This window comes from Pseudosulfitobacter pseudonitzschiae (assembly GCF_900129395.1).
Taxonomy (GTDB): Bacteria; Pseudomonadota; Alphaproteobacteria; order Rhodobacterales; family Rhodobacteraceae; genus Pseudosulfitobacter; species Pseudosulfitobacter pseudonitzschiae.
Genome location: NZ_FQVP01000002.1, coordinates 1 through 57,671 on the forward strand (window position 1 = coordinate 1; position 57,671 = coordinate 57,671).

The 57,671-nt window shown below is 59.7% G+C and carries 40 protein-coding genes and 1 tRNA gene (1 of these 41 running past the window's edge); 16 read left to right on the top strand and 25 right to left on the bottom strand.

The features are described from left to right. Positions 1 to 17: 17 nt before the first annotated feature. Positions 18 to 94, top strand: a tRNA-Met gene (locus tag BUC08_RS04525). Positions 95 to 519: 425 nt separating this feature from the next. On the opposite strand, the gene BUC08_RS04530 is transcribed toward BUC08_RS04525, so the two are convergent. The 12 genes from BUC08_RS04530 to BUC08_RS04585 all read right to left on the bottom strand — a co-directional run bounded on the left by BUC08_RS04530 (position 520) and on the right by BUC08_RS04585 (position 15,484). Next, positions 520 to 1,815, bottom strand: coding sequence for a sigma-54-dependent transcriptional regulator (locus tag BUC08_RS04530; protein WP_037926967.1), 1,296 nt, complete (start codon positions 1,813 to 1,815; stop codon positions 520 to 522). Next, entirely contained in the window at positions 1,812 to 3,605 is a 1,794-nt protein-coding gene (locus BUC08_RS04535) for a sensor histidine kinase (protein WP_037926965.1), read from the bottom strand. Before BUC08_RS04535 ends, BUC08_RS04530 begins: the two co-directional genes overlap by 4 nt. 5 nt (positions 3,606 to 3,610) lie before the next feature. Then, on the bottom strand, positions 3,611 to 4,003 hold the full coding sequence (locus BUC08_RS04540) for a DUF1850 domain-containing protein (protein ID WP_037926963.1): 393 nt from the start codon (positions 4,001 to 4,003) through the stop codon (positions 3,611 to 3,613). Beyond that, positions 4,000 to 6,072, bottom strand: coding sequence for a TRAP transporter permease (locus BUC08_RS04545; protein WP_037926959.1), 2,073 nt, complete (start codon positions 6,070 to 6,072; stop codon positions 4,000 to 4,002). The genes BUC08_RS04540 and BUC08_RS04545 overlap by 4 nt, the downstream gene beginning before the upstream one ends. 82 nt (positions 6,073 to 6,154) lie before the next feature. After that, positions 6,155 to 7,111: a TAXI family TRAP transporter solute-binding subunit gene (locus BUC08_RS04550; protein ID WP_037926957.1), complete on the bottom strand. Its 957-nt coding sequence runs from the start codon at positions 7,109 to 7,111 to the stop codon at positions 6,155 to 6,157. 269 nt (positions 7,112 to 7,380) lie between these two features. After that, entirely contained in the window at positions 7,381 to 8,868 is a 1,488-nt protein-coding gene (locus BUC08_RS04555; protein ID WP_037926955.1) for an AMP-binding protein, read from the bottom strand. Between the two features lie 4 nt (positions 8,869 to 8,872). Then, positions 8,873 to 9,694 (bottom strand): enoyl-CoA hydratase, encoded by an 822-nt coding sequence (locus BUC08_RS04560; RefSeq protein ID WP_073194157.1) that lies wholly within the window; start codon positions 9,692 to 9,694, stop codon positions 8,873 to 8,875. After that, the gene (locus BUC08_RS04565; RefSeq protein ID WP_217621169.1) at positions 9,691 to 10,869 is read right to left on the bottom strand and encodes a CaiB/BaiF CoA transferase family protein; all 1,179 of its coding nucleotides are present in this window, start codon (positions 10,867 to 10,869) and stop codon (positions 9,691 to 9,693) included. The genes BUC08_RS04560 and BUC08_RS04565 overlap by 4 nt, the downstream gene beginning before the upstream one ends. Next, the gene (locus BUC08_RS04570; protein ID WP_037926949.1) at positions 10,869 to 11,939 is read right to left on the bottom strand and encodes an ABC transporter ATP-binding protein; all 1,071 of its coding nucleotides are present in this window, start codon (positions 11,937 to 11,939) and stop codon (positions 10,869 to 10,871) included. Before BUC08_RS04570 ends, BUC08_RS04565 begins: the two co-directional genes overlap by 1 nt. A 1-nt stretch (position 11,940) precedes the next feature. Continuing rightward, the gene (locus BUC08_RS04575; protein ID WP_200796196.1) at positions 11,941 to 13,659 is read right to left on the bottom strand and encodes an ABC transporter permease; all 1,719 of its coding nucleotides are present in this window, start codon (positions 13,657 to 13,659) and stop codon (positions 11,941 to 11,943) included. A gap of 2 nt (positions 13,660 to 13,661) precedes the next feature. After that, positions 13,662 to 14,699 (bottom strand): ABC transporter substrate-binding protein, encoded by a 1,038-nt coding sequence (locus BUC08_RS04580; protein WP_037926947.1) that lies wholly within the window; start codon positions 14,697 to 14,699, stop codon positions 13,662 to 13,664. A gap of 116 nt (positions 14,700 to 14,815) precedes the next feature. After that, a complete protein-coding gene (locus tag BUC08_RS04585) occupies positions 14,816 to 15,484 on the bottom strand; it encodes a GntR family transcriptional regulator (protein WP_037926944.1) in 669 nt (222 codons plus the stop codon). A 134-nt stretch (positions 15,485 to 15,618) separates the two neighbouring features. On the opposite strand from BUC08_RS04585, the gene BUC08_RS04590 reads away from it, so the two are divergent. The 8 genes from BUC08_RS04590 to BUC08_RS04625 all read left to right on the top strand — a co-directional run bounded on the left by BUC08_RS04590 (position 15,619) and on the right by BUC08_RS04625 (position 24,391). Further along, entirely contained in the window at positions 15,619 to 16,602 is a 984-nt protein-coding gene (locus tag BUC08_RS04590) for a quinone oxidoreductase family protein (protein ID WP_037926941.1), read from the top strand. 81 nt (positions 16,603 to 16,683) lie between these two features. Beyond that, a complete protein-coding gene (locus BUC08_RS04595) occupies positions 16,684 to 17,418 on the top strand; it encodes an enoyl-CoA hydratase-related protein (protein WP_200796197.1) in 735 nt (244 codons plus the stop codon). Next, positions 17,418 to 18,161 (top strand): glutathione S-transferase family protein, encoded by a 744-nt coding sequence (locus tag BUC08_RS04600; RefSeq protein ID WP_211254183.1) that lies wholly within the window; start codon positions 17,418 to 17,420, stop codon positions 18,159 to 18,161. Before BUC08_RS04595 ends, BUC08_RS04600 begins: the two co-directional genes overlap by 1 nt. A gap of 205 nt (positions 18,162 to 18,366) precedes the next feature. After that, positions 18,367 to 19,557: a cytochrome P450 gene (locus BUC08_RS04605; protein WP_051694398.1), complete on the top strand. Its 1,191-nt coding sequence runs from the start codon at positions 18,367 to 18,369 to the stop codon at positions 19,555 to 19,557. Positions 19,558 to 19,759: 202 nt separating this feature from the next. Continuing rightward, positions 19,760 to 21,352, top strand: a complete 1,593-nt coding sequence (locus BUC08_RS04610) for a bifunctional 3-(3-hydroxy-phenyl)propionate/3-hydroxycinnamic acid hydroxylase (protein WP_037926935.1) — start codon at positions 19,760 to 19,762, stop codon at positions 21,350 to 21,352. Positions 21,353 to 21,430: 78 nt separating this feature from the next. Beyond that, complete coding sequence (locus BUC08_RS04615) at positions 21,431 to 21,961, top strand: TRAP transporter small permease (protein ID WP_037926933.1); 531 nt, start codon at positions 21,431 to 21,433, stop codon at positions 21,959 to 21,961. 27 nt (positions 21,962 to 21,988) lie between these two features. Beyond that, positions 21,989 to 23,290 carry a TRAP transporter large permease gene (locus tag BUC08_RS04620; RefSeq protein WP_037926930.1) on the top strand — a complete coding sequence of 434 codons (1,302 nt, stop codon included), beginning with the start codon at positions 21,989 to 21,991 and terminating at the stop codon, positions 23,288 to 23,290. A 93-nt stretch (positions 23,291 to 23,383) separates the two neighbouring features. Beyond that, on the top strand, positions 23,384 to 24,391 hold the full coding sequence (locus BUC08_RS04625) for a TRAP transporter substrate-binding protein (protein ID WP_037926925.1): 1,008 nt from the start codon (positions 23,384 to 23,386) through the stop codon (positions 24,389 to 24,391). Between the two features lie 153 nt (positions 24,392 to 24,544). On the opposite strand, the gene BUC08_RS04630 is transcribed toward BUC08_RS04625, so the two are convergent. Continuing rightward, positions 24,545 to 25,351 carry a helix-turn-helix domain-containing protein gene (locus tag BUC08_RS04630; protein WP_217621168.1) on the bottom strand — a complete coding sequence of 269 codons (807 nt, stop codon included), beginning with the start codon at positions 25,349 to 25,351 and terminating at the stop codon, positions 24,545 to 24,547. 138 nt (positions 25,352 to 25,489) lie between these two features. Between BUC08_RS04630 and BUC08_RS04635 the strand changes: the two genes are divergently transcribed. Together BUC08_RS04635 and BUC08_RS04640 are read left to right on the top strand one after the other, a co-directional pair. Further along, positions 25,490 to 26,341 (top strand): fumarylacetoacetate hydrolase family protein, encoded by an 852-nt coding sequence (locus BUC08_RS04635; protein WP_037926922.1) that lies wholly within the window; start codon positions 25,490 to 25,492, stop codon positions 26,339 to 26,341. 402 nt (positions 26,342 to 26,743) lie between these two features. Next, the gene (locus BUC08_RS04640; RefSeq protein WP_037926919.1) at positions 26,744 to 27,610 is read left to right on the top strand and encodes a beta-keto acid cleavage family enzyme; all 867 of its coding nucleotides are present in this window, start codon (positions 26,744 to 26,746) and stop codon (positions 27,608 to 27,610) included. Between the two features lie 143 nt (positions 27,611 to 27,753). Here BUC08_RS04640 and BUC08_RS04645 read toward each other — a convergent pair whose 3' ends face one another. From BUC08_RS04645 to BUC08_RS04675, 7 genes are all read right to left on the bottom strand, one after another. Then, positions 27,754 to 28,374, bottom strand: a complete 621-nt coding sequence (locus tag BUC08_RS04645; RefSeq protein WP_037926917.1) for a glutathione S-transferase family protein — start codon at positions 28,372 to 28,374, stop codon at positions 27,754 to 27,756. 20 nt (positions 28,375 to 28,394) lie between these two features. Beyond that, positions 28,395 to 29,390 (bottom strand): NAD(P)H-quinone oxidoreductase, encoded by a 996-nt coding sequence (locus tag BUC08_RS04650; protein ID WP_037926916.1) that lies wholly within the window; start codon positions 29,388 to 29,390, stop codon positions 28,395 to 28,397. A 111-nt stretch (positions 29,391 to 29,501) separates the two neighbouring features. Continuing rightward, positions 29,502 to 30,482 (bottom strand): VOC family protein, encoded by a 981-nt coding sequence (locus BUC08_RS04655; RefSeq protein WP_037926914.1) that lies wholly within the window; start codon positions 30,480 to 30,482, stop codon positions 29,502 to 29,504. A 309-nt stretch (positions 30,483 to 30,791) separates the two neighbouring features. Further along, positions 30,792 to 32,030 (bottom strand): glycosyltransferase family 4 protein, encoded by a 1,239-nt coding sequence (locus tag BUC08_RS04660; RefSeq protein ID WP_051694397.1) that lies wholly within the window; start codon positions 32,028 to 32,030, stop codon positions 30,792 to 30,794. Continuing rightward, positions 32,027 to 32,905, bottom strand: coding sequence for a glycosyltransferase family 2 protein (locus BUC08_RS04665; protein ID WP_037926912.1), 879 nt, complete (start codon positions 32,903 to 32,905; stop codon positions 32,027 to 32,029). The genes BUC08_RS04660 and BUC08_RS04665 overlap by 4 nt, the downstream gene beginning before the upstream one ends. A gap of 260 nt (positions 32,906 to 33,165) precedes the next feature. Further along, positions 33,166 to 33,894 (bottom strand): sugar transferase, encoded by a 729-nt coding sequence (locus BUC08_RS04670; RefSeq protein ID WP_081855397.1) that lies wholly within the window; start codon positions 33,892 to 33,894, stop codon positions 33,166 to 33,168. A 188-nt stretch (positions 33,895 to 34,082) separates the two neighbouring features. Next, the gene (locus tag BUC08_RS04675; RefSeq protein ID WP_037926911.1) at positions 34,083 to 35,483 is read right to left on the bottom strand and encodes a hypothetical protein; all 1,401 of its coding nucleotides are present in this window, start codon (positions 35,481 to 35,483) and stop codon (positions 34,083 to 34,085) included. Positions 35,484 to 35,631: 148 nt separating this feature from the next. Between BUC08_RS04675 and BUC08_RS04680 the strand changes: the two genes are divergently transcribed. Further along, a complete protein-coding gene (locus tag BUC08_RS04680) occupies positions 35,632 to 36,438 on the top strand; it encodes a methyltransferase, TIGR04325 family (RefSeq protein WP_037926909.1) in 807 nt (268 codons plus the stop codon). 7 nt (positions 36,439 to 36,445) lie between these two features. Here BUC08_RS04680 and BUC08_RS04685 read toward each other — a convergent pair whose 3' ends face one another. Beyond that, entirely contained in the window at positions 36,446 to 37,105 is a 660-nt protein-coding gene (locus tag BUC08_RS04685; protein ID WP_037926907.1) for a 4'-phosphopantetheinyl transferase family protein, read from the bottom strand. A gap of 65 nt (positions 37,106 to 37,170) precedes the next feature. Between BUC08_RS04685 and BUC08_RS04690 the strand changes: the two genes are divergently transcribed. Continuing rightward, positions 37,171 to 38,955, top strand: a complete 1,785-nt coding sequence (locus BUC08_RS04690) for a CocE/NonD family hydrolase (RefSeq protein WP_037926905.1) — start codon at positions 37,171 to 37,173, stop codon at positions 38,953 to 38,955. Here BUC08_RS04690 and BUC08_RS04695 read toward each other — a convergent pair. The 3 genes from BUC08_RS04695 to BUC08_RS04705 are packed head-to-tail and all read right to left on the bottom strand — an operon-like array spanning position 38,952 to position 43,459. Beyond that, positions 38,952 to 40,046, bottom strand: a complete 1,095-nt coding sequence (locus tag BUC08_RS04695) for a glycosyltransferase (protein ID WP_037926903.1) — start codon at positions 40,044 to 40,046, stop codon at positions 38,952 to 38,954. The genes BUC08_RS04690 and BUC08_RS04695 overlap by 4 nt on opposite strands. A gap of 12 nt (positions 40,047 to 40,058) precedes the next feature. Then, a complete protein-coding gene (locus BUC08_RS04700; protein WP_159436675.1) occupies positions 40,059 to 42,206 on the bottom strand; it encodes a GumC family protein in 2,148 nt (715 codons plus the stop codon). A gap of 56 nt (positions 42,207 to 42,262) precedes the next feature. Further along, on the bottom strand, positions 42,263 to 43,459 hold the full coding sequence (locus tag BUC08_RS04705; RefSeq protein WP_162179366.1) for a polysaccharide biosynthesis/export family protein: 1,197 nt from the start codon (positions 43,457 to 43,459) through the stop codon (positions 42,263 to 42,265). A gap of 438 nt (positions 43,460 to 43,897) precedes the next feature. Between BUC08_RS04705 and BUC08_RS04710 the strand changes: the two genes are divergently transcribed. The 3 genes from BUC08_RS04710 to BUC08_RS04720 are packed head-to-tail and all read left to right on the top strand — an operon-like array spanning position 43,898 to position 49,592. Next, positions 43,898 to 46,402 (top strand): condensation domain-containing protein, encoded by a 2,505-nt coding sequence (locus BUC08_RS04710; protein ID WP_037926897.1) that lies wholly within the window; start codon positions 43,898 to 43,900, stop codon positions 46,400 to 46,402. Then, positions 46,402 to 47,961 (top strand): glucosamine inositolphosphorylceramide transferase family protein, encoded by a 1,560-nt coding sequence (locus BUC08_RS04715; protein WP_051694393.1) that lies wholly within the window; start codon positions 46,402 to 46,404, stop codon positions 47,959 to 47,961. Before BUC08_RS04710 ends, BUC08_RS04715 begins: the two co-directional genes overlap by 1 nt. Then, complete coding sequence (locus tag BUC08_RS04720; RefSeq protein WP_037926894.1) at positions 47,958 to 49,592, top strand: hypothetical protein; 1,635 nt, start codon at positions 47,958 to 47,960, stop codon at positions 49,590 to 49,592. Before BUC08_RS04715 ends, BUC08_RS04720 begins: the two co-directional genes overlap by 4 nt. A gap of 16 nt (positions 49,593 to 49,608) precedes the next feature. On the opposite strand, the gene BUC08_RS04725 is transcribed toward BUC08_RS04720, so the two are convergent. Further along, positions 49,609 to 57,671, bottom strand: partial view of a hybrid non-ribosomal peptide synthetase/type I polyketide synthase gene (locus tag BUC08_RS04725; protein ID WP_081855393.1) — the 3' portion only. Its footprint extends 1,759 nt past the window's final position; the window shows 8,063 of its 9,822 coding nt (coding positions 1,760–9,822); its start codon lies beyond the right edge, outside the window; its stop codon occupies positions 49,609 to 49,611.

Sequence of the window (57,671 nt, forward strand, 5' to 3'; positions counted from 1 at the left end):
CACCAAAAACCATCTGGCGCGGGATGGAGCAGCCCGGTAGCTCGTCAGGCTCATAACCTGAAGGTCGTAGGTTCAAATCCTACTCCCGCAACCAACACAGACCCAGCCCTCGCATCACGCGGGGGTTTTGTCGTTTCGGGCTCCCCCAACGCCAAAATACCCGCAAGTTCGCCCGAAAGTTCAATGTGATGGCCAGTCGGAGCATCTACCTTGCAAACAGGCAAGTTGAAATTTTGGGATGCAGTGCGTGACGGGATCTTACCTGGTAAGTGCAAACCGCACAAATTTGCATAGTGTACGGAAATTCTCACCAGCTTCGCCGAGCCATGGATCACAGAAGCAAGCGGACCCTGGCACCGACGGTCACTGACGCACAGCCCTCACAGGGAATCCGCAAGTCCTGTGTGACTCATTTCGCTGTGCCCCGTTGTGCCGCGCGCTGAGGGGAATGATCAGGCGGCTCCGATCTCGGAGTGAGCTATATCTCTATCCGGTTCATTTTATTCGGAAATATTCATTTTAGGGTTTAATCCCCTGACGGTTCATCTTCGCATTCAAGGTCCGGCGTGGGATACCCAACTGAGCAGCGGCGCGGGCGGTGTTTCCACGGCATTGGTCAAGGACACGCATAATTTCCAACGCTTCGAAACGCGCCACCCGATCTTTCAACGTGCCGGTCACAGCCAGATCACGGGTGTCCGTGACGCCATCCAGCCCCAGTATTCTTCGATGTGCTGCTTGCCGCAATTGGTGCGCGTTTCCGGGCCAGTCATGGCTTTGCAGTGCCTTTCGCTCGGCGAAGGCTATCTCGGGCACCGGCACTCCATGGCGCGCGGCGGCCTGGGTGAGAAAATGGACGAACAAAATCGGAATATCCGGCGCAATCTGACGCAAGGGGGGCATATGAATTTCGACACCTGCCAAGCGGTAATACAGGTCTTGTCGAAAGGCCCCTTGGGCAATCAATTCTCTCAGGTCTTTGCTGGCCGACGCAACCACCCGCAAATCAACCTCAATGGGCTCCCGTCCTCCAACCGGTTCGATCTGGCGCGATTGAAGCAGGCGCAACAACAGAGGTTGCGATTCAAGCGGCATCACATCGATCTGGTCCAGAAACAGCGTTCCGCCTTCGGCAAGGCCGATGCGTCCCGGCTGCAGGGTGCCGGCCCCATCAATGCGACCGAACAGATCCACATCGATGCCGCTGTTGGGCAGCGCGGCGCAATTGATTGTGACAAATGGCCCGCTGCGGCCGGACTGCATGTGCAGACTGCGCGCGGCCAGTTCCTTGCCGGTTCCGGTTTCCCCTTGCAGGATGACATCGACCGGCAGGCGCGCGATCTCGGTCAGACGTGCACGGACGGCGGCGATTGCGGTGGTTTCCCCGACCAGCTCGGCCCCCTCGACCTTCAGACGCTCGCGCAGCATCCGGACTTCCGCGTGAAGACGCCCGGCGGCCAGGCTGCGCTCTACAACCGTCAAGAGATGGTCGGCGTCATAGGGCTTTTCCAGAAAATCCTGGGCCCCGCGTTGCATCGCACGCACCGCCTGCGTGACGTCGCCGTGTCCGGTCAACAGGATCAGCGGCAGATGGGCAGCAACGGACCGCACCGCTTCCAGCACCCCGATACCGTCAAGACCGGGCATACGCAGGTCGGACAAGATAAGGTCAGGCAAGGCTCCGGCCAGCGTGTCGCGCGCGGCCAGGCCGCCGGACAACGGGATCGGGCGATGCCCCGCTGCCGCAATCAGGTCGCACAATCCCTCGCGGTGATCGTCGTCATCATCGACCACCCAGATGTTGGCCGGGCTCATGCGGCAGACTTTCGATTGCGCAGTTCCGCGCGGGGCAGTGTCACGGTCGCACTTGTGCCCTGACCCGGAGCGGCGTCGTAATGCAGGGTGCCGTGGAAATCCTGCAGGATGGATTGACTGATCGCCACGCCCAGCCCCAACCCCTCACCGTCCTGTTTGTGGCTGAAGAACGGTTCTCCGATTTTGGCGATAGCCTCGGTGTCCAGCCCAACTCCATTATCCTTTACCGTCACAATCACGGCATCTGGCGTAACCTCGCGCGTGACCCTGACCTGACCCGCCGCGCTGGCAACCACCGCATCCAGCGCATTCAGCAGCAGATTGACCAGCACCTGCTCCAACCGCACCATCCCGCCCATCACCGGCGGCGCGTCACCCGGGCAGTCATAGGTCAGTTGCGCACCGATGTCATCGGCACGGTGGCGGACAAGCTCGATGGCGTTTTCGATCACCCGGTCCATGTCGACCGGGGTCAGGGTGCCGGTATCCTTGCGGCTGAAACTCTTGAGGTGCTTAATCGTCCGCAGCATCCGCCGGATATGTCCGCGTGCGGTTTCTATCCGTTTTGCCGTTCCGCGGTGGTCCCGCGTCCCGCCAAGGGCAGCGGCAGCCAGGGTCGCCTCCATCGCGGCAAGCGGTTGGCTGATTTCGTGGACGATGGCGGCGGACATGCGGCCCAATGCGGCCATCTTTTCGGAATGGATCAGCGCGTCCTGGGCGCGGGTCAGCTCCTTTTCCGCCGCGATACGTGTTTCGATCTCGGCAGCCAGTTCGCGTGTCCGCCGCTCCACCTTTTGTTCCAGCAACCGGCTTTGCTGCAACCGCATGCGGATCATCCGCCGACGCTGCAGCAGCGTCTGCACCAGCAGTGCCGCGGCCAGTGTGGTCAGCCCGAGGATCGCCGCCGTTGCCAGCGCCGTCAGCCTTGCGTCGGCAACCGGGTTGGCCTGGATCACCTGCCAGTCGTCTTGTCCCATAGGCAAACGACGCAGCAACAGCGACCGCCCGGCAAGGTCCACAGGCTGTCCATCGGTCAATGACGAGGGCGGCGCGGCCAATAGGGCTTCGGAAGAATCGAAATCGACCCCTTCGTAACTTCGGGTCACTGCGATCTGCGCGCGGGTCCCCGCATCCAAGGCAAACAGAGGCCGATAAAGCCATTCGGGTTGGCCTGACAGGAAAATGATCCCGTCGGCATCGGCAATGGCCGTATCGACCGCGGCCAGCCGCCATGTTGCCTGTAAAGGTGTAAGGTCAATCTTGACCACCAGGACGGCAATATCTCCGCTCTCCAGTTCCACCCGCGACGACAGGAAATATCCCGGTCGTCCGGTTGTCACTCCGATCCCGTAGAACCGCCCGGTGCCCGTCTCAATGGCATCGCGGAAATAGGGCCGGAAGCTGTAATCTATTCCCACGAAAGTGTCCGGCGTGTTCCAGTTGCTGGCGGCGATAGCAATCCCCGACTGGTCCAGCAGGTACAGCTGATCGGCGCCGGACACGGCGGCAATGGTTTCAAGATAACGGTTCGCATCGGCCACCGCTCCGACATTCTGCGGTGCCGTGACCGCCCGACTGATCCGAACGTCCTCTTCCGCCACCTCGGGGAGATAGCGGAACCGGTCGATCTCGGTCTCGATGGATCGACGCGTCAGGGTCAGCGACTGGTCCAGCGTTTTGGCCAAACGTAATATCTCTATCCGATACGCAATGAGGCCGCCAAAGCCCGCGACCAGCAGTGCAAGGCACAGCATGAGAGAGAAGGTGCGTATATGGCTGGTGCGGATCATGGCTTTCAGTCTGGCACGGGTTCGGTACGTTTTACAGCCTCCGTTTTGCAAGGCGCCACCTTGATAGGCGCGGCGCGGTCAGCTCCGATGACCCGGCATTGTCCGTCCGCGCAGAACGTCCAGCCAGCCCCCGTCGCACCCGAGGCCGCCAGCATCAGCGCCGGCACCTCAAGATGGCCGGTGGAAACCCACCAGCCATCCTTCAGAACCGCATCCGGCCCTGGCTCCATACCCGCGCCCGAGCCTTTGAGGCGCGAGCGTTCCAGGGTCAGCATGTGACCGTTGATCCGCCAGTCTTCTTGCCAGGCGACGTGCTCGACCGAATGTGTCCAACTCAGCGTGAAAGACCCCAGCGCCAAGTGCAGCACTGCGGTCCCCACGGTCAGACAGCCGGTCACGCCACAGCCCTGCGCCGCATCACGACCACCCCGCCGACAAAAAGTGCCGACAAGGCAAAGCCGATTTCATCAGTCGCAGGCAAGGCCGCGATCAGCGTTGCCGCCGCGACGATGCCCAGGATGCGCAGGGGCCAGCCCAGCGGACGGCCCAGCCAGCCGATCACCGCAGCGCCCCACATCCCGATGCACAGGACCGTTTTGAACACGATATAGGCGACAGCAGGCCAGTACCCGATCGTCTCCGCCAAAGGCCCGCCCGCCTGCAACATCAACGCAGGCGTATAGACCGCCATGAAGGGAATGACGAAACCTGCGGCGGCAACCTTGATCGCCTCCAGGCTGATCCGCAGTCCGCTTTCCTTGGCAATCGGTGCCGCCGCAAAACAGGCAAGCGCCACGGGCGGCGTCAGATCGGCAAGGATGCCGAAGTAGAACACAAACATGTGGCTGACGATCAACGGCACGCCAAGCTCAAGCAATGCAGGCCCCGCAATTGACGAGGTGATGATGTAGTTGGGGATCGTGGGAATTCCCATGCCCAGCAGGATACAGGTGAACATTGTCAGGATCAGGCTCAGCAACAGGCTGCTTTGTCCAACGGCCACGATGAACTGGCCAAATGTGTTGGCTGCCCCCGTCAGGGTCATCGTACCGATGATGATCCCGACCAGAGCGCAGGCAACCCCAACCGGCAGCGCGGTTTTGGCCCCTTCGGCCAGCGAGTCCCGGCACAGGATCAACGTGTCGCGGCCGCCGCGTGACAGCGCACACCACAGGACAAGCGCCACCAACGCTGCGATCAATACGTTGATGCCAAACTGCAGGAACCCGGCGGCAACCAGCCCCAGACACATCCAGAACACCACGCGCATCGCCCCTGCCGGAAGGTTCAGCACGGCGGAGCCGCCCAAGATTAACAGAACAGTCAGCCCCAGGCCGATGGTCCCGGCAAACAGCGGCGTATAGCCCCCGAACAACAGGTAAACCAGCACACCCAGCGGTACGAGCAGCATCCAGTTTTCCCGGATCGCCTTGCGGGCCGAAGGCAGGTCTTCCTTGCTCAGCCCGCGCAATCCGTGACGCCCGGCCTCAAGGTGAACCATCCAGAAGGCTGATGCGAAATACAGCATCGCAGGGATCAGAGCGGCCTTGACTACTTCGACATAAGCCACGTCCAACGTCTCGGCCATGATGAAGGCAACGGCTCCCATCACTGGCGGCATGATCTGCCCGCCCATCGACGCAGTGGCCTCGACTCCCCCAGCAAAGGCGGGCCGGTAGCCGAATTTCTTCATCAGCGGGATCGTGAACTGACCTGTGGTCACCACGTTGGCCACGCCCGAGCCCGAGATCGTCCCCATCAGCCCCGAGGACACCACCGCAACCTTGGCGGCCCCGCCTTGCCGCTGACCGAACAGACCCAATGCGACATCGGTGAACAGGCGGATCATGCCGGCGCGTTCCAGGAATGATCCGAACAGGATGAACAGGAAAATATAGGTCGAAGACACATAGGTCGGGATGCCGTAAATGCCTTCGGTTCCATAAGCCATGTGGTCGATGACCTGCGAGAAGTCATAGCCGCGGTGGTTCAGCGGTGCCGGAAGATATTCCCCGAACAGGCAATAGGCGAGAAACAGGCCCGCAATCAGCGGCAGGGCAAAGCCCATCATCGTCCAGGCCGCGGCGAACACGACTACCAGTGCCACCACGCCAACAATGATATCCTGTGTCAGCGGCCGTCCGGCGCGCAGGATGAGCGGCTGGTATTCCCACCATTGATACAAGGCGACAGCAACACCGGCCAGGGCAAAGGCCCAGGCCAGAGCGCGCAAGGGGGCAGACATATTGCGGCCATAGGCGATCAGGGGAAAGGCCAGCAATGTGAGAAAACCGACATGCAGCGCACGGGTGACCTGGCTGGACAAATCGACAAGATGTGCGGCGGTGACAATCTGAAAGACCGAGAAGACGACCGCGATCCAGAACAGCAGGCGACCTATGGGGCCTGCGCCGAATGACAACTCATGCCCCTCTTGAGGGCTGGGGGGCGAAACGGGATTGGACATGTGAACACCTGACAAGCGTTGAAAAACCGGATGGGAGCTGCCAGCGGGCCGCTCCCATCCTTTTGACGGCAAACGGGCGTGGTTACTTGAGAATGCCCATCTCGCGGTAATACCGTTCTGCACCGGGATGCAGCGGGATCGGCATACCGTCCAGTGCCTTTGTCATGTCAATCTGCGCCGCAGCGTTGTGCGCAGAGACCAGCGTATCAAGGTTTTCGAACAACTGTTTGGTCATCTGATATGCCAGTTCGTCACTGACATCGTCGTGGGTGACAAGAAAGTTCGAAACAGCAACGGTCGGCACGTCTTCGGTTTGGCCATCATAGGTGCCTGCGGGAATGGTGGCCGCGACATAGGGCGCGCCCAGCTTTTCAGCCACCTCGGCAGGGATCGCGACAACATTGATAGGCAGCGAAGACGCCAGATCGCGGATCGACGCCACGCCAAGGCCTGCAGATTGCAAGGTTCCGTTCAATTGCCGGTTCTTGATCAGCTCGACTGATTCAGCGAAGGGCAGGTATTCAACCTTGCCGAGATCCTCATAGGACATCCCCATGGCGCCAAAAATTGCCCGCGCGTTCAGTTCTGTACCGGATGCAGGCGCGCCCACAGACAGGCTTTTGCCTGCCAGGCCGCTGAATTCGGTAATGCCGCTGTCTGCGGCGGCAACGATCTGAATGTAGTTGGGATAGATCGCGGCGATGCCGCGCAGCTTGTCCAGCTTTTCGGGAAAGCCCGCATCGGCGTTGCCCTCCCAGGCCATCGCGACACTGTCACCAAGCGCAAAGCCCAGTTCACCACGGCCGCTTTGCAGTAGGTTCAGGTTCTCGACGCTGGCCTTTGTGGACTGCACCTGTGTGCGCGCACCTTCGATCTTTTCGCCGTAGATATTGGCCAGACCCGCACCCAACGGGTAATAAACGCCCGAGGTGCCGCCGGTCAGCACGTTGATGAAATCTTGGGCCTGTGCCGCGAAAGGCGCCGTGGCCAATGTCGACGCCAGCGCACAACCGCGAAGCACGGATTTGAGATTGATCATGATTTTTCCTCCCAGAAAAGTTCTGCGGTCCATCGGACCAACGTAGGCGATAGTGGGATTTGCCGCGCTTGGCTGACAAGAAAATGTGCGCAAACACACCGATAATACCTGGCAGTAAATGACCAAGTGGCTGGCCAGAAATGGCCATCGTGTGAACGGGCAGGCAAACTGGGCGTATCACGGAAACGGAATTCGTGATTTTCCAACGATCACGCTTTGCATGCGCGCGACGGGCGACACCAAAGGCAGAAAACTGTGACGACGTCAGTTCAGAGGCGTTTCTGAGCGATCAGGTCACGAAGGTCCTTTTTCATGACTTTTCCCATGGAGTTTCGAGGCAAGTTGTCGATTGTGACAATCTCTTTGGGTAATTTGTACTTTGCCAGAGATCGGGCAAGCACGCTTTTCAATGCAACCGGGTCAACCGCGCCTTTGGTTGTTTCAACGACAATTGCGATCACGCGCTCGCCGAAATCGGGGTCGGGCAGGCCGATCACCGCGCTTTCGTCCACCTCGGGTTGGGCGTCTATGACCGTTTCAATTTCTTTGGGATAGATGTTCAGACCGCCCGAAATAATCAGGTCTTTTGAACGCCCGACGATGGTAACGTATCCGTCTGCGTCGATGTCACCCAAGTCCCCGGTTCGGAAATAACCGTCTGTTGTGAACGCGTCGGCGGTTTTCTCCTTTAGCCCCCAATACCCTTTGAACACATTCGGGCCCTTGACCTGAATCTCTCCCGCCGCGCCCGGTTCAGTGCGTTCAATGCGCAGATCCACACCGGGCAACGGCATGCCAACGGTACCTGGTTTCCGAAGCCCGTTCAGCGGATTGGAGGTGTTCATGGATGTTTCGGTCAGCCCATATCTTTCCAGAATACGGTGGCCCGTGCGATCCTCGAACGCCTGATGCGTATGCGCAAGCAAAGGCGCGCTGCCCGAGATGAACAGGCGCATGTTCCGGCTGGCCTCAGGTGTGAACGCAGGCGATGCCAACAGGCGTGTATAGAACGTGGGAACGCCCATCATCACGGTGCAATCAGGCAAGGCAGAAATCACAAGATCGGGGTCGAATTTGGGAAAATAGACCATGCGCGCGCCCGCCAGAAGGCTGACATTACACGCCACGAACAGCCCGTGGCTGTGATAGACGGGCAGGGCATGCATCAAGGTGTCTGCTGCGGTCATACCCCACAGATCGACAAGGGCGGCCGCGTTCGACAAAAGGTTGTCGTGACTTAGCATTGCCCCCTTGGGGCGGCCGGTCGTGCCCGAAGTATACAGGATCGCGGCCAGATCATCACCTGTGCGCTCTGCCTTGACCGGCAAGGCGTGGGGCCGTGCGGATTGCCAGCTTCCTGTGCCATCTGCGGCCATCGTCACCAAATGGGTCGGCATCTGTGCCATGACATTTTCAAGCTGCGGTGCCCGTGCGGGATCGCAAAACAGGACCGATGCCGCACAATCCTGAATGAAGAAAGCGACTTCCTGATCGGTATAAGAGGTGTTGAGGGGCAGGAAGACCGCGCCTGCGTGCAGACAGGCCGCATAAAGCGCAAGTGCGGTTGGCGACTTTTCCACCTGTGCGGCGACCCGATCACCCGCTTTGACGCCAATCGCGGCAAGGGCTGCGACAAGACTGGCGATGGTGCCTGCAAAATCCTGATGGGACAGGGTTGTGCCATCAGGCAGGTGCAGGAACGTGGTGCCGGATGCCGCGTGCGGTTCAAAGATCGCGTCGTAAAGGTGGTTCGCCATGTCCCTACCGGCCTTTGAAAACGGGTTTGCGCTTTTGCGCAAAGGCGGCTCTGCCTTCGGCATAATCCTCGCTTTGAAAGCAGGCCGATACCGCTGCATCGATATCATCCAGGCCCGCTGGGGCGGCGTGTTCCAGCGCACCGCGAATGGCCATTTTGACGGCCTTCATGGTCAGCGGGGCATTCTGCGCGATTGTGCGAAGATAGCTTTCGGCGGCATCGTCGAACCCTTCAACCGGCAGGATTTCATTGATCAGCCCCATACGCTGCGCCTCTTGCGCGTTGTATTGTTTGGCGGAATAGAAAATCTCGGCTGCATTCGCGGGGCCGACAACATCGACCAGCGTCTTGACCCCGGCGTAGCGATAGCCAAGCCCCAGCTTTGCAGCCGGGATGGCAAAGCGGGTGTCTTCCGCCGCGATACGCAAATCACAGCCCAGGGCGGTGCCCAGGCCGCCACCGACGCACCAGGTGCGTATGACGGCGACTGTGGGCTTTAAAAGCCCCGCGATCGCAGCGCCTGCTGCCTTGCCTGCCGCGTCGTAGGTTGCCACCTGCTCGGGCGTGTTGCGTTTTTCTGCGAATTCGCTGATGTCGGCGCCCGAGATGAACGAAGACGCGCCTTCTCCGCGCAATGCGACGACCCGCACACTTGTATCTTGTTCGAACTGTTTGATGATGCCCGGTATCTGAAGCCACATGTTATAGGTCACCGCATTGCGGCGGCGTGGATTGGAAAAAATCATCCAGCCGATGCCGTCTTTTACGTGTGCGAGGACCTGCGGCGTGTATCCGTCCGCTTCGGCGATGGGTTCGACCGGTGTCATACGACTTTCCTTTCTTTCAGCGCGGCGACTTCGTCGGTCGACAGGCCAAGTTCTTGCAGTATCGCGTCGCTGTGCTGGCCTGCGTCCGGCGTTGCGGAATGCATAACAGGTGTCGCACCGGACAGAACGATCGGTTGGCCCAGCACGCGCTGGGTCCCTCGCTTCGGATGCTCTATTTCAACCACCAAACCAAGTGCTGCAACTTGCGGATCGGCGAAAACGGCATCAATCTTGTTGATCGGCCCACATGGTATCCCCGTCGCTATCAGGGCGTCGGTCAAATCGGCACTGGTGCGGGTGCGGGTGATGTCGAACAGCAGCGCGTTCAGTTCGTCACGATGCTGAAGCCGCAGGCGCGCCGTGGCAAAGCGGGCATCGTCGGCCAGGTCCGTCCGGTCGATTACGGTGCAAAAATCCTGCCACATCCGGTTTCCCGTAACGGCGATGTTCATACTGCCGTCGGATGTGGGATAGACGCCCATCGGCACCGCAGTGGGATGGTTGTTGCCCGCCTGTTCGGGGACCACGCCGTCGATCAGCCAGCGCGCGGCCTGAAAATCCAGCATCGCCACCTGTGCCTGAAGCAGGCTGGACTGTACCCATTGTCCAACGCCTGTGCGTTCTCGGTCGAGCAAGGCCATGAGAATGCCAGTGGCGCAGAACATACCTGCGGTCAGGTCAGCGACAGGAATGCCCACGCGCACCGGGCCTTGCCCCGGCAAGCCTGTGACGGACATCAACCCGCCCATACCCTGCGCGACCTGATCGAAACCCGGGCGCTCCGCATACGGACCGGTCTGGCCAAAGCCGGAGATCGAGCCCAAAACCAGCTTCGGGTTGCGGGCGTGAAGGCTGTCCCAGTCCAGTCCCAGACGCTTTTTCACGTCAGGACGGAAATTTTCGACCAGCACATCGGACTTGTCGACAAGGCGCATCAGGATGTCACGCCCATCGGCGCTTTTGAGGTCCAGCGTCAGGCTGCGCTTGTTGCGATGCAGGTTTTGAAAGTCGGAACTGTCGCGATCTGCATATCCACTGGCGTCGTCGGGGGGTTCGATCTTGATGACATCCGCCCCCCAGTCGGCAAACTGTTTAACGCAAGTTGGGCCGGACCGGATACGGGTCAGGTCAAGAACGCGGAATCTGTCAAGAGGTCCGATCAGATGAGTGGTCATCATGCGCCCTCCACCGGAATGATCCGGCTTTCCTGGATCGAGATCCAGACCGGTGCGTCCATGTCAAAAACCTGTTCCGCTGGTGCCGCCGCACGCAGGCTCATGGCGCGACCCTCCAGCGACAGCCCGTAATCCCAGCGTTCCCCCAGGAAAATCCGCTCGTCGATGCGCGCCGGAAGGTGCAGCACGCCCTCAGCCCGCTCGGGTTTGTCATTGCCCCGCAGGCTGAGTTTCAGGTTTTGAGGTCGGACAGAAGCAAGCACGCCGCCCGACCTGACTTCGGCTGAAGGTACGGAAAACCCCTCGAAGTGCATTTCGCCCGCCTTGGCATGACCTTCGATCAGATTGGTGCGGCCGATAAACTCGGCTGCGAACCGTGTGCGGGGGCGTGCATACAGACGGTAAGGTTCGTCGATCTGCTCGATGCGTCCCGCCTTGATTACGGCGACACGGTCTGAAATCGCCATCGCCTCGGATTGGTCATGGGTGACGTAAACGGTGGTGATGCCAAATTCGACGTGCATCCGTTTGATCTCGGTGCGCATTTCCTCGCGCAGGTTTGCATCGAGGTTCGAAAGCGGCTCATCCAGCAGCATCACCTTGGGCTGCACAGCCACCGCACGGGCCAGCGCCACACGTTGTTGTTGTCCGCCGGACAATTCGGAAGGATAGCGTTCAGCCAGATGGTCAAGCTGCACGACGCCAAGGATCTCCCCGACCCGTTTCTTGATCTGGTCCGCGGGCAGTTTCTTCATGCGCAGGCCAAATCCGACGTTCTGGGCCACTGTCATATTGGGCCAGATCGCGTAGCTTTGAAAAATCATCGACATGTCACGGTTTTCAGGTGCGACGACGCCCTTGGGCGACGAAATTTCGCGACCGTCCAGTTCGATGCGCCCTTGGGTCGGGGTGATGAACCCGGCGATCATGCGCAGCGTCGTGGTCTTGCCGCAGCCGGAAGGTCCCAACAAAGACAGGAACTCTCCGTCTGCGAGTGTCAGCGAGATATTATCGGCTGCGCGGAACCCGCCGTAGTCTTTCACCAGCCCGTCCAGTATCAATTTGGTCATTTCAGTTCCTTCTCAGCATGAAGTCGCGTCCAAGCAAACGCATGCCGATTGCGACGACGGTGGAGGTGACGACAAGCAGCACCACGCCCATGGCGGCCAATGTTTCGTAATCACCCTGTTCGCTCATATCGAGCGTCAGGATGGATATGACCCGGTTCTGGTGGCTGGTCAGGAACATAGCAGTCGACAGCTCGCGAGAGCAGATGACGAACACCAAGATCCAGACGCCCATCAGGGATTTCTTGAGCACCGGAGCAACAACTTCCACCATGGCACGCATCCGCGATCCTCCGTGGATACGCACTGCTTCTTCCAACTCGGGGTTCAGGCTGCGGATGCCTGATGCGCAAGACACAAAGGCGATGGGCAAAAATCGGGTGATAAACGCAAGGATGATGATCAGGCTGGAGCCATAGAGCGAAAAGGGTGGGCCTGCGAAGGCTGCGTAGAAACAGATCGCCAATACGATCCCCGGCACCGCCACAGGTGCGACCGCCAGAAAGGCCAGCGCGGACGCATAGGGGATCAGCTTTCGGATCACCACATAGGCCGTCAGGAATCCAAGGATGGTACAGGCCGTGGCCGATGCCAGCGCAAAGTAAACGGTGTTGAACATCGCTTCGCGCACTGTGGCCTGTTCGAACAGGATGGCACGGTAGTTGTCCAAGGTTAGGTTTGACAGAACCGGCGCCTTGGCCCAGGCGACTTGGAAAGACGTAGATACCAGGATGCCTGCGGGCAATATGACAGCAAGCAATGTCACAGCCACCCCATGCGCAAGGAACACCCATTTCCAACGTCCCACGCGCATTGCGGTGCGCGCACCACCTTTGCCGCTGACAGCCACGTGCCCGCCGCGCAAAAGCAGCCGTTGGGCGCCCAGCAAAACGACCGTAATCAGAACCAGCGGTACGGAAAACGCCATCGCCAGCTCGATTTTCGCGGGATATTCGAAAAAGGTGGTGAGCTGCGTGGTGGCCACGTTGAACCTTGCGGGGATCGCAATCAGCGCGGGCGTGCCATAAAGGGCAATTGTTTCAAGAAACACCAGCATGATCGCCCCCAGGATCGCGGGCAGCGCGAGGGGCAGGGTGATGATCCAGGTTGTGCGCATCGGTCCGGCGCCATGGATCGCGGCAGCCTCCTCCATCTCGGACGAGATGAGGTCGAGCGCAGATGTGGCAAAGATGAAAATCAGCGGAAAGACATTAAGCGCGATGACAAAGGCCAGCCCCCAAAGGCTGAAGATATTCACCAGCGGTTCCTCGATGCCGGTCAGAGACGTCCATATCTGGTTGATCCAGCCCGCATTGGGACCGGCCAGCAGGATCCACCCGATCGCACCCAGGAACGGTGGCATGATGAACGCACCCAACGTGCCGAAGTAGAAAATTGACCGGCCCGGAATATCGGTGCGGGACACGACCCACGCCATCGGCAAGGCCATTGCCACCGACATGATCACGGTGACCACGGCCAGTTGGATGGTGTGCCAATAGGCAATTAAATAGCGGCTGCGACGTGCAACATCGAAAAAGTTCGCGACAGTGAAGCTACCCGTTTTCGGGTCGCTCAAGCTTTCTATAAGCAGTCGGGACATCGGATAGACAACCAGTCCGACCAGAATGGCCGTCAGCAGTCCAAAGATCACCAGCGACCAGTCGAATTTTGGTCTGCGCGCCAAAGGGCGCAGACCATCAACATTTGCGATATCCGTCACTGTCAGATTCCGAACGTGTCACGGAATTTTTCAGCAAGTTCGGGAATGTCGTTCACAATCTGATCAGGCGTTGCCGTGATAACCTTGATCTCGTCCAGTGCGGGAACGCCCGGTTGCAGCGCAATGCCTGCGCGGATGGGCGTGCCGAACTGCTCTGCGATGACTTCGTTGAACTCGGCACCCAACAGGAATTCCGAGAACAACTTGGCGGCGTTGGGGTGGGGCGCATTTGCCAGAATGCCGCTTGGGGACGTGATGATAACCGTCCCATCAGTCGGATACACATTGGCGACGGGATTGCCTTTGGACGCAGCTGCCAACGACGACGCTGCGGGGCCTGCACCAACGATGGTTTCGCCCGAGACGGTTGTGGTGACCACATCAATCGACGACCGGCCGATATAGGGGTTCTGGTCCAGCATCTTTTCAAAGAACTCGTAACCATAAAGTTCTTCCATCTTCACGCCCCAGATGCCGACGTACCCGGAAAACCCGGGGTGCCCGATGGCAACCTTGTCCTTCCACTTGGGGTCCAGCAGGTCCGGCCAGTTCTTCGGGGCATCTGCTTCGGCCACCTCATCGGTGTTGTAGACGATGCACATCGGTCCCGCAGTCGTGACGTGGAACATATCGTCCGCGTCCAGGTTCTGAAATTCGGGGATGACTTCCGTCTTGCGAACCGGCGTGTAGGCCATCAACAGATCACGTGATTTCAGGTCAATTGCGTGCGCGATGCTGGACGTGGTCAGCACGTCGCAGTTGGCAACGCCGGAATCGATGTCTTGGTTCAGCCGCTGGAAGGCCACACCCGCAGTCGAACGCACGACGTTGACTTTTATGCCAGGGAACAACTCGCTGAATTTCTGGCCGACAATCTCGGCGCTTTCCGAAGCCAGCGGCACAACGTACCACGTGATCTCCCCTTCGGATTTGGCAGCCTCGTATAGTGCTTGAATAGCGTCCTGCGCCATGCCCAGCCGTGGTGCCAGCGCAGATGCGGCAAGTCCGGTGACCACAAAGGTTCTTCTGTTAATCGACATCGTATTCCTCCCAGAATTGTTGATGTGAAACGCGGCCCCCGCCAATGGGCGGTGCGACCGTGACACGTTTTGAAATCGTCATTCCGGGCAAAAGAACGTTGTCGATTGACCGGATCTTAGTCGGTGTTCTCGCTCTCCTTCTTGTGGGTCATGGTCGCAACAAGGTCCGCATAGACCCTGCCGCCCGATAGAATGTGATCACGCATCGCGGCCTGTGCTTCTTCGGGGTCGCCCTTCTCAATGGCTTTGACGACGTTGCCATGCTCGACCCACGACCGTTCAACACGAGACCGTTGGTAAAGGCTGGACGTGTGATAGTACGCAAGGCGGCTGCGGGTCTGCCGGATCAGGTCCGCGATGTAAGTGTTGCGCGCGCCCTTGTAGATAAGACCGTGAAACCGTCCGTTACATTCGATATAGCTTTTGCTGTCGTGGCTGTGCGCTGCGGCTTCACTTTCTGCGTGAACCGCGATCAATGCATCCAACTCTTCCTGCCGGATGCGCTGGGCGGCCAGCGCGGCAGCTTCCGACTCCAGGCAGGCCAGGGTTTCCAACATCGCAACGGCTTCGTCTGCGCTCAGTTCGCTGACAACGGCACCGTGACGCGGTCGCATCTGTACAAGACCGGTCGCCGCGAGTTGCATGATGGCTTCGCGCGCAGGTGTGCGGGACACCTGAAATCTTTCAGAGAGCATTTTTTCGTCGATCAGGTCACCAGGGCGTAGCTTCCCACGGCTGATTTCCTTTTCGATTAGTCCTCTGACGGTATCGCTGGCACGTGCCATAAGATTCTCTCCTTGGCTTTAATGTATACTTATATTCTTTGTGCGTATGCAATATAAAACTTTACGCGTACGCATTGCCGCTATATTACCAAGAAACTTTCGCCCGATTCAATATCTTGCACAGGAATAACCTCATGAAGACACAGGCTGTACGTATACACAGACATGGCGGACCCGAGGTGATTCAGCTGGACGAAATAGACTTGCCCGAACCGGCAGCCGGGCATGTTCGCATCAGGAACACCTGCATCGGCGTCAACTACGCTGATATCTACGAGCGCGAGGGGGATCACGGGGGGCCGCATTCGGCCAAGGACCTGCCGATTACGATGGGGCATATGGCAGTGGGCGTCGTTGATGCCGTGGGCAAGGATGTGACCAGCCATACCATTGGCGCGCGTGTGGGTTATATCGGGCCGAACAGCTATGCCACGTTAACGAACATGCCCGCGGCAAGGCTCTTCAGCTTGCCCGACGCGGTGACGGACGATGTCGCGGGTGGCTATCTGTTGCGTGGCCTGACCGCTGAATACCTTTTGCGGCGCCTTTACAGGGTCGGGCCGGGGACGACGGCGCTGGTCCATGCGGCGGCGGGGGGCATGGGGCTTATCCTTGGGGAATGGGGCCGTCTGTTGGGCGCGCGCATGATCGGAACAGTCAGCAGCGAAGCCAAGGCGGAAGTTGCCCGCGCGCATGGCTATGATGCGATCATTAACTATTCATCCGAAGACTTTGTCGCGCGCACCCTGCAAGAGACCGATGGCAAGGGTGCAGACGTTATATACGACGGCGTTGGAAAAATGGCCTTCTTGAAGTCGCTGGACTGTGTCCGCCCCCGTGGCCTGGTCGTCAGCTACGGCACCGCATCAGGGAATGTCGGTGAGTTCGATTTGCAGCGCCTGCATTCAAAATCCATTATCGTGACCCGTCCGACGCTGCGCAGTTGGATTGCAGAGCCGGATGAGGCTGCCGCGGCATCGAAGGCGCTGTTCGACGTGCTGTCAGGTGGACAGATACAAACGCCTCTCGGTGCCCGGTTTCCGCTTGCGAAAGCCGCAGAGGCGCACCGCCAGCTCGAAAGCCGAAGCGTCACCGCGCCCATCGTACTTATCCCATGAGGTTTCACCATGACTGACCTGAGCTTCCCACCTGACTGGGCACCTGACACCACCTTTGCGGACGGTCGCATCGGCTTGACTGTGCGCGATGGCATCGCCGTTCTTGCCGTGCAGATCCCACAAAAGATGAATGCACTGGATGTCCATGCAACGCGTGGGATGGTTGAGGCACTCGAGGCCGCACAGGACCAGGCCCGGGTTTTGCTGTTCACCGGTACGGGGGGCAAAGCGTTCATCTCCGGTGCAGACATCGGTGGATTTGACGATGATAAACAGCAAGGCAGCAGCTTCCTGGAGCGGCAGAAAATTCTGGCCGACTATCCGCTTCCCACCATCGCGGTCATTCGCGGCTATTGCATTGGTGGCGGGCTGATGACAGCGCTGAACTGTGATTTCCGGCTTGCTGGAACGGATGCGACATTTGGCATTCCGGCTGCAAAGCTCGGCATCTCCTACGGTTTTGACGGGCTTTCCCGTCTGGTCCAGGTGGCCGGTCCCGCACGCACCCGCTATTTGCTCTACACAGGCGACAGGGTGGACGCGCAGACGGCCCTGACGTGGGGGCTGATCGAGCAGATCCACGACACGGGCGTGCTTTGGGATGAAGCGATGACGCTTGCACGCCACATCGCCGGAAACGCCCCGCTTTCCATTCGCGCGACGAAAGAAACCGTGGCCCAGATCACCCGCGATCCTGCTGACCGGGACATGCAGGCCATTGTCGATCTTTCGATGCTTTGCCAGCAAAGTTCGGATTTTCGCGAGGGGCGTGATGCGTTTCGTGAAAAGCGTAAACCTGCATTCACGGGTGAATGATGGGACTGGTCCTGTATCACGCCTGGAAATCCAGCGCCTCGCGCCGAGTCCGTTTCTTCCTTGAAGAAAAGGGACTCGATTATGTTGCACATGAAATCGACCTGTCACGACAGGAACAACACCAACCGGCCTTCTTGAAGGTAAACCCCTTGGGCGTCGTTCCCGCGCTGATCCACGATGGCCGCGCGTTGCACGAAAGCGGGACGATATGTGAATACCTCGAAGCTGTGTGCCCCGAACCGCAGTTGTGCCCGACCGATCCCTATGACCTTGCGCAAATGCGGAACTGGGTGCGGTATGTCGACGGTCTGATTGGAAACCTGATACGGTTCAACTGGCGATACACGATCCAGGATCGCGCGGCGAAACTGTCGGAAAGCGAACTTCAGGCGTTGCTGGAAAAAATCCCCAGCGCGGAACGGCGCGAGGCCTGGCTGAGAGTGGCCCGTAACCCCTACACTGCAGAAGAACTGGATGAAGCACGGGACAATTTGGTCGCGATGCTTGACCGGATGGAAGAGATGATGGTGGACGGCTGGCTTGTCCGAGGTGGCTTTTCTCTCGCTGACATTGCTGTGGCACCCTTTGTGAAACGGATCAGCGAAGAGATTGCCCCTGACGAGCTGCTGCAAGAAAAACGCCCCAAGGTGACGGACTGGTGGGCGCGGCTGCAATCCCGGCCAGCTTACATCAGGGCCAGATTCGACCCGTTTCTAAGCGTTGAGCCTGACCCCTCTCAATAGGCGTTCGCGGCCAGCTGCTGGATCGGGAAAGATGCCGGCCAACCTGGGTCTGGGGATAAAGCCCCGGTTTAGAGCTCGGATGCGACTCCTGGCTTGTGTTTGCTGCCTTCAAAGGTGCCAGAGCTGTCCGGCAGCTGGACACGCGCACATCTGACCTTTCCAGATCAAGTCTGATTTCAGCATCGTTTATCCAGGAGGAGCTGCCATGCTGGATCAACATAACCACCGACGTGCTGAATATGATGTCGATCTGTATTCCGACGACGCGATCCTTGATCCTTATGATCACTATCGGGAAATTCGCGATCGTGGGCCGGCGGTCTGGTTGCCGTGTCACGATCTTTGGGCCATCGGGCGGCATGCGGACGTGCGGGCGGCACTGGCAGCGCATGACGTGCTGATTTCCGGCCGGGGCGTCGCCGCCAACGACGAGGTCAACAAGATTGCCAACAACAACATCCTTGCCACCGATGAACCGGCACACGGCAAGTTGCGCAAGGTCATCGCGGCACCTGTAATGCCGCGCGGTCTGGCTGCGGTGAAAGAGCGTATCGTCGTCACGGCGCAGGAGATGATTGATCGACTGGTCGAGCAGGGCACTTTTGACGGCATGCGCGATCTCGCTCAGACTTTGCCGCTGACCGTTGTTTCGGAACTGCTTGGCCTGCCGGAGTCGGGAAGGCAGAACATGCTTCGTTGGGCCGCCGCCTCCTTCGACGCGCTTGGCGGAGCCAACGACAGGCGCGACGCGGCCTTTCCAACGATCCTCGAGCTGCGGGAGTTCTGCAACAACGGGGCCACGCGCGACGCGGTGAAGCCCGGCAGTTGGGTGGCCGGGCTTTATGAAGCCGCGGATGCCGGTCTGATCGACGCGGACCTCGTGCCTCAGTTCACCCGTGATTACATCGCACCCAGCCTCGACACGACGATCTTTGCCACCGGCCACCTGATGTACCACCTGGGGCAGAATCCGGATCAATGGGACACGTTGCGCGAAAATCCCCGCCTGATCGGCAATGCAATCAACGAAGCGATCCGGATTGAGGCGCCGATCCGAGGTTTCACGCGCTACGCGGCCGCGGACTATGACGTCGACGGGACCTCCATCCCAAAGGGCGACCGGGTGATTGTTCTCTTCGCCTCTGCCAACCGGGACGAACGGCATTGGGATCAGCCCGACCGGTTCGACCTGCACCGCGTGGTGACCGATCATGTCGGCTTCGGCTTTGGTGTGCATCAATGCATGGGGATGCAGCTTGCCCGGCTTGAAATGCGCTCCATCCTCGAGGCGATGATTGAGCGTGTCGCACGGATCGAGACCGGTGCGCCGGTGTTCGAGGTCAATAACGTCCTGCGCGGATACCGGCAGTTGCCGATGACGTTTCATGCGGCGTGATGCCATCGCGATTGCGCTATTCGATGACCGCGGACGCTGAAAGGCCGTGCCCATGCTGATGTTCTTTCACTCTCAGGACGGTTTCTTGGACGGCATCCCCTGTCCGCCCAGCGAACAGCTTCTGACCGTCCGTGGACCGACGCCTCGGGAATGGCTGAAAAGACCCTCGTCGCGTTCCACGAACAATACGAAAGGTTAAGAGATGTCACATTTCCCGAGCGAGGTTCCGGTGGTGATTGTCGGTGCCGGTCCGACCGGACTGACGGCTGCGAACCTGCTGGCGACATATGGCGTCGATTGCCTGCTGCTGGAACGCGATGCCGGGCCGATGAACCTGCCACGGGCCATCGTGATCGACGACGAAGGGGCGCGCACCTTGCAAGTCTTTGGACTTGATCGCAGCTATCTCTCCGATCCGATGGAGGGAAAAGGATCACGCTATTACGACGACGACGGTCAGTGCTTTGCCGAGACGGGGCAGGGGCCGCGCAACTTTGGCTTTGCCAAGCGGAACTTCATCTTCCAACCCGAGCTTGAGGCGGCGTTGCGCGCGCGGCTGGAGGATCAGGCGCCCGCCGCGCTTTGCTTTGATGCAGAGGTGACCGCGATTGAGCAGACCGAGGGGCACGCGACAGTGGCCGTGGCCGGTCCCGACGGTCAGGTCCACCACATTCGCACCCAGTGGGTTCTGGCCTGCGACGGCGGACGCAGTCCGATACGCGAAACCCTTGGCATCCCGATGTCGGGAAACACATATGAAGAAGACTGGATCGTTGTCGATACGGTGAACGATCCCGACGACACGCTGTTTTCCAAGTTCTTCTGCAGCGATGTGCGTCCCACGGTCAGCGTACCCGCGCCGAATGGCGGCAGGCGCTACGAGTTCATGCTCTTGCCGGGTGAAACGCGTGAACAGGTGCTGGCAGACGATTTTCTGGAAACCCTGATGACGCCGCTGCGCCCGTGGCGTCCGGCAGACATACTACGGCGTACGGTCTATACTTTTCATGCCCGCATGGCCGAGCGGTTTCGCGACGGGCGTATCCTGCTGCTGGGGGACGCCGCGCACCTGACGCCACCCTTTGCCGGGCAGGGGATGAATGCCGGGCTGCGCGATGCCCACAACGTGGCGTGGAAGCTGGCCTGTATGGTCCGGGGAGGCGCCGGTGACGTGCTGGACAGCTATTCGGACGAGCGTCGCAAACCCGCTTGGGACATGATCCAGCTGGCGGTCGCCATGGGCAGCATCGTGATGCCTGCGGGGCGTGACCAGGTGATGTTTCGCGATTTGCTTCTGAAGGCGCTTGAGCCTTTTCCGAACGTCCGCGATTACCTGATCCACATGCGGTTCAAGCCCAAGCCACGCTATGAAACGGGGCTGTTTCTGGGATTGGAAGCGCCGGACCTCGATGCCTCGCTGGTGGGCGAGATGATCCCGCAACCGTTGCTTGCCGCTGGGGGGCGGCTGGACGACAGGCTTGGGCAGGGGTTTGCGTTGATCGCGCAGGATGCAGCGGGTGCGGCGGCGCTTGAGACCATCAAGGACGACAGTTTTCTGGGCCTGCCGCTGGCAAAGGTACAACTCGACACAACTGGCGCTGGTGTCGGTCTGGCGCTGGCCGATCCGGTTGTCGCCCGGCCCTTGCGCACGCATCGCGACCAGGTGTTGCTGGTGCGGCCCGACCGGTATTGTGCCGCAGCCTGTGCCCCGGTCGCTGTCGACAAGATGCTTGCGGCCTACGCGGCGCAGTTTGCCGGCGCGCAGCGGGTGGACAAGGTTCGCGTACCTGTCTGAGCCGAGCGTACCGCAAAATGAACCTTCAAAGCGCGGAGGGAGATCGCGCCAGAGAAGAGAGATTAGGGAGGAGATCATATGACTTGGGTTTGGAAACGGTCATTGGGGCTGGCGCGTGCGCTGGCTCTCGTGGGCTTTACCGGTCTGCTGATACTGGCACTGATGACCTCGCTGGACGTTTTGCTGCGCTGGCTGTTCAAGGCCCCGCTGCAGGGTGTGAACGACGTCAGCTCCGTCGTCATGGCGGTGGTGATTGCCGCCTGCATCCCCGCCAACCTCGCGATGAAACAGAACATCCGGGTCGAGGTCTTCGGCGCAATTGGCGGGCGCATGGTGCACAAGATCCTGGAAGTCCTGTCGAGCAGCCTCACGCTGGTCTTCATCCTGTTGATCGCCTGGCAATTTGTTCCCTTCGCGGCCTCGCTCAAGGCGGGCGGAGACAGGACGTGGGTGCTGGGCTGGCCGGTCTGGCCGTGGTGGAGCGTGGCCGCCGTGATGATGTGGCTGGCCGCTTTTGTGCAAGCCATGGTTCTTGTCATCGACCTCATCGCCCTTTTTCACCGGACCGACGATCCGCTGCCGCATGACGATACGACGTCCGCAGCGTGACCGACCCCAGTATTTTGAAAGACTGACATGGACCCTCTGATTCTCGCCCTTCTGGGCTTTTGCGCCATGATGCTGCTGATCGCACTGCATGTGCCAATCGGCATCTCAATGGCGCTTGTCGGTGTCACGGGCTTTGCCCAGGTCGTGGGTTGGGGGCCGGCACTGTCGCTCATGGCCAGCGAACCTGCCTCGGCGATGAGCTCGCTTGACCTTGCTGTTATTCCCCTCTTCATGCTGATGGGCAGCCTCGCCGCCGCCGGAGGTCTGGCGACGGATGTCTACGATATGGCGGGGGCGCTGTTCGGGCACCGGCGGGGCGGGCTGGCAACCACGACGATTGTCGCAAGCGCAGGCTTCGGGGCGATCTGCGGTTCGGGTGTTGCGACGACAGCGACTTTCGGTCGGGTCGCGATGCCCGAGATGCTGTCGCGCAACTATCGGCCCAGCCTTGCCTCCGGTGCCATCGCGGCGGGCGGAACACTTGGCATTATCGTGCCGCCCTCGGCCATGATGATCCTTTACGCGGTCTTGACCGAACAATCGGTGCTGGAGCTGTTCAGCGCCGCGATCATTCCTGCCATGCTCGCCGTGGTGTTCTACGCGGTTGCGGTACAGGTCACGGTCTGGCGCGATCCCGAAGCCGCCCCAAGGTCGGAAAAGCTGCCGTTGCCAGCCAGGCTTGCGGCCATTGGTCGGGCCTGGGGGGTGATCCTGTTGGCCGTGGTGGTTCTGGGTGGGATCTATTCGGGCATTTTCACCGTCAACGAGGCGGCGGCCATCGGTGTCGTCATCGCTTTCTTCTTCGCGTTGATGCGCAAACGGCTCGACCGGGCGACGTTCCTGAGGGTGATGGCCGAGGCCAGCGGATCGACGGCGATGATCTACCTGATGGTCTTCGGCGCGACGATCTTTTCCTACTTTGTCTCGGTGACCGGCGGCGCACAGTTCATCGTGTCGCTGATCTCAGAAAACTCCATTTCACCGGTCGCCGTGATCTTCGGCATCCTGCTGCTCTACATCTTCCTTGGCGCGTTTTTCGACGAGGTCGCGGCGATGGTCATCACGTTGCCTTTCGTGATCCCGGTGATCCAGGGCTTCGGCTATGACCTGGTCTGGTGGGGGATCATCAACGTCGTGGTGATCGGCATCGGCATGATCACACCGCCGATCGGGATCAACGTGATGCTGCTGAATTCCATGTATCGCGACATCCGCATTACCACGATCTACCGCGGTATCGTGCCGTTCCTTTTGGCAGACCTCGTGCGGTTGGTCGTGCTGGTGCTGTTTCCGCCACTCACGCTCTGGCTGCCTTCTGTCCTCGGATGACACCCTGTCCAACAGCTGGACAGTTTCGCCTGAACCGTCGCCCGCGCAACGGGTTGGGGACATCGTGAAGGATATAAAACCAGGGAGGAAACCATGAAACTCATCAACATCGCTATGGCGGCCGCGATTGCGGTCGGGCTGGCGGTCCCGGCCCGTGCCGAAGTGCTGCGGTTCTCAAGCTTTGAGCCACCGGTGGCGCATATCACCAAGAATATTCTTACGGCCTGGGCCGCGGATGTATCCGCTGCCTCTGACGGGGAGTTGGATGTCCAGATGTTCCCCGGCGGGACACTGGGGCGGAACCCGGCGCAGCAGCTCAAGCTGGTCGAGGACGGGGTGGCGGATATCGCTTGGGTGATCCCCGGCTATACGCCCGGTCGCTTCAACGAGGGAACGGTGGCCGAGCTGCCTTTCCTTGTGAAGAATGCAACATCGGGATCGGCCGCAATGTGGGCGCTGGTCACGTCCGGCTTGCTCAAGGGCGATTACGAAAGCTTCAAACTGATCGGGGTCATGTCATCGTCGCCAAATGGTCTGGCGAGCACCGTGGACATGCGCGAACCGTCAGAACTGAAAGGTCAGAATATCCGCGCACCGGGTCCGACCATGCTGTCCGCCATCAAGTCGCTCGACGCGGTGCCGGTCGGGGGCATTACGGGTCCGACGATGGCCGAAAGCCTCAGTCGCGGGTTGATTACCGGAACTTTCACACAGTGGGGCGCGGTAGAGACCTTCAGCGCTGGCGGTGTCGTGAGCCACTTTCTCGAATTGCCTCTCGGGGCGACGCCGATGCTGATCCTCATGAACAAGGCCAAATACGATAGCCTGTCGGACAAGGCGAAGGCCGCTATCGATGCGCATTCCGGCGCGGCGTTTTCGGACCGCTTTGGCCGATCCTTCGACGCATACCTTTCCGAGGCGAAAGGCCGCATCCTGGCCGCGAACGAGATTACGGTCATTGATCCGGATGAGGCGCTGACCGAGAAATGGCAGGAGGCGATGTCGGTCGCGACACAGGACTGGATCGCGCAGACCGAGAACGGCCAGGCCATCTATGACGCCTTCAAGGCCGAGCTTGAGAAGGCCGAAGCTGTGAACTGAAACCTGTGCGCGACGCGGCGGCTTCCCGCGCGTCGCGCCCTTTGCTCAGGGTGCGTCATGGCTGGCGATACGGCGGATATGATCTGCGAAGGACACCCGGAATGGACCACCTGCGGTCCGATGCCCGTCACTGGCGCGCTGGTGCGGACTGATCTAGAGCGCTTCTTTCTCGGCCAGCTCGCGCGAAATGCGCTGCGTCGTTTCCAGAAGCCTGTCCCGATAAAGCCTGATTGCATCATCAAAGGTCAGCGCGCTGCCGGTCCAGATGATTGTCAGGCAGGCGACCACCTGCTCCCCGCTGAATATGGGGGCAGAGATGCTTTTCGTCGCTGACCGAAATCCCTCTTTGCGAAATCCGACGCCCAGCTGACGTGCCTGCGACAGGATATAGTCCAGCGAACCGTCTTGCAGGATGATCGGCCGCCTGAGGCCAAGCTGTGCCTCCAGTCCGGCCAGAGTACGTTCGCGTTCCGCCTCGGGCGAAAACGCCAGATAGGCCCGCCCGCCCGAGGTTTCGAGCACCGGAAGCTTCAGGCCGACCATGCCGTGATCGATGGAGTAGGGGCTGATGTTGTGCGTCGACTCGCGGATCTCCATCTGGTGATCGTTGAAAGTGACCAGATCGAGCGGCCACAGGATCTCCCGTCCCAGCCGGACCATCTCGGGCACCACGCTTTGCGCGACCCAGTCCTTGTCCCGGAAACCGGAGCTGAGCGACTTGGCCTTCAGCGTCGGTCGCCATTTTTCTGACGAATGATCGCGGCTGACAAAACCCAGCCCTTCCAGCGTTTCCAGCAGGCGGTAGACCGTCGGTCGGGGAATACCGGTTTCGGCGGCCACCTCGGCGGCTTTGAGACCATCACGCTGGTTCACGGCCTGCAGCACCTGAAGGCCCCGTTCGAGCGCTCTGACAGATCCAAACCCTGAAATGGCGGTGCCTCCCTCTGGCTGGTCGTTCACTTTGGTAGAAGCGTCGGGATGGTCTGGCAAGCCTGTTCATGGCGCATTGTCCGGCAGGCGGACAATTGCACAGCGGCACGCGCCTGCGGATTTTTGCCGCGATAAGAACGGTTCGAACAGTCAATCAGGAGCGAGCACATGCGCATAGCCTCATATATCACGTCCGACGGTACCGCGTCCTACGGCGTCGCAGAGAACGGAAAGCTGAAGGATGTGGGTGCAGCGTTCCGACAAAACCATCCCGACCTGCGCGCGGTTCTCGCCGCCGGGGCGCTGGGCGACCTTGCCGCTGCCGCAGGACAAAGTGGCGCGCTGGCCGAGGACGATGTCACGCTGATCTCGCCGGTTCCGAACCCGGACAAGATCATCTGCATCGGCCTGAACTACATGACGCATATCCAGGAGACCGGGCGTGACAAACCCGCAAAGCCGCCGATCTTCACGCGCTATCCGTCCTCGGTCACCGGGCACGGCCAGCCGATGATCCGGCCCAAGGCTTCCGACTGGTTCGACTTCGAGGGCGAGCTGGCGGTGGTCATTGGCACAGCCGGTCGTGACATCGCCGAGGCTGACGCCATGAAGCACGTGGCGGGCTACAGCTGTTTCAACGACGGATCGATCCGCGACTACCAACGCCACACCTCGCAATTCTGGGCCGGCAAGAACTTTGTCGACAGCGGCGCCATGGGGCCCTGGCTGGTCACGGCGGACGAGTTGACGGACCCCGGTGCGCAGACCATGCAGACGCGGCTGAATGGCGAGGTCATGCAATCGACGCCGATCAGCGACCTGGCGTTCAACATTCCCGAACTGATCGCCTACCTGTCCATCGTGACCGAACTGCTGCCCGGCGACGTGATCGCCACCGGCACCCCCAGCGGTGTGGGCCTGTTCCGCGAACCCAAGCTGTTCATGAAGGACGGTGACAGGGTCGAGGTCGAGGTTTCGGGGATCGGAACCCTGTCGAACCCGATCCGCGATCAAGCCTGAAGCGGGCACGCGATTGGTTGGGAAGGGGGTCTTGGCATGGATCAAAGTGATGTTTGTCGAACATGAGGGAACCAAGACCACGGTCACAAGCTGCGCCGGTGACGGCTGATGAGCCTTGCCGCTGGCTAGGGCATCGATGGTAGCGTCGCCGAATGCGGCGACGGGATGATGTGCGCAACCGGTCACTGCTATGTCGATGATGCATGGTCCTCCAAGACCGGGCCACGGTCCGACGACGAGGTGGACTGCCGGACTGCGCGGTTGCCCGGACCATCACAGGAGCATTGCGCGAAGGTGCATTCAGGCGCGCAAGCTTCTGGCCCGGTGGCTTGGTCCGGCTTACGATGACCTCGCGCGGTACGGTTTTGACCTGGGACGCGAAACAGAGAAGGACAGAGTTTGATGAAACGGATGCTCACCTGTGCCGTGCTGGGTAACTTTACCAGCCGCGCCATGAATCCCAACCTGCCGATTACCCCGGCCGAGATTGCAGATGACTGCCTCGCCGCTGCCGAAGAGGGCGCGGCGATTGTCCATGTGCATGTCCGCGACCCCCAGACGGAACTCCCCTCGATGGAGGTTGCGCATTACGCCGAGGTCGTCGCGCGTATCCGTGACGTCAACGCGGACCTGATCATCAATCTGACGACCGGCAACGGCGGGCGGTTCGATCCCACGGATGGCGATCCGGTGAAACCCGGGCCAAAGACCAACCTTCTGCCTCCCGACGCACGCGTGCGGCACATCCAGGAGATCAAACCGGACATCGCAACGCTTGACCTGAACACGATGGTGTTCGGCGGTGAGGTCGTCATCAACGCGCCCGCCTCCATCCGGCGGATGGGTGAATTGATCATGTCAGCGGGCGTAAAGCCCGAGATCGAGTTGTTCGATTCTGGCGATATCGCCCTTCTCAAGGCCCTGCAAAAGGAAGGTCACCTTCCCGCCGCGCCGCTTTGTTCCATCGTCATGGGCGTGCAATTCGGCTTTGCGCCGTCGCCCGAAACCGTTCTCTATGCCCGCGGCCTGCTGCCGCCCGGCGCGCAATGGACGGCCTTTGGGACCGGTCGCTTCGCTTTTCCGATGGTGGCCCAGTCGCTGCTGGCCGGTGGCCACGTGCGCATCGGACTGGAGGACGCGACGAAGCTGGACGCAGATACGCTTGCGCCGTCCAATGCAGCAATGGTCGCAAAAGCACGTCGCATGATGGAAGATTTGGGCCATCCGCCCATGTCTCCGTCCGAGGCGCGGCAGGTGCTGGCCCTGTGATCTGGTTTGGCCTGCACCGCGTCGGCGCTCTTGTCGCAAGCGCTCTGCGTGCAGAGACAAGCCGATTTCGACACCCGGACCCTTGCGCTTGGCGCAGGATCGCCAAGATCTGGAGTTCGTTAATATCCGCATGGAAAAGGCTCTCAGATGAGGCCTTCCAACTGCATGGCCCTTTGCGCTGCCGGTCGCGCGGACATACGTTCGAAATACCCGATCAGGTTCGTGGGCAAGTCCAGCTTTAACCGCGCGACGCCCCAGAACATGGTATAGAACAACGCGGCATCCGCGATGGACATGCGTTCGCCCATGATAAACGCCTTGTCGCCAAGCTGGGCCGACAGGAAACCCGCCGCTTTCATTACAATGTCCGTGCCATAGGTCTGTACCCACGCGTGGTCGCCGTCGTTCGGGGTGAACTTCTGTGGCCGCAGAAGCCGCGTGAAGCCCTGCATATGCATCGTGGCCACGATGTAATCGAGGGTCTCTCTCGTGCGCAGTTCCTGTTCAAAGCTTTCCGGTTTGAATTGCGCCCTGGCGTGGGTCTGGGTCAACCAGTGGGCGATGACGCCGAACTCGGTCAGCAAGGAGCCGTCGTCGCGCAGGACAGCAGGGACCTTGGATTTGGGATTTATCTGAAGGTAGTCATCCTTGAGCTGGTCGCCGTTCTTGATGTGGATGGCAATGCCTTCATACTCGATGCCGATTTCCTCAAGCAGAAAATGAATGCCGAGCGAGCACGCTCCGGGGGAATAATAGAACTTCACAAATGGCTCCCTTTTTCGCGTCAGCCGTGTTCGACCTTGAGCATGATTTTCCCGATATGTGCGTTCTCTTCCATTGCGGCATGCGCCTTGGCTGCGTCCCGCAGGTCGAACGTGGCTGCGATAGTCGGTCTCACCTTGTTGCCCAGCAAGGGCAGGACATCCCGTCGAAGGTCCTCGGCGACAGCGGCCTTGCGGTCGAGCGGAAGCGGGCGCAGCAGCGACCCGGTAATACAGAGCCGTTTGGCCATGATATCACGCAGCGGGATCACCAATTCTGCACCGCCCCCGCCAGACAGGTGCGCAATCTGGCCGTCGGGGGCCATCATCTGGATATCCTGTTTCAGATGCGCACCGGCGGAGACATCGAGCAGGGATGAAATCCCCTGTCCCCCGGTCGCTTCCATCACTTTGGCGGCGAGGTCTTCGTCGCGGTACGAAAATGCGTCATGAGCGCCAAAGGCCTTTGCTGCGGCGACCTTGGTTTCAGTTCCTGCGGTTGCGATGACGCGATAGCCAAGGGCCGACATCGCCTGAAGCGCGATGTGACCGACGCCGCTGGTCCCGCCGTGGATCAGGGCAAAGCTGTCTTTCCTGTATGTCATGAGATGGAAGAAATTCCACCACGTCGTGAACGCGGCCTCGGGAAAACCAGCGGCTTCGATATCAGAGAGCGTATCGGGTGCGGAAAGGACCAGTTGCTGGTTGGCCACCACATACTGACCATAGCCGCCACCCTGGACCAGTGCCATGACACGCTCTCCGATCCGGTCTTGATCGACGCAGGTTCCGACCGCGACGATTGTGCCGCAGACTTCGAGCCCCGGCACAGCGGTGCCGTCGCTGTGCCGCCCGCCCGCCCGTTGGTGGACGTCATGCCGGTTGATGCCTGCAGCGCTTACCCGGATCAGGATCTGGCTGGGCCCCGGTTGCGGAACCTCGACCGTTTTCGGTTCCAGGACGTCTGGAGCTCCAGCCTTGGTTATGACAATTGCGGTTTGGGTTTCAGGTATGCGCATCGCCTTTGGGGTCCTCGTGTTGATCATGCAGAGACGGTCGCATCAGACCGTGAAACGGCGCGCGCGAGGGCGTCGCGCAGGTCACCAAATGTGCCTGCTCGGCCGCCGCGGTCATTCGCTGTGAATGACGCGGTCCAGCCAGGCACAATTCGGTTGTGGATCAGGTGCGCGGAACCCGGTGCGCGCAGTCTCGTGGCGCATTTCCCGCATCCTTTTCCGCACAGCGTCATCCTCGGGCAGGTACAATCGTTCATGCCCCCAGGTTGACGGGCCTTCGGTTGTCTCGAACGGTTGCCAGGTGTCCGGATCGACGATCTGCGCACCCCACCCGTATTCGACGAAAAACTTCGAGGGCGTATTGGTGTAAAAGCTCATCATGTGATCGTTCGAGTGCCGCCCCAGTGTATAGGCGATCCCTTCGTCGCGCTCCTGCGCGATGTCATACCCCTGTCCGACATCGTCCAGGGACAGCAGTTCGACCATGAAGTGATGGATGCCCTTGCGGCCCGATCCCACCATGGCAAAGCTGTGGTGCCGCCCGTTCACGTGGAAGAAGTAGAGTGGGTAGGGTGTCAGGCCATAATCGGTGACGTTAAAGCCCAGGATGTCCCGGTAGAAATGCAGGATGCCTTGGACGTTTTCAACGTGAAGGACCGCGTGGCCCATGCCCAGCGAACCTGTCTTGAAACCGGAAATCGGTCGCCCGGACAGGAACGGGTCGCTGGCGACTTCTGGCCCGCAGAAGGCTTCGAGCCGGTTGCCGTCCGGATCACAGAAAGAGATCAGCCGGGCGACATGGCGCTGATCGGCAAGAGGTCCGCCGTGCCAGGTGACCTTGATGCCGTGGTTCTCCAATCGCGACGCCAGCGCATCGAGATCGTCGGGCGTGTCCACTTCCCATCCCATAAAGGCCAGGTCCTCTTCGCCCTCGCCTGTGACAATCAGCCGTTGCTTGCGGTCATCCATGCGGAACAGCCCGGAGTTCCCACCTGTGTCGACCTTCTGCATACCCAGCAAATTGGTGGCGAAATCGTCCCAATCGTTCAGTTTTTTCGAGTTGATCCCGATATAGCCGAGTGATGTAATTGACATGGGCGTGCTCCTATCAAGCTGGTGTATCGACCCCGACCGGATGCTTGACCTTGCCACCCTGACCAAGGCGGCCCACGCAGGTAACCGCGACACAGTTGCCCGAATGTTTAACGTCGCTTGCCGCTCCACGCTTTCGCAAACTCATTGCTGTTCACCTGTCGGACACGCAATGCGATATGGCGCTCGGCGCTGCGTGTTCCACTGAGATAGAGAGCGGTGATTTTGTACAGAAAGCTGTAGATTTTGTACAACTTCGGCGCTGACCGGCGTGACAGGGCAGCAAATCGCAGCTCTTTCCAGTGTCCGGTTTCAGACGACAGCCTCAAGCTGGTCAACCAACAGTTCCTTGAACACTGCCAGCAAAGCGGCGCCCCATTCCGTTTGGCTGAGAGAAAGCGTGTGACCTTGATCGGCCGCATTGCGAGATAATGTCCCAATCAGTTGGTCATCGTGCGCAAGCCATTCCAGCATATGCACCAGCCCGTCAAAATGACCGGCGGTGAAACTCATGCCCATGTCCGCCTGTTGAATTGATTTGGCCAGCAACATGCTGTCGGACAAAAGCACGGGAATGCCCGACAACAGTGCCTCGGCGGGCGCAAGGCCAAAGGGCTCGGGGCCCAAGGTCGGCGATACCAACAGGCGGGCATCTGCCATGGCTGCGGCCAGCCCTTCGCGGGTTTGCCAGCCGTCAAACCGGTGTTCAGGGTAGGCCGCGCGCAAAGCTTCGAGGTCCTGGCCTGCGCCAAGAAACCGGATGCTCAGCTTTGCCTGACGTCCCGCACGGGCAAGCAATTCGACGCCTTTGTAGGCATGGATATCGCCAACATAGACGATGTCGTGATTGTCTTCGGCGTGGATCGGTGCAGGCAGTAAGGGTTTGGCGGGGTTGGGGATGACGCGGATGCGCCCCTTTGTCCCGCGGGGAAACAGGTAGCGTTCCATATCGCGGTGTATCAACAGGGTCGTGGCCTCGGGCAACAGGCGTGCGCGGGCGCTGTTCTGAATGCTTTGACGCGACACGCGCCAAAGTTTTTGAGGATAGTTTCGCTTGTCACAGTGACGCGTCACGCACGACATCGACAGCGGCTGTTTCGTACAGGTTGTGGATGACTGAAAATCGAAGAACGCTCCGTTGGGGCAGGCGAGGAAATAGTCGTGCGCGTGCATGACGACACGTGTCCGAACCCGCGACAGCGGCCCCAGAACCGACGGCGAAAGTGTCTGCTGATAGCCATGAACATGGTAGATCGTTCGCGGCGTGTCATTCAGGTCTATCCAGTCGCTCAGTATCCTGTGTGCCGCGCGATTCCATAGCCCGTTGACTGCGGCCGCGGCTTTGCCAGCTTCAAGCAACGTCTTCCCGTTCAACGCCACCGCTTCGACGCTCGCTGGCAGGTCACCAACGTCATCTCCGCAAAAGAAGGTGACGGGCACACCCTGCGCAACGAGCAGGCCCGCCTCGGTCACCGCAAGCTTGGATGCGCCACCCCGGACGTGGGAGAAATCGCTTATTATGACGACCCGATCGGGCAACACGCGGGTCACTTGAACTTCAACACCCGCTCGGGGGCCATACGTCCCAGCAGCATGTCACCGATGGCGCTCAGGTTGCCGCGCAATCGCCCGCGCCGGTCAATCTCGGCCTCAGGGCGCAGGGATTTGACAAGGTTGCTTGCAAGATTGCGGCACAGGATATTGAGCGCGCGCGGCCATGACATCGTGCCTTTGGTGATCAGGTAGAGCGGGTTGGCGATCTGGACATAACCGACCCGCAGACCGCTGCTGCGCCCGACCTTGGTGCCAAGATGCACGCCGCGCATCGCTGTGGATTTGACGATGTGGCCATGGAAAGCCATCTGTCTGGAAAAATCCACGTCTTCCAGCCATGCATAAAGCTTCATGCGGGCATCGAAACGTATCCGATGTTCAGTCGCCACGTCTGTACGAACGGCCATATTGCATCCGTAACAGTTGTAGATCTCTTCGGCCCGCGGCGGCAGTGATGGCGCCGGTGCACTGGCGATTTTATAGCCTTCACCGTGCAGCAGACCCGGCCCGTGTATGCCGTCTGCCAACACAGTTCCCGTAGCCATCACAACATCTGGCCGGCTGGCAAAGAGGGTTTCCATGTTGGCCAGATAATCCGGAGCCATCAGAAAATCATCGTCCAGGAACAGTGCAATATCGCCTTTGACCATAAGATCGAGCGCAGCGTTGCGTTGCAGGGTCGAGCCGCGCTCTCCGGTGACGATCTGGACGGGGAACGGCAGGTCACCCAACTGACCGGCATCAATGTCATCTGCCTGGGCGATGACGACCAGAACCAGATCGGGCAGGCGGGTCTGTCGGGCAATATCCCGCACTGTCGGCGCTATGACCTGTCGCCGCCCTGCCGTCGGAATTGCCACAATCAGACGCATTTCTGGGAATCCTGCGTTAAATTGGCTGTAAAACAGCCATTAAATCTTTCTTTCATTCAAAGTTCCCTGCTATACCGACAGCTAAACTTAAGTTGGGGCGACACAGATATTGACTATGAACCGTGGTAACGATCTCGGCCTGAAAGCGCAGTGCAAACAGTTTATTTCGTCAGTTCCCAAGCCGGTGTTAAGGCTTACTGTGATTGCAGGCTGTCTCGTGTTCTGGGTTGCCGTATATTTCCTGTTCGCGGCCTGAAAGGTCAGCCAGCGCCTTCCAGGGTCACGACTGCCTTTATCGTTTTGAGGACGATCACAGCGTCTTTCAAAAAGCTTCGGGTTTGCACGTATTCAACATCCAGCGCGACACGTTCGTCATAGGTCGTGAGACTGCGGCCGCTGACCTGCCACAGGCCCGTGATGCCGGGTTTGACCGATAGGTAGGCCGAAAGCTGGTCGCCATAACGGGGCATTTCATCGGCGACGATGGGGCGCGGGCCAACCACAGCCATGTCGCCTTTTAGAACGTTCCAGAATTGGGGCAGTTCATCCAGGCTGGTCTTGCGCAAGAACTCACCAACGCAGGTTATGCGCGGATCATCGTCCAACTTCTGGTTTTTCTCCCATTGCGCGCGTGCCTCGGGATTGTTGGCCAGATGTTGTTCAAGTTGGTATTTGGCGTCCAGGCACATCGTTCTGAATTTCAGGCAACGGAATGTCGTTCCGTCCTTTCCAATTCTTTCATGCGCGAAGAAAACCGGGCCCCTTTCAGTGAAAAGAATGATCGCTGCGATGGTGGCGAAAAAAGGCAGGAAAAACAGCAGCATCAAAAGGGAAAATACCCTGTCCACGAGGGATCTGGCAAAATTGTTCAGTTTCGATGGTTCTGCCGGGTCCGATTTGGCTGGGGTTGCCGAAACAGGCTTTTCAATAGTTACAGGTCTATAGGTTCTCCGAGCCGGACCCGGAGAGGGATTAATTTCAGAAAACATTGCACAAGCTCTTTTTTAGAAAAAAGGAGAGTTGTTAAAAATAATTCGAATCGTGCTATCGAAAAAAGTATAGGCGAATTTGTCAGAAATGTGGCAAATTATTTACCAAATGTTAAACTACTACTTTAAAGGGAATATTCCGCCCTCTGCATGTTTCTTTGTTGATTCTATGGAAACAATCCGGCCCGTTATGCCGTGCGCATACTGATTGCCGGGGCCACATAGGACCCCGCCTTGGCCTGTTCCCGGGCGATGACGCTGACGCAGACGGTGGCCATCAACAGCAGGGTCGGGTCAGGTCCCGTTGCCGATACCATCATCGATCCAAGCAGCGTCAACGCTGCCACGCGACCGGCGTAAAAGCTGGACGCCTGCATCGGAGTGCACGCCGAAATAGGCTTTCCTATGCCGTGCCACAGGTACATCACAAAGGCGATCGTTCCCGGCAAGCCGACATTGCCCAACAGCACCATCGCAAAGCCGTTCGAGCGCAGTGATCCTGCACCGGCGCCCAGGCCGTAGGTCTCGATGAACGCATCCAGACCGCTTTTCGCCCACGCCGCGCGTTCCAGCCCCGACATGGAGCCACTTTTTGAGAATAAAAGCGTGTCGAGCATGCGCGCGACGAATGTCTCGGCCGGGGTCAGCAGAACCGCAAGGCAGATCACGATGATCAGGCCTGCCATAGCGATCACAAGGTGGTGCGCGAAACTGCGCGAAATGCCTGCTCTGAGGTAGATGTGCGCGTGCATCAGGATCAGCACAAACGCCAAAGCAATCGCCAGGATGGCTGTGCTTGATACAGCCAGCAGGGCGCAGCACAGGTTGGCCAGTGCCAGTAACCCCTCGCGGCCTCTGTTCGTGATCAGATAGGTCATTGCAAAATAAGCGAAAAGGGCGGCAGACACCGAGCCAAAGGCCGCGGCTTCGGAGTAGCCGCCGATGACGCGCGAAAGCCCTCCCAGCATATGCTCGTTGTTCAGCGCATAATCCGCGGTGCGCACAAAGCTCAGGATCGGGTCGAGCTGCAACAAATCCATGAGGCCCAGAAGGGCGTTCAGCCCCGCCGCCCACGCCATCCCTTTCGAAATAAACTCAAGTCCGCGCCGTCGAATGACCAGAACCAGAGCAATAAAAAACATGGCCGACAGCAAGATGAAAAATGTCTGCGATATGTTCGAGCTGTTCGGTGCCAGCGGGATCATTGTTGATGGATAGAAGGTGCTTACAAGCGTGCCTTGGAGTGTTACGCTGAGCGGGAACACCAGGAATTTCCCCTGAAAAAGCCGAACCAGAATCAGGCCGGAAAACAGGGAGTAGATTGCAAAGATTGAAAGATAGATTGCCGAGGGTGGCAGCCTGGTCGAAGCGGGGGCGTGCCGCGTGCTGAGGGCGCGGGTCAAAAGTGCACCAATTGTCAGAACTACCAAAAAATGCGCCAGAATCATGGAAAGGCCGCCCGCAACAATTGCGGCGAACATGCCAAAGGGAATAACGGCAATTGCCATTATCAGCCCATTGTCAGCGTTGCGAAGGGTCAGCAGCAGCCAGATCAGCAAAAATATTGCCGCTGCCGGATAAATTGCCATGGGTAATATCCCAAATATCTCCCGTCCATTCTAACGCAATTACATAAAAGTCCAACATATTAGCGCGAGCGTGGCGGATTATGCTTTGTCTGGCGCGCCGCCTGTTTGATACTGCAACATATTCTAAGGCAAGATTGGGGCGGCATGTATGGGTATCAGACACGTGGCCAAGGCGTCGCGGGCGGCAGTCGAAAAGTCAGTCGGCATCCCCCTTGCCACAGGTTGGGGACGATTGATGGCCCTGGGCATCAGGCCCCCCGCCTTTGTCGGAGCCTATCCTGATTATGCGACCGCAAAAGCCCACGCCCCGCGCGATACGCCAAATTCCTACGACGACGACCAGGTCGCGCCGCTGAATTTCGAACTGATGTCGCAATTGCACATCTGGGATTACCCGGTCGTTTTCTGGCTGGGCAAATTGATGCAACCGGGCCTGCATGTGGTCGATGCGGGCGGGCATTTCGGGACCAAATATATCGCCTTCCGCGATCTGCTGCCCCTGGCCGAGATACGGTGGAGCGTGCAGGATTTGCCCGCCGTCATCCGCGCATCGCGTGCGGCGCAACAGCGCGGCGCGGTGCCTGCCGAAGTGAACTTTATCGACGCTCTGTCAGATGGGGGGGCGGCAGATGTCCTGCTGGCTTCGGGTTTGCTGCAATATCTCGACCGTCCACTGGCCGAGATGGTGGCAGAATTGCCCAGCCCGCCCCGCCACATCCTGCTGAACAAGGTGGCAACGCGCGAAGGTGCCACCGTGGTCACGCTGGAAAAGATCGGACCGGCGCGTCTGCCATATCAGATACGCAATCGCGCGGCCTTCGAAAGGGAACTGACCGACATGGGGTACACGATCCGCGACAGCTGGGTGATCCCGTCGTTGTCACGCCGGATCGGAACGCATCCTGGCCTCGGGGCAAGTACGAGTATGGGGTATTATCTTGAACGGGAAAGCTGAGCATTCCCTAGCCAAAGGTGCGCCACCGCACCTGCACCGGCGCGCCGTAGCTCTGCACCGCCAATGCCGCCATGAACCCCGGCCCGGCATCAAGGGCCGTCAGGTGCCAGTCGTTTGCCACACCGCCTGCAATACGGGTCAACGCGGCGGGGACGTCGGGTGTCAGTGTGACGTCGAAACTGTCCAAGGGCATCGACAGGCCTTGGCCAACCGCTTTGATCACCGCTTCCTTGCGGGTCCAGCAGCGGTAGAAACCGTTCAGCCATTCGTCGGGTGCAAGGGACGCGAGCGCGGTGTTCTCGCTGGCAGAGAAAAACCGCGTGGCCACCTCTTTTTCGACAGGGCGAATTTTCTCGATGTCGATGCCCAGCGGACCGGTGTCGCAGATCGCCAGCGCGGCCATTCCGCCTGCATGGCTCAGGTTGAACGCGGGCCCGCCGTGCAGGGCGGGTTTGCCTTGAGGTCCATAGTCGAACATCAGATCGGCAGGCGCCTGTCCTGTTTCGGCTGCGAGAATCCGGCGCAGTCGGCTGCGTGCCGCAACATAAAGTGCGGCGTCACGCTCTTTTACAAAGCGGTCGGCGCGCGCGCATTCGTCCGGCGACAACAGCCCACGATCTGCTTGGGTGTCTGCCTCAAGCGACCAAAGCCACAGATCGACCTTCATGTGGGGACCCTTTCGACCAGATCAAATCAGCGTATCTGTCGCGGTCCAGCCGGTAAAGGTGTGTCATGACGCCCCGCCGGATTGCACAGGTCGTGGTGCTGACGGTGCTTGTCCTTGGCGTATTGATCACGCCGTGGCGCGGGGTCGGAAGCCGTATCAAGAATTTTGCAGCCTGGCAGGTGCAGGCGGGCACACCTGATCAAACCAACCTGATGATCGAAATGGGCGATGGTGTTCGGCTGGCTACGGATGTGTATTTGCCCGGAGCCGATGCGCCGCTGCCTACGGTGTTGATGCGTTTGCCTTACGGCAAGCGTGACTATGGCGAGGTGCGCTTTTGGGTCGACAAGCTGGTTCCGCGTGGTTTCGCAGTGGTGGTTCAGGATATGCGCGGGCGGCATGGCTCCGAAGGCGTGTTCGCGCCCTATCCGAATGCCGGACCCGATGGAGCGGCGACACTGGATTGGATCGTGGCGCAGCCATGGTCGAACGGTCGGGTTGGCACATTGGGCTGCTCTGCTCTGGGTGAATCGCAGCTGATGCTGGCGGCGCAAGGTCATCCGGCGCATCAGGCAATGGTGCCGATTGCGCCGGGTGGTGCGATCGGCAGTCTTGGGGGCAGCTACGGATACTTCGGTGCGTTCGAGGGCGGGGTCTTTGGCCTTGCCGCCAGTGCGGGGTGGTTTGGCGGGGCTGGCGGCAAGACCGCCGAGTTCTCCGGCCATCATCCAATTGAACCCGCAAGTGCGCTGCCCCATCTGCCAGTGATCGATGTGGTGGCCCTGATGCGATCTGATCCAACCGATTACGAGGATTTCCTCAGACACTTCGGCGACGCAGACTATTGGCGCAAGGCGGGATATGTGACCGGGCAGGAACCGTTTTCCACGCCCGCACTGTTTATCGACAGCTGGCACGATCCGGGTATTCGTTCGACCTTTCTGTTGGCGAAAGCGGTCGCGGATCGTGGGGTCGAAACGCATATGATTGCGACCTCAGGGACACATTGCGGGTATCTGGGCAGTGATCAGGAAACGGTCGTCGGAGACTTGCCCGTCGCGCCGCAGACCCGTTTGGGGTTTGTCGAGACTATCATAGGGTTTCTGAATCAGCATCTGGCAGACGGTCCCGTTCAAGACCTGCCGCGGCTTTCCTATTACGCACTGGTTGAGGACCGGTGGCGCACTGCCGAAGCCTGGCCGCCGACACCTGCGAAACCGGTGCAGTTTTATCTGGCAGAAGGAAAGTCACTGTCACAAGCGCCGCCAACCGGTATGCCCGAACAATGGTCGTTTAGATCTGACCCATTCGATCCGGTGCCCTCTATTGGTGGCGCGCTGTGCTGTACCGGCGATCCGAACGAATTGAGTGGTCCGGTGTTTCAGAACGCCATCGAAGACCGTGCCGATGTGCTGATATTCACCTCTGCGCCGTTGAACGCACCGATGCTGTTGGCTGGTCCGATCTGGGCCGATCTGACCGTGTCGGCGGATGTGCTCGACACAGATCTGGTTTTACGGGTGACAGATGTGGACACCGAGGGGCGCTCATTGCTGTTGCAGGAAGGCGCATTGCGGTTGCGATACCGCAATGGGATCGAACGGCCTGCGCTTTTAACCCCGGGGCAAAGCTATCAGGTGCGGATTGAGCTGCGCGACATTGCCTATTTTCTGAAATCCGGCCACCGACTGCGGCTGGGTATCGCTGGCAGCAGCTTTCCGAGGCTTGAGCGGAATCTGAACACCGGTGGGCGCAATTACGACGAGACAGAGGGGCAGGTGGCCCATGTTACGCTGTCGTCCGGTCCGGGGGGATTGTCGTCTGTGACGGTTCATGTCCTGAGCGACTAATGCGCGAGCACCTTTTCGACCACCGCCGAAAACTCGCGTCGGAATCGCTCTGCGCCGAAACGGGTGGCATGGGCGTGAATGGCTGCTGCATCAAAGCTGTCTTCCATGGCTTCGAAACGCGTAATCGCGTCACGTAGCGATGCCACATCCTGACGGCCAAAGAACAGGCCGGTCGTGCCGTCGACCACGCTGTCCCGCGCACCGCCGCGGCCATAGGCAAGAACCGGTGTTCCGCATGCCATTGCCTCGACCGGGACGATGCCGAAATCTTCTTCTGCGGGGAAAAGCAGTGCGCGGGCGTTCTGATACAGGCCCGGGAGGTCGGCGTTTGGCACCCGGCCCAACAAGGTGACGTTGGGTGGCAAGTTCTTCTTGAACTCTTCCCGCTGGCTGCCGTCTCCGACCACCAGAAGTGGCCGGTCCAGCCCGCGAAATGCCTCGATGACAAGATCAGCGCGCTTGTAGGGCACCAGTTGCGAGACAAAGATGTAGTGTTCCCGCTTGGAGGCAGTATCGGGCAATTTGTAGGCGCCAAGATCGACGGGGGGATTAACGACCGTCGCATCCCGGTTGTAATAGGCATCGACACGACGCGCGATAAAATTGGAGTTGGCGACGAATTGGTCGACCCGCGCGGCAGAGGTCACGTCCCATATACGCATGCGGTGCGCGAGCCGGGAGAAGTAGGCGCGCTCCAGCCAGTTCAACTTGCTGGTATAGGACGGGTAGTGATCCCAGATGTAGCGCATTGGCGAGTTGATATAGCAGATGTGCCGGGCGTGCGGTGGTACGATGACACCCTTGGACGGGCCGCTTTCGGACGAGATCACCAGATCGTATGCGCTTAGATCCAGCTCCTCCAACGCGCGCGGCATGAAGGCGAGATATTTCTGATAATGCTTACGCGCACCCGGCAGCCGTGCCACGGAGGTTTCAAAAATGCGCTGTCCTGCCAGCAAAGGCGACAATGTCGAACGGTCAGCGACATGCGTGAAGATATCAGCGTCGGGATAGAGCCTGACGAATTCCTCCACCACCCTTTCACCGCCGCGCATACCCACCAGCCAGTGATGAATGATAGCCACCTTCATTGTGACAAACCTTCAATATCCATAAGCGTACATATCTGTCTGACTTGCTGCGAGGTCGGCACGCCGCACCATCGTGAAGACAGTTCCGACAACGTCGGCGCCGCCTTCTTCCAGCCGACGGACCGAGTTGCGCACCATCCGCGCCCGGGTGTGGCCGCATTTCACCACGAACAACGTGGCATCGGCGTGCTGGGCCAGCACCAGCGCATCGGACAGATGCAGAACGGGCGGCGCGTTGATGATGATCAGGTCATAAATCTCTGACATCTCGGACAACAGTTCGTCGAACCGGGGTAACAGCAGCAATTCGGCGGCATCGCGGGTCGAGTGTCGGGGCGAAATGATATCTGCTCCGGCAAGCTCCGAGGCGATCGGCAACACGTTCGCCTCGGTTGTACCTTGGAGATAGTCCAGCAGGCAGGGTGAATCCTCTGGCAGTTCCAATGCCTCGCGCAGGTCAGGCCTGCGCAGGTCGGCGTCAATTACCAGCACCGACCGTCTGGGATTGCTGGCGATGCGGCTGAGCGCACAGCATAGTGAAGATTTGCCTTCGTTGGGCACAGAGGATGTGACCAGCAAAATCTTCGGTTTCTGCATGCGGCTGACATCGAACAACGCCGTTCGAATTGCGCGAACGTGTTCCATATACGTGGTCACGCCACCACCGCTCAGTTCATCGCGCAGCCATTTGAACCGGGACAGGTAATTCCTGACATAGGGCAGGATTGCCAAATTGGGCACGCCGGTCACGGAGGACAGCTCTTCTGGGGTGTGGACAGGTGACAAAACCAGATTGCGGATAAAGACAAAGGCTATCGTGCCTGACATGCCCAGGAACATTGCAGTCAACAAAAGTAATGACTTGCGTGGGGCGGACGGCGTCGAAGGTATTTCGGCGCGACCGATGATACGTGCTTCGGGTGTCTGGAAATCTGCCTGTGCGCTAGTTTCCTTGAAACGTGACAGGAAATTTTCGTAGACCAACCGAGTCGCTTCGGCCGTGCGTTCCAGTTGGTTGAGCCTGACCGACGCTTTTGCCAGGGAATCCGCACGGTTTGAAATTTCCTGGATCTGACTCTGCAATGCGGCTTCTCGGTTGCGGGTTACAATGACTTCGCTGCGCATTGCTTCCAGTCTGCGGCGCAATTCGCCTTCAAGGCTGCGGTTGATGTCGTTGATCTGGGCGGCGATGCGGATCATGTCAGGATGGCGTGGACCATATGTGCTGGCCAGTTCCGCCTGCGACGCGGCAATCTCCGCATACTGGCGTTGCAACGTGTCCAGCAGTGGTGAGGTGACAACGTCCGCAACCATGCTCAGCCCGCCGGATTTCATCAGCGTCTCAACCTGGTTCAGCCGAACCTCGGCATCCGCACGTTCCGTCGAACTGGTGACAAGCTTGGTGTTCAACTCTGCCAGCAACTGGTTGATGCTTTCGGTGTTGCCGTTGGCGATCTCGATCATCTGCGCCTTGAAGCTGACAACGTCCTGATCAGCTGATTCCACCTGAACGCTCAGCTCGTCCAGCCTGTCGGCCAGCCACGCGTTTGCACGCGAGGTCGCTTCGGTCTTTGCGGACAACTGGCTTTGGATATAGGCCTCTGCAACCGCGTTGGAGACCTCGGCGGCCAACACCGGGTTGGTGCTTTGAAAGCTGACACCGATGGCATAGGACACGCCCAGCTGAGAGACAGAAAGGCCCCCGCGCACGTCGTTGATCACCCAGGAGCGCAGAGTCTCATGCGGCATACGCGCGGCATATTCATGCGGTTTCTCGCCACCAAGCAACACGCGCTTGATCTTTCGAAGCAATCCTTCGCTGCGCGGCACACGGGGGTCAAACTCGGGGACGTTCACCAGATCGAGATTGTCTACGACTTCACCCAAAAGAACATTGGAGCGGATCGTGATGACCTCTCCCGCCAGCACGGCTTGTGTCAGGTCAAGGTTGGACACCACGCCCTCGACGGGTGTCATACGCTCTTTGCGGGTGTCGAGCATCAGCTGTGAATTGGCGGTGTATTGCGGCGGCACGAACTGCAGGAAAAACAGCATCGCCAGAACGCTCAGTACCATCACAAGCACGATGAGCCGCGCTTTGCCGCGCAGGATCGAATAGAGATAGACGACATCGACAGGCGGCAGAAGGTGTTCACGCATAAAGGTGCGGTCCATACTGACAACGGACATATTGTGCTCTGGTGGGCTGATCCTGTTCATCCGGGTTGCCCTAACGCTTCAGGTGGTTTCACCACGATCACCAGCAGATCCCCTGGCAGGATTTCGTCAAAGGGTTTGACCACGATGTTTTCGGTCTGATCTCCACGCCGCCGCCGGATTTGATATTCCAGCAGCAATTCGGTCTCGAGTCCGGCGGCCGCGCTCATCCACTGGCGCAAAAGCAGTGTCCGGTCTTCCAGCGAGGCGCGCGTCGAAAGGGCCTTGTTGATCTCGCTGAGGGTGCGCTGGGCTTCGGTGAGAAGCTGTTTCTCCAGCTCGGTGTCGAATTGAGACAGGCGACTGCGCAATTCGGCTTGTTCGATCTTGGCAGCGGATGCCTGTTCGCGCAGTTGCAAAAGCTGGGTCTGTGCCTGTGACACTTCCAGCTCTTTTGCGTTCAGACTGTTTTTGGGGATCAATCCGCGGTCGGCCAATGCGGTTGCGCGTTCGACTTCAGCACGCGAGCGTTCCAGCACCGAGCTTTGCACCTCGCGGCGCTCTTCCAACAATCCGATCCGGACCTTGGTTTCCTCGACCGCATCACTCAGCAGTTTTCGGCGTGTTGCGGCGTCTTGCGCCTGAAGGGCGATAATGCGGTCTTCTTCGGTGCGATGTTCTTCAAAAATCTCGCGGCTGATGGCGCGGCGGATTTGCGGGGGAACGCCTTCCCAGACGGCGCTTTCCTCGTGCTTCAGCTGCGCCTGTGCACGGGCATATTGGGCGGCCAGCAATCCCAGCTCGAACTGAAGACTGTTCAGCGATCCTTCAAGCGTCCGAAGCTCGAGCACACGCGCTTCTTCGTTATTGGCTGAGATAGACGGCCCGCCGGCCATCCCGACAGCCTGCTCGGCGGTCATCTGTGGCTGGTAGTCAAAGTTGCCGGGGTTCTTTACATCGCCAAGCACTGAAATCGGGCGGAAGCTGCCGATCGAAAGTTCGATCTGCGGGTCGACAAAAATTTCACGTTGGACATAGGTGCGCTGGATCAACTGCCGTGCATCGCCCACCGACATGTCTCCGACGACCACCCCGCCGATGAAGGGCAATTGCACCGCCCCCTCGCGACCGACGACAAACCGCTGGGGCGGGTCATTGTCATCCAGAATGTCAAACTCAAGCTCGTCCCCGACGCTGATCATGTATCCGTCGGGTGACGCCGCTGTGGCGCTTCCAGTCGGTGAAAAGGCTGCCATTGCAACAGCCAGCAGCATGGTACGACACAAAAACAGGACATTTATGTGCGGAAAATAGCACATCAAAACAACCATCTCGAATCACTAAATTAAAAAATAACTTGTGGGCATCATAGCAGCTTCAACTGGCCGTCGTAAAAAAACTGACAACTTTTCGTCACATTTGAATCTTGCCAATAAACTTGAATTTCAAAGGATTAGCTTTTGCGAAAAACTGCGGTCAGATTTCACCTATCGCGGGAAAATTGGCGCTGCCTTGCGATGGCAAGCTTTGAGAGAGGGTTTTATTTGACTCGTTTGCCAATCGAGATGAGAATGTGAAAAAGCCCATATTCAAAAAACCTGCGCATTTATTTTTTGCGCGATTGCGTATTTCAGTTTGTCATTAAATTTGCTGTTGGACACCGTTCCGATTGGCCGTCCAAAGGACATTCCATGATGAGAGATTTATCCGAAGTCGAAGCGATTTCTACATTTCCGACCTCAATCGGCCAGAAACGCTGTTGGTTCATGGAGCAGATACACCCGGGCAACCGTGGCCTTAACCTGGCGGTCCGCTGGGAATTGCGTGGACCCGCGACCAGCGAGATGGTCCAAAGCGCGTTTGACCGGATTATCTCCCGTCACGAAATCCTGAGGACGCGCTTTGTCGAGCTGGACGGCGAGCCGGTCCAGGAGGTCGTCGATCACGTCGACTTCAAGCTTGATCTTGTCGATGTGCGGACGCTGGATCAAAAATCATGCGCGGACCGCATCAACGCCATTGCCATCGAACATGCCGAACAGCCTTTTGACCTGGGCACCGCCTGTTTGCTGCGGGTTGTGATGATACGCAAATCGATGGACCGGGCCGAACTGTTGATCGCGGTGCACAACGCCGTGTTTGACGGCTATTCGATTGGCGTTCTGGGGCACGAACTTGGCCAGATCCTCGACGCGACGATACGTGGGGTCGAACCCGAACTGCCGGAACTGTGCCTGCAATATGGTGATTATGCGCAATGGCTTCAGGATTATGAGAACAGCGGCGCATTGGTGGAAGAAGAGACTTATTGGACGGAAACATTGCGCGGCGCGCCCTACTTCGAATTGCCCGCCGACCGTCCGCGCACCGCGGGAGAGGTTAAGACCGCCGCCTGCATCCGTGCCTTGCCCGCCGATTTCGAGGATCGTCTGGCCGTTGCTGCCAAATCGCTGGGCACGTCGGTTTTCGCGTTGGGGACAGCGGCGTTCAGCGCGGCATTGGGGTTATATTCCGGCACCCGTGATCTCAGTTTTGCGGTGCAGGTCGCGGGGCGGATGGACGTTGACCTCGAACCGCTGATCGGCATCTTCACCAACCCGCTCGTGCTGCGGTTCGACGTGGACGAAACCGCGACGCTGGGCCGTCATGCAGAAGCGACACGCGACATCGTCAATGGCGCACTGGCGCATCAAATGCTGCCGTTCGACAAGCTGGTTCAGGTGATCAACCCGGTGCGTGACCCACTTCGCATCCCGCTGGTGTCGATCATGTTCAATCTGCAAAAAGCCTTTTTGAAAGAGGGCAGCTATGGCGATATCGAGCTGGTGTCGGTGCCATCGCATTCGCCAGCCACTCTCTATGATCTGAGTGTCAACATCGTGGGCCGCAACGCGGGTTGGCGCCTGATGATCGACTATAATTCGAACCTGTTCGATGCTGCGTCGATCGAGGTGTTTTCGAACCTGCTGGTTGATGTCTTTGCGCGGATTACAGATGCCCCCGACACGCGTCTGTCCGACATTCCCACCCGTGGCGCGGCGGTTTTGCTGTCCAGCGATCACAGGGTGCTGGAACCGGAACCCGTCGCATCCGTCGCTACAAAAAGCGCGGTGGCTTTCGATGGATATGAAGACCTCCGTGCGCTTTGGGCAGAACTCCTTGTTCTGCCGCCGGATCAGATCACGGCCGACGGGAATTTTTTTGATTTGGGGGGCCATTCCGTTCTTGCCTTGCGCATGCTTGCGCGTGTCGACCAGATTTTCGGAACACGACCCAGTCTCTACGCCTTTCTGAATACACCCACGCTGCGCGGGCTTGGCGAATTGCTGCAACCTGAAAAAAAGGCAACGCAGTCAAAGCGGACAAAACCTTTGGCGCCTTCAGGAATCTGGGATCTGATTGAACTGCGCGCAGGTTCGGACCTCGCGCCTGTGCTTCTGACAGTGAACCAGCCCTTTATGTATCATGCCCTCGCGCGCGAAATGGGGGTCGACTGCACGGTTGCCAACCTCGGTGTTCCGGACAAGGCCGCACTGTCCAAGCTGCGTGAGAGCGGGTTCGATCCGTCGATAGCAGCGGCCACGCAGATGGTTCTTGACAGATATGGTGACAGGCCACTGTTGCTGTGCGGGCTTTGTGTCGACGGACGCGTGGCACTGCGGCTGGCGCAGACCCTGCAGGCAGGCGGATCACAAGTGGCGAGCGTTGCGATGATCGACACGTGGGCCCCCGGTGCGGTCAAGGCGTTCTCGGGCATGGCGTTGATGCGCGACAGGTGGCGTATCAGGTTGCGGCGTCTGCGCTATTATCTTGGTCTGCGGGCACGTGGTGACATCATGTGGCGCGACGTATTTTCGCAAAACAGCTTTGTTGCCGGGGTCCTGCGCAAGCTTGGTCTGCTTGCAAAGAGGGGCGAAATCGAAATGCTTGTGGATGCCACAGTGGACTGCCTCGTCTCGCAGACCCGCAGATATTCCTTCAAGCCCTACGATGGTGAGGTCGCGCTGTTTGTAACAAGCTCGCAAGGGTTGGTCCCGCGGGACGGTGTGTTGGGATGGTCTGGCAAGCTGCCGCGTGACGTAGCGGTATACCCGGTCAATGGCTGGCATGGCGATGCGCTGACCCGGTCCGGTTTTGATCGCGTGTTCGGCGTGCTGGAAGAAAAGGTAAAAAGGCTTTCTGCGCAGCGTAGCCGCTAATGGACCGTGTTCCACACCGTCCGCTGCGTGTGCTGATTGTCAGGGCCGCGCGCGATCCGATTGCGGACTGGCAGGCAATGCTCTTGGACCGGTTGGCTGTTGATCCGCTTGTCACGCTTGTCGGTGTGGTGGCAGGGCAGGGAGCCCGTACCGCCCGGCCCGGCGGTGTGCTGCTTGGCGGTATCCTTTCAATCGAACGCCGGCTCGTCGCAGGTCAGTTGCGCCGCTATGACACGTCAGGCGCACGCGCAATTTTCTCCGCATTGTCTCAATGCGGAGCGCCGCAAGACAGTGACAGCGCCGACCTGGCCATCGTGCTGGGCGCGCGCGATTTGTCGGATGTTCAGTTGCACCTTGCGCGTCATGGTTCATGGTCTGTGCGTTTTGCCGGTGCCGCATCCGCAGTTTGGCCCGCCGCATCAGCAAAGCAGCGCGCCAGCCCCCGGATGCCGGTGGAAATCCTGTCCAGGACCATTCATGCGCCACGCCATGTTCTGGTGCGTTCGGCGTCTTATAATCTGAAACCCGGAGCGGTGTTGACGGGCGCATTTGTCGAGGAGAAATCGGTGCTGTTGATCATGCGGGCGCTGCATGATCTGGCCATTGGACAACTGGATGCGTTGCCTTCGGCTGACTTGATCCCTCCGCCCGTTCAGCCAAATGTCGCCGAGACGCTGGGTTACGCAGTGTCATTTGCCAAAGCCGCGGCGGTCAAGTTGCGCCACAGGATGCGGGCACGCCGTGGCAAGGGACAGTTGTTCTGGCGGCTGGCTGCAGGTGCGGGATGTGCCACCGATCTTGACCTGGCTGCGTCGGAAGTCCTGCCCGCGCACAGTCATACGATGGCGGACCCGTTCCTGTTTGAACATGATGGCACGACCTGGGTGTTCTACGAGGCAATGAACGCGGATGATGGCGCGGGCTGGATCGAGGCCGCACAGTTGACGGCACAGGGGTTGGGCAAACCTGTCACCGCGTTGACCTGCCCCTATCACCTGTCATTTCCTTTCGTGTTCCGCGATGGCGACGAGATATTCATGATGCCCGAAACCCAACAGTCGCGTCGACTTGAGGTCTGGCGCGCTACAGACTTCCCGACCGGCTGGACCCTGCATGCAACGGCGTTCGAGGGTATGTATCTGGCCGATTCAATCCTGTGGCATGCAGAAGACGGGCAATGGTGGTTGCTGACCAACCTGTCTGATCATTTTGCCTTTCAGGACCATTCAAGCGAGCTTTATCTTTTCTCAATTGACGGACCGTCATTGGGTGGGCTGACACCGCATCCGCGCAATCCGGTGGCAATCGGGGCGGGACACGCACGCAACGCAGGCGCTTTGATCCCTCTGAACGGACGTCTTTTTCGCCCGTCCCAAAATAACAGCCATGGCGTTTACGGCTATGGGCTGAACCTGATGGAAATCACGCGTCTGGATGACAAAAGCTTTGAAGAGGTTTTGCTGCGTCAGTGGACCCCCGACGATCTGCCGGGCAGTCGGGGCATTCATCACCTCAGCGTCCTGAATGACAGATATGTCTTTGACTGGAGCGGATCATGATACGCGGGTTGATACAGGGCATAGCGTTTGCCGCATTTCAAGCAGCCCCGGCCCTCGGCCAACAGGACAATGGTTTCGTACTGGGCGCGCAGACCCACTTTAAGCAAGGTTGGTCCGTTGATCTGCTGGACGAGGCCGACAGCCTGGGCGCCATGGCGCTGCGCGACGAAATCGACTGGGCGCGGGTGGAGCGCGAAAAAGGCGTCTATGATTTTTCGGCAGCAGATATCTATATGCGCCCCATGCTGGATCGCGGCTTTCGACCGCTGCTGGTGATCAACGAAACGAACCCGCTTTATGATCTTGGCGAGACCCCGCACACCGACGAAGGCCGCGCGGGGTTTGCGGCGTTTATCTCTGCAATCCTGTCGCATTACGGCGTGGACAAGGTGCGGATCGAAATCGGCAACGAAGTGAACTCGAAGGACTTTTTTGGCGGGCCCGCCGCGGCAGACCCGCCGCGCTATTTTGCGGCCATCACACGCGCTGTTGATGCGCGCCTGCAGGTTGATCATCCTGCAGCTCGGTTCAGTTGCAGTGGTTTGAACGTGGTGGGCATTGGCTATTATCGCGCATTTTTCCGCTATGGTGGCCTGCTGTCGTGCGATGCAATTTCGGTGCATCCTTACCGCGACCACCCCGAAACGTTGCGCGCAGAGCTGGATCGTCTCAAGGCGCTGATGCGTGAGTTTGGCGGCGAGAAACCGATCGAGGTGACCGAATTCGGGCATTGGTTCGATGATCCGCAGGCCGCACCCGACTATATGTTCAAAATGGTCAGTGCGATGGCGGCCGCTGATGTGACGTCAGCCTATTGGTACGCGCTGCGCGACGAGGAATGGTGGCCCAACATGGGGTTGCTCACATTGTCGGGGCAGAACCGGAAACCGGCAGCAGCGGCATATGCATTCCTGCAGCAAAAGATACTTCCGCTGGGCCGTCCGGTGCGCCTGGGAAACAATCCGACGGTTCATATCTATCGCTTTGGCGCAGGACAGGTGCATGTGGTCTGGGGCAGCGGCGGCGCATTCTCTGTTGATGGTGCGGTCAGCTTTTTCGACACGCAGGGGCGCGAGATTGATCCTGTCACCACGTTTTCGGACACTCCGGTCATCATCTGGGGCGAGGGGGTGACCTTTCGTGTCCCGCAACCTGTCCTGATCGCAGACAACATGTACGAATATGGCCAGCACCCGTGGAGCTATTATGCATTGCGCCCGGATGTTGGCCTTACGCCGCTTGAAATCGTGGACGGAAACTGGACCAGCACGCGCGGTGCACCAGATTTGTCACCGCTTCAGATCGGCGATGTCTGGGTCACAACAGCCCGGTTCGCGGGCGTTCCCTTTGCCGCGGTGGAAAGGTTCACGGCCTCTGCATCGGGCACCTACCGGATCGAAGCCAATTGGCAGGTTCCCGGCGAGGATGACGCGCCGCAGTTGCGCATACTGCACAATCGCACGCAGATCATGGCGGAAAAGCTGACGCGCAAGGGGTTGGCTATCACCGACATGACCGTGACACTTTCGGCCGGAGACACGCTTGATTTCGAAGTTGGCCCGTCAGAGCCCGATGGCACAGGTGCGGTGCAGCGACGTATAAGGGTTATTGGTCCGTCAGCGTCAAACTGAGCGGACCGTTTTGACTTTAGGCACTGTTCGCGGCGGTTCTGCGATAGGCGCGCAGCGACGGTTTTTTCGGTCCTTCCGTACCTCCACGCGCACCGCGCTGATCGACGAACTCGGCCAGTCGGGCAATCGACGGATACTCCAGCAGGTGACGCGCTTCGATGTTCACATTTGCGTCGATCAACCGTGCTGCGATGCGGAAGACCGTCAGGCTGTCTGCCCCCAATGCAAACAACGTTTGCGATGTGGATACGGTTTTCAGCCCCAGCACGTGTTCCCAAACCTGCGCGATCTTGCGCTCTGTCTCGGTGGTGGGCGCGGTATGAAGTGCGGTCACATCGGCGATTGTGTCGGGATCGGGCAGGGCGCGGCGGTCCAGCTTGCCGTTGGCTGTGGAGGGTAGTTTGCTCAGGAACGCCCAGGCGCTCGGCACCATATAGCCCGGAACCTTATCGGCCAATGCGCGCGCAAGGGTTTCGGCCTGTAATTCGGTCCCTGTTTTGCTTACAATATAGCCCACCAACTGATCCCCTCCGCGTGGCGAAGGTCGCAATGCCACTGCTGCGGCGGACACCTCTGGCAGGGCGCGCAGGTTGCTTTCGATCTCGCCCAACTCAATTCGGAAACCGCGCAATTTCACTTGTGCGTCGGCACGGCCCAGCACTTCAATCCGGCCATCCGCCAGGCGACGGGCCATGTCGCCGGTCTTATACAGCCTGCGTGGCTGCCCCAGCAGCGTCACGTCGCGAAAGGCGGCTTGCGTCAGATCGGGTTGTTGGAAATAGCCATGCGCCAACCCAATCCCGCCAATGTTCAACTCGCCAACTGCACCCACCGGCAGCAGCATGTCGTTGCGGCCCAGAACATGCATTTCGGTGTTTGCGATGGGGCCGCCGATCGTGACAGGGTCGCCGGCGGCAAGGCGCACAGCGGCGGACCATATGGTCGTTTCGGTCGGGCCGTAGACGTTCCAAAGCGTCGCACCACCTGCTGTAAGCTTGTCCGCCAGATCCTGCGCCAGAGGTTCGCCACCGGCCAGAAGGGTCAGGCCCTCAACCGGTTCAAACCCGGCTTCCAGCAACATGCTCCACAATGTCGGTGTTGCTTGCATGTGGCTGATGTCACCCTGCTTGATCCGCGTGACCAGCCGGAAGCCGTCAAGAACATCATCATGCGAAGCAATCACTGTGCGCCCGCCGCAGATCAGCGGCATAAACAATTCAAGAACAGAGATGTCGAACATGATGGTTGTCACGGCAAGCAGGCTGCTCTCGGGGTCAAAGTTCGTGTCCCGCGCCATGGATTCCAAAAGGTTGACGACGGCAGCATGGCCGATCTCTACCCCTTTTGGTGTGCCGGTCGAACCGGATGTAAACATGACATAAGCTGCAGTGTCGCCGTCCGTTTCGACCGGTTCGGGCGTTCCCGCTGTGGGCATTGTTTCAAGTGAAAGCGTCGGCAGGTCCAAGTCCTTGGCGCAGTCGGGCGTCTCTGTGCCGTCATGCAAGATGGCGCTGACGTCGGCAGTCTTCAGGATCATCCGCAGCCGTTCGGCGGGTTGAGACTGGTCGATGGGCACATAAGCGGCCCCGGCTTTCATTACGCCCAGCAAGGCTGCGATGCATCGGGCTGAACGGGGCAATGCCACGGCCACCCGCTCGCCTTTTTTGACGCCCTGCGCTTGGAGCGCCGCCGCGATAGCATCGCTGTGGGCGGCGATGCTGGCATAGCTGTGCTGTCCTTCGCTGTCCTCAACTGCGACGCGGTCTGCATGTTGGGTGCAAGCTTGCGAGACGCGCGCATGCACCGTCTGCACGGCGGTGACTGGCACCTGCGTGGCATTCAGCGTCTCGGCCAGCCAGACCTGTTCGTCCCGCGAGGTGATCGGAAGCTGTGCCAGCGGGCGCGCGGTGTCGGCCGCAAGTTCGCCCAACACGGTTTCAAGATGGCCAACCCAGCGCATCACCGTGTCGGCGTCAAAGACGTCGGTGTTATAGTCGACATCGACCCGCAGCCCGTCCTTGCGTTCGACCACATTGAAAAACAGATCGAAATTGACCGCACGTTTGGCGTTGGGGGTCATGGTGACCGTTAGCGGACCCATCTCTAGGCCTTCGCTGAGGCGTTCCAGATTGAACTGGATTTCGGTCAGGGGCAGGCGGTTGAGCGATCTTGGAATGTCGAGATCACGCACCAGAGTGCCATAGGTGTAATCCTGATTGTCAAAAGCATCCATCACCGTCGTGCCGACCTGCGCCAAAAAGGCCGAAGTCTGCATGTCCGGTTCCTGCGCGACGCGGATCGGCAGGAAGTTAACGCAATGCCCGACCATCGCCTGATTTTCCAGCAAAGCCTGCCCGCCTGTCGGCACACCAAGAACGATGTCGTCGGAGCCGGTCAGTCTGGCAACGGTGATATGCAATGCGGCAAAGAGTGTTGAAAACAGTGTGCAGCCTTGCGCCGCACCGGCCTTGCGTGCTGCGCGCATCACCTCACCGGAAATAAGTGCCGTGCATGTGGCGCCTGCAAAGGATTTTATCTCGGGGCGTGCGCGGTCTGTGGGCAGCTCGGGCAGGTCCGGCACGTCCTTGAACCGGTCGCGCCAGAATGCGAGTGTTTCGGGCGCGGAAGTTGCGCTCGTCTTTTCCGTAGCGAATTTCGCAAACGAAGGTGCGTCCGGCAGATTGGCCGGCGTGCCGTTCACGGCTTGGGTGTAAAATGCAGCCAGATCCTGAGCGATGACGTTAAAGGACCAGCCGTCGCAAACGATGTGATGTGCGTTGAGGACCAGCAGATGTTTGTCAGCAGTCCGGCGCACCACAAAGGCGCGCAGCGGTGGCCCTGTGACAATGTCGATTTCGGTCGCGGCATCTTCGGCCAGCAGCGTCTCGACTGCGGCATCGTCTGCATCGCTCAGATCATGCAGTTTCAGCGGCAGCGTGTAGGGATCGAGAATGTCAAAGGTTTCGCCGCTGCGTGCAAACACCATGCGCAGCCCGTCATGGCGGGCAATTACCTGATCCAGCGCCGTTTGCAGTGCATCCAGGTCCAGCGGTCCACTGAGTTCCAGCGAGCCACTTTCGTTAAAGCAGCATGACGCAGTTCGGCCCAGCTGTGCCGTCATCCAGATCTCGCGCTGGGCCTCGGTGAGAGGGATGCCTTTGGTTGGCGCCGCCCCCGCGGCCACGGGGGGCAAGGCCACCGGCACCGATGTGCCGTTTCCAAGGATGCCGACCGCACGCAGTGTGTCGACCGCATTCTCGAACGCGGAGACCACGGTGTCGGCATCGTGCTGCGTGTGCGCCGTGGTGAAGATAAAGGCATAGCCGACCTGCACATGCACTCCGGCCAGGCGCATCAGCGGGTAAAGCAGCACAGCGTTCGGATCCAGATCGGTGACCTGCGGGACCAACCAGCTTGAATAGCTTTCGACCACTCGGCCAAGGCCGCGTGCGGCCAGAATATCATTCAGCCGCCTTGCGGTCTCAGTGGTCAAATCCGCCGTCCGTTCCCACAGGTCGGGTCCATGCGCGTCGATGTGATCCATCGTGGCCTCCATCGCGGCAAGAACCAGCGGATGGCGTACGAAAGTGCCGGCAAAGAAGGTCGGCGATGCTTCGGGAACTGACGCATCACCGAATTGCCATTGTCCGCCATCCAGCGCGTCCATGAACCGCTTTGACCCTGCCAGCATGCCGATGGGCATGCCGCCACCCACGACCTTGCCATAGGTCGCCATGTCCGGGGCGATGTCCCAGACGCCCTGCATGCCGCGTGGTCCGACACGGAAGCCGGTCACAACCTCGTCCATGACCATGGCAGCCCCGCCGTCGCGCGTGATGTCGCGCACCGACCTCACAAATTCACGCGGCCGCAGGTCGGGATGACGGCTTTGCACCGGCTCCACGATCACGGCGGCAATGGTCGTGATGTTGGCGGTCAACCAGTCCAGGCTGGCCTGATCGTCATAGGGCAGGACCACCATCGACGACAGGCTGGACCGGGGGATGCCGGGGGCGAGGGGCAGGGCGGTAGGATCGTTCAGGCTTTTCTTGCCTTTCACCAGCACCTCGTCGAACTGGCCATGATAGTCATTGCCAAAGACCACGATCCTGTCGCGCCCGGTCACGGTACGCGCGACGCGCATGGCGGCCATTACCGCTTCTGAACCGGTATTGCAGAACGCCGCGCGTTCGTGCCCCACAAAGCGCGCAAATCGTTCTGCGATCGGGCCTGCCATGTCGCTTTGCGGGCCGATTGCAAATCCACGCTCCATCTGGCGGGTGATCGCCTCGACCACGAAATCAGGCGTATGACCAAAAGCGGTCTGCCCGAACCCGCTTACCAGATCGATGTATTCATTGCCGTCGATGTCCCAGATCCGGGACCCCTTGGAGCGGTCGCAAACCACGGGGAACACAAGTTCCTTCCATTCGGCGCGAAAACCTGCGGCGGTGCGTGGATCGGCCATCGTCGGTCGGTAGGTTTCGACGTATTCTTTTGTTTTCGGGCTTTTGGCGCTGTAACGCGCGGCCAGATCGCGGACAAAAGCCGATTGTTCAGCTGTCAGGTCACCGCCGCCCGCGTTGGTGGCGCGCCCGATGGAAAAGGTCGTGCTCGCCTTTGTGGCAACCGTCGCGGCTGGTTCTGGCTTTGGCAACGGGATGACCTCTGCCTGTGGCGCGGCGGGGGGCTGCGGCGCTACGGGCTGCGCTGGCGCTTGCTGCACAACGGCAGGTGCGCCCGATAGCGTCGCCAGTTGCTGCGAGAACAGCCCCTGCATCGCAGCGATCTGGGCCTGCATCACGGATGTGGCGGCAGTGTCAGAGACTGCTCCAACCGGTGCGACAGCCGGGGGTGTCGTCGCGACGACCGGTGCAGGCGCAATTGCGGCCTGTTCCACCACCGTTGCGGGCGCTTCCACCACATCGGCAGGAAGTGTTTCATCCAGCAGCCCGGCAACGGCAGCGACCGTGGGGTATTTGGCAAGAAGCTCGCGGAAGGTCACCTCAAGCCCGTATTCCGCCCCCAGCTTTTGCGCGACCTGCCCAAGGAACAGCGAGTCAAATCCCAGATCAAGGAATGTCGCTTCTGCGTCATCAGGGGTAAGCTCTTCGCCCGAGACATCGCTGAGCAAGGCCAGCACTTCGGTTACCAACCGGGGTTTGCGATCAAACGGGTGTTGAATGGACGGCGCGGTCATAATCGGGGCTTCCTTTTGCGGAGCGGTCGTTTGAGGGGAAACCGGAGCGGCGGCTGGTGCATTTTCGGTGGACGCGAGGTCGACCCAGTGAAGCTTGCGCTGGAACGCATATGTTGGCAGCTCAACCCGACGGTGCCCGCGTGGACCCAGCTTGGCCCAATCAACAGATCCGCCTGCGGCCCAAATGCGGCCGAACCCGTTCGCCATTGCGATGGTGTCGCTTTCAGGCCGGGTGTGATCGGGCAGCGATTGTACAATTGCAACGGCAGCATCACGCGGCAGGGTCTGGCCGCAGAACGATGACAGGGTGTTGCCGGCCCCGACTTCGAGCAGGATCGCAGGTTCATCTGCCGCGAGTACGGTGATGGCGTCGGCAAAATTGACCTGCGCGCGCGCCTGACGCGCCCAATAAGCAGGATCGGTGCATTCGCCATCGGTGATCCACGTTCCGGTGACGCAGCTCACGTAAGGTATCCGGGGTGCCGCCAGCGGTATGTCTTTCAGCGCCTTGGCCAGCCTGTCGCTGACAGGGTCCATCATGGCCGAATGGAACGCATGCGAGGTGTGCAGCCGCGAACAGGCGATATCTGCCGCCTTCAGGCGCTGTTCCAGCCGGTCGACGGCGGCAGTCTCGCCCGCCACCACGTTCAGGCGCGGGGCGTTGTGCGCGGCGATATCAAGACCTGCTTCGAGGTGGTCCGCCAGTTCGTCCAGCGTGGCCCGCACCGACAGCATCGCGCCGCCGGGCTGGTCCTGCATGAGTTGCCCGCGCTGGCTGATGATGTTCAACCCGGTTTCAAAGCTGAACACACCCGCGAGGGCAGCGGCGGTGAATTCGCCCACCGAATGCCCGATCATCGCCGCAGGCTGGACGCCGCGCGCCATCCACAAGCGCGCGCAGGCGTATTGGGTCAGGTAGAGGGCAGGTTGCGTCAGCCGCGTTTCGCGCAGGGCAGCGGCAAGATCCCTGTCGGATGGGTCACCGAAACACAGCATCGTTTTGACGTCGAGACCGAGGATCGGGCGCAATATTTCAGCACCTTGGTCGATCCAGCGCGCGAATTCCGGCTCTGCTTCGTAAAGCCCGCTGCCCATGCCGGGGTATTGCGACCCTTGACCGGGAAACATGAACGACACCCGTGGATCGCCTTGAAGCGCCGCGCCGCGTGGCAGGCTGGCAGTGCGGAGAGAGGACGCAACCGCTTTGCGATCGTCGCCCGAGACAGCAAGGCGCAGGTCATAAGCCGCGCGGCCATCTTGCAGGCTAAAGGCGATGTCGGCCAGCGCGGGCGCGTCCGGCGCCTCGATCGCGTCGGCCAGCGCGTCTTTCATCTCGGCCAGCGCCTCGCGTGATCTGGCCGACAGTACCAGTGTCTGAACGCCTTCAGGGGGTGCGATATCAACAGGCAGCGGCGCTTCTTCCAGCACCAGGTGCACATTGGTGCCGCCCACGCCAAACGAACTTACCCCTGCCCTCAGGGGATAGGGCGCAGTCCAGGGCGCGCCCTGCGCCTGGATGCGGAACGGGCTTCCTGCAAGGTTGATACGCGAGTTCAGCTTTTTGAAATTCGCCAGTGGCGGCAGGGTGCGGTGGGTCATCATCAGGACGGTTTTGATCACCCCGACCACACCCGCCCCGGCATCCATATGTCCAAGGTTGCCCTTGACCGATCCCAACGCGCAGCTTGCCTCGGGCAAGCCCGGCCCGAACGCCTGTCGCAATCCGCTGACTTCGATGGGGTCCCCCATGGGCGTGGCGGTGCCATGACATTCCACATATGAAATCGTATCAACGGAAACGTCGGCATCTGCATGGGCGCGGCGGATGGCGTTGGCCTGTCCGTTGACGGTCGGCGCGGTAAAGGCAATCTTGTCCGCGCCGTCGTTGTTGATCCCGACGCCACGGATCACCGCATGAATATGATCCCCGTCTGCAAGCGCATCCTTCAGCCGCCGCAGAACCACAACACCGCCACCGTGGGAAAACACCGTGCCGGATGCAGCCTCGTCAAAAGGCCGACAGGTCCCGTCATCCGAGGCCAGCCCGCCATCCTGAGCCATATAACCGCGTTTCTGCGGGAAGGTAATTGAGACACCGCCGGCCAGCGCGATGTCCGCTTGCCCTGTTCGCAGGTTCAAAATCGCCTGGGCAATCGCCGTCAGCGAGGTCGAACAGGCTGTTTGCACGGTCATGGCAGGGCCGCGCAGGTCCAGTTTGAAGGCCACGCGGGTGGCCAGACAGTCGGGCATGTTTCCGGTGATTTCGGCGAATTTTCCGGTTTGGTAATTCGACGTGAATGCCTCGGTCTCGGCGCGGTCGCCCAGCATGTTTTGCATCACGTACGAGTTCATAGAACAGCCCGCAAAGACACCGACGCTGACGTTATCGCGTTGGGCGGCGTGGCCGCTGCGTTCCAGCGCCTCGTGCGCCATTTCCAGGAACACCCGTGCTTGCGGGTCCATCAGGGCTGCTTCGCGCGGGTACATGCCAAAGAATTTCGCGTCGAACATGCCTGCATCTGCAAGCTCTGGGCGCGCGGGCACGTAGGCAGCCGAGGCGCGTTCGGCTGCGCTGTAGCTGTCTTGTGCGTCTTCTGCCGCGAACGGGCGGATCAGGTTTTCGCCGTTGCACAGATGTTGCCAGAAATGGTCGAGATTGTCGCTTTCCGGTAGGCGTGCGGCCATGCCGACGATGGCGATGGCGGTATCGGGCAGGTTGTCGTGGGATGGCGCGGCGGCTGTTTTGGCGGGCTTTTTCGTCTGGCGGGCTTTCGGGGGGGCTTGGGCCACGATGTCTGCCAGCTTGCTTGCCAGTTGCCCCAGCTTGGGCGCTTCGAACATCACCATGATATCGAACGAAACGCCCAGATCCTTGATCA

Excerpts from the sequence above, each read along its gene's own strand:
- BUC08_RS04680 (WP_037926909.1), top strand. The coding sequence starts at position 35,632 with ATGGGTATCAGACACGTGGCCAAGGCGTCGCGGGCGGCAGTCGAAAAG.
- BUC08_RS04670 (WP_081855397.1), bottom strand. The coding sequence starts at position 33,894 with ATGTTTTCTGAAATTAATCCCTCTCCGGGTCCGGCTCGGAGAACCTAT.
- BUC08_RS04685 (WP_037926907.1), bottom strand. The coding sequence starts at position 37,105 with ATGAAGGTCGATCTGTGGCTTTGGTCGCTTGAGGCAGACACCCAAGCA.
- BUC08_RS04690 (WP_037926905.1), top strand. The coding sequence starts at position 37,171 with ATGACGCCCCGCCGGATTGCACAGGTCGTGGTGCTGACGGTGCTTGTC.
- BUC08_RS04565 (WP_217621169.1), bottom strand. The coding sequence starts at position 10,869 with ATGACCACTCATCTGATCGGACCTCTTGACAGATTCCGCGTTCTTGAC.
- BUC08_RS04550 (WP_037926957.1), bottom strand. The coding sequence starts at position 7,111 with ATGATCAATCTCAAATCCGTGCTTCGCGGTTGTGCGCTGGCGTCGACA.
- BUC08_RS04555 (WP_037926955.1), bottom strand. The coding sequence starts at position 8,868 with ATGGCGAACCACCTTTACGACGCGATCTTTGAACCGCACGCGGCATCC.
- BUC08_RS04625 (WP_037926925.1), top strand. The coding sequence starts at position 23,384 with ATGAAACTCATCAACATCGCTATGGCGGCCGCGATTGCGGTCGGGCTG.
- BUC08_RS04665 (WP_037926912.1), bottom strand. The coding sequence starts at position 32,905 with ATGCGTCTGATTGTGGCAATTCCGACGGCAGGGCGGCGACAGGTCATA.
- BUC08_RS04675 (WP_037926911.1), bottom strand. The coding sequence starts at position 35,483 with ATGGCAATTTATCCGGCAGCGGCAATATTTTTGCTGATCTGGCTGCTG.
- BUC08_RS04585 (WP_037926944.1), bottom strand. The coding sequence starts at position 15,484 with ATGGCACGTGCCAGCGATACCGTCAGAGGACTAATCGAAAAGGAAATC.
- BUC08_RS04710 (WP_037926897.1), top strand. The coding sequence starts at position 43,898 with ATGAGAGATTTATCCGAAGTCGAAGCGATTTCTACATTTCCGACCTCA.
- BUC08_RS04720 (WP_037926894.1), top strand. The coding sequence starts at position 47,958 with ATGATACGCGGGTTGATACAGGGCATAGCGTTTGCCGCATTTCAAGCA.
- BUC08_RS04580 (WP_037926947.1), bottom strand. The coding sequence starts at position 14,699 with ATGTCGATTAACAGAAGAACCTTTGTGGTCACCGGACTTGCCGCATCT.
- BUC08_RS04530 (WP_037926967.1), bottom strand. The coding sequence starts at position 1,815 with ATGAGCCCGGCCAACATCTGGGTGGTCGATGATGACGACGATCACCGC.
- BUC08_RS04560 (WP_073194157.1), bottom strand. The coding sequence starts at position 9,694 with ATGACACCGGTCGAACCCATCGCCGAAGCGGACGGATACACGCCGCAG.
- BUC08_RS04655 (WP_037926914.1), bottom strand. The coding sequence starts at position 30,482 with ATGTCAATTACATCACTCGGCTATATCGGGATCAACTCGAAAAAACTG.
- BUC08_RS04535 (WP_037926965.1), bottom strand. The coding sequence starts at position 3,605 with ATGATCCGCACCAGCCATATACGCACCTTCTCTCTCATGCTGTGCCTT.
- BUC08_RS04610 (WP_037926935.1), top strand. The coding sequence starts at position 19,760 with ATGTCACATTTCCCGAGCGAGGTTCCGGTGGTGATTGTCGGTGCCGGT.
- BUC08_RS04590 (WP_037926941.1), top strand. The coding sequence starts at position 15,619 with ATGAAGACACAGGCTGTACGTATACACAGACATGGCGGACCCGAGGTG.
- BUC08_RS04635 (WP_037926922.1), top strand. The coding sequence starts at position 25,490 with ATGCGCATAGCCTCATATATCACGTCCGACGGTACCGCGTCCTACGGC.
- BUC08_RS04700 (WP_159436675.1), bottom strand. The coding sequence starts at position 42,206 with ATGCGTGAACACCTTCTGCCGCCTGTCGATGTCGTCTATCTCTATTCG.
- BUC08_RS04545 (WP_037926959.1), bottom strand. The coding sequence starts at position 6,072 with ATGTCCAATCCCGTTTCGCCCCCCAGCCCTCAAGAGGGGCATGAGTTG.
- BUC08_RS04640 (WP_037926919.1), top strand. The coding sequence starts at position 26,744 with ATGAAACGGATGCTCACCTGTGCCGTGCTGGGTAACTTTACCAGCCGC.
- BUC08_RS04570 (WP_037926949.1), bottom strand. The coding sequence starts at position 11,939 with ATGACCAAATTGATACTGGACGGGCTGGTGAAAGACTACGGCGGGTTC.
- BUC08_RS04600 (WP_211254183.1), top strand. The coding sequence starts at position 17,418 with ATGGGACTGGTCCTGTATCACGCCTGGAAATCCAGCGCCTCGCGCCGA.
- BUC08_RS04605 (WP_051694398.1), top strand. The coding sequence starts at position 18,367 with ATGCTGGATCAACATAACCACCGACGTGCTGAATATGATGTCGATCTG.
- BUC08_RS04705 (WP_162179366.1), bottom strand. The coding sequence starts at position 43,459 with ATGGCAGCCTTTTCACCGACTGGAAGCGCCACAGCGGCGTCACCCGAC.
- BUC08_RS04695 (WP_037926903.1), bottom strand. The coding sequence starts at position 40,046 with ATGAAGGTGGCTATCATTCATCACTGGCTGGTGGGTATGCGCGGCGGT.
- BUC08_RS04715 (WP_051694393.1), top strand. The coding sequence starts at position 46,402 with ATGGACCGTGTTCCACACCGTCCGCTGCGTGTGCTGATTGTCAGGGCC.
- BUC08_RS04650 (WP_037926916.1), bottom strand. The coding sequence starts at position 29,390 with ATGCGCATACCTGAAACCCAAACCGCAATTGTCATAACCAAGGCTGGA.
- BUC08_RS04615 (WP_037926933.1), top strand. The coding sequence starts at position 21,431 with ATGACTTGGGTTTGGAAACGGTCATTGGGGCTGGCGCGTGCGCTGGCT.
- BUC08_RS04620 (WP_037926930.1), top strand. The coding sequence starts at position 21,989 with ATGGACCCTCTGATTCTCGCCCTTCTGGGCTTTTGCGCCATGATGCTG.